The sequence below is a fragment of the Denitrobacterium detoxificans genome, from assembly GCF_001643775.1.
Classification (GTDB): Bacteria; Actinomycetota; Coriobacteriia; order Coriobacteriales; family Eggerthellaceae; genus Denitrobacterium; species Denitrobacterium detoxificans.
The window spans coordinates 1374042-1431712 of record NZ_CP011402.1; the positions used below are offsets into that span (position 1 = coordinate 1374042).

Sequence of the window (57671 nt, forward strand, 5' to 3'; positions counted from 1 at the left end):
AGTACGTTCACCAATCCCGCTTCGTGCGCCAACGCGGCCGTATCGCGCAGGAACTCCCACGTCACAAGCGGCTCGTTATACGTGTACGCAACACCAACGCACCCGCGATCGCGCAGGCCGCACGCAGCGTGCACAACCTCTTCGGGCGTTACCTCGCGCCAAGGCACCCCAGTCGCATCCACTTGCGCAATCGAGGCGTTCTGGCAAAACGGGCAATGCATGTTGCAGCCGTAGCTGCCCAGGGAAAGCACGGTACTCCCCTGTTTCCAGTGGGCAATCGGCTTCTTCTCGATAGGGTCGAGCGCCAGCGACGTAATGCGCCCGTACCCTTCGGGCGCCACCACGCCATCGATGCAGCGACGAGAACGACATGCCCCCAGCGCACCCTCGGCAAGGGAACACGCATGGGGGCATGTCGAGCATATTGTCACGGCTAGTTAGTCACGCGTGAGCTTACGATGCAGGCGATGCGGCTTGGCGGCTTCGGGCCCCAAGCGACGAACACGGTCTTCCTGGTAGCCTTCGAAGTTGCCCTCGTACCAGTACCATGCACCCGGATTCTCGTCGGTACCTTCCCAAGCCAGAATATGCGTGGCAACACGGTCGAGGAAGAAGCGGTCGTGGCTGGTGATGACAGCGCAGCCGCTGAACTCGTTCAGCGCCTCTTCCAGGCTGGAAAGCGATTCGGTGTCCAGGTCGTTCGTGGGCTCGTCGAGCAGCAGCAGGTTGCCGCCCTGCTTCAAGGTAAGAGCCAGGTTCAAGCGGTTGCGCTCGCCACCGGAAAGCACGCCTGCGGGCTTCTGCTGGTCGCTGCCCTTGAAGCCATACGCCGCCACATATGCGCGCGAAGGCACCTCGGTGCCAGCTACGTTCATGTAGTCCAGACCATCCGACACGACTTCCCAGACCTTCTTATTGGGATCGATGCCGGCACGGTTCTGATCGACATAGGAAAGCTGAACGGTAGAGCCCAGCTCGAGCGTGCCGCTCGTGGGAGCCTCCTCGCCCACGATCATGCGGAAGAGCGTCGTCTTGCCCACGCCATTCGGGCCGATGACGCCCACGATGCCATTGCGCGGCAGGCTGAACGACAGGTCATCGATGAGCACGCGGTCGCCGAATTCCTTGTGCAGATGCTCGGCTTCCAGCACCTTGTTGCCCAAGCGCGGACCAGCAGGAATGTGAATCTCGGTGAAGTCGACATTCTTGCGCGCAGCGGATTCGGCCACCATCTTCTCGTAGGCCGCCAAACGCGCCTTGCCCTTGGCCTGACGGGCCTTCGCGCCACTGCGCACCCATTCCAGCTCGGCCTTCATCTTCTTGGCGCGCTTCTTGTCCTGTGCACCCTCGAGCTCCAAACGCGCAGCCTTGGTTTCCAGATACGTGGAGTAATTGCCCTTGTAGGGATACAGCGTGCCGCGGTCGACCTCGCAAATCCACTCGGCTACATGGTCGAGGAAGTAACGGTCGTGCGTGACGGCCAAGACGGCACCGGGATACTTCGCCAGGAACTGTTCGAGCCACAGAACCGATTCGGCATCCAGGTGGTTGGTGGGTTCGTCGAGCAGAAGCAGGTCGGGAGATTCCAGCAGCAAGCGGCACAGGGCCACGCGACGACGCTCGCCACCCGAAAGCACCTTCACAGGAGCGTCGGGGTCGGGGCACTGCAGCGCATCCATAGCCTGCGAAAGCTGCGAATCCAGATCCCAACCATTAACGGCATCGATGGCGTCCTGAAGCTTGCCCATTTCCGCCATGAGCGCATCGAAATCGGCATCGGGCATGGCCATTTCCGCCGAAATCTCGTTGAAGCGCGCCACATTGGCAAGCGTTTCGGCAAAGGCCTGCTCGACGTTCTCGCGAACTGTCTTGTCATCATCGAGCGCGGGATCCTGCTGAAGCAGACCCACGGTGTAGCCAGGCGTAAGGCGTGCCTCGCCGTTGCTGACCTCTTCCAGGCCCGCCATGATCTTCAGCAGCGTGGACTTGCCCATGCCGTTCGGACCAACGACGCCAATCTTCGCGCCAGGATAGAACGCAAGCGTAACGTCGTCCAAGATGACCTTGTCGCCATGCGCCTTGCGCGCCTTTTCCAGCGTGTAAATGAATTCAGCCACGAAAACCTCCGTGCTAATAGAGCGGTATTGCGTTAATTTGTTTATTGTACAAGACGAATGTCGAATTCGCTTGAAACGGAGGCGCTTATGTCGATCGTTGGAGCAATTGTCGTACCGCATCCGCCACTTATCGTTCCCGCCGTTGGGCGCGGCGAGGAGCAACGCATCGGCGAAACCATTGACGCATATAAGCGCGCAACAAAATGGCTGCTCAGCCAGCAGCCCGATTGCCTGGTTATCACCTCGCCGCACGCGCCGCTGTTTCGCGACGCGTTTCACGTAACCACCGATGACGTCCTCGAGGGAAGCATGGCCCAATTCCGCGCGCCGCAAGAGCACATGAGCGCGGAATGCAATACCGAACTGGCGCGAGAAATCATCAGCAGGGCAAACGATGCAGGAATCCCAGCCATTGGCAGCGAGCGCTATCGCGACGACATGGATCACGCCACCTACGTGCCGCTCTACTTCGTGCGCGAAGCCGCCGGCGGCATGCTTCCCTGCCCCATCGTTCGCATTGGGCTTTCCGGCATGCCGTACGACACGCACCGCCAATTGGGGCGCATCATCGCACAAGCGGCAAGCGCGCAGGGCATCAAAGTAGGATTCATTGCCAGCGGAGACCTTTCGCACAAGCTGAAACCCGACGGTCCCTATGGTTTCGCACTCGAAGGCCCTGTATTCGACGAGCGCATTGGCGAGATATTCGCATCGGGTAACCTCGATGGCCTCTTCGAGCTCGACGAGGCATTCTGCGAAGCTGCCGCCGAATGCGGACTCCGATCGTTCCAAATCATGGCGGGCGCCCTAGACGGCCTGAGCGTGCATACGGAATTGCTCTCGAACGAAGGGCCGTTTGGCGTAGGCTACGGAGTAGCCATCTGCAAATGCGAAAGCACGACAAATTGCGACGCCCATGCAGGTAAACGCGATGCGGACAACGACCACCTTCACAGTGCCAATCCGCCCACCGAGGCCGACCCAATCGTACGCCTTGCGCGCCTAACGGTCGAAACGTTCACGCGCACGGGCCGCGCGCCCAATCTACCTGACGATCTGCCGCAAGAGCTCCTGGAACGGAAGGCGGGCGTATTCGTAACGATTCACAAGCGGGGCGCTTTACGCGGCTGCATAGGCACCATCTCACCCACATGCAGCAACATTGCGGAGGAAGTCATACAGAACGGGATTAGCTCCAGCAGTCGTGACCCACGCTTCCCAGCCATACGCGAGGAGGAACTCGATTACCTGGAGTATTCGGTCGACGTATTGGGCGAAGCAGAGCCCATCGACTCGCCCGAACAGCTTGACCCGAAGCGCTACGGCGTCATCGTTGCGAAACGTTGGCAACGCGGGCTACTGCTCCCGAACCTCGAGGGCGTAGAGACGATTGAGTCTCAGGTCTCGATCGCCAAGCAAAAAGCGGGCATAGACCCAGCAGACAACGACGTTGAACTTGCGCGCTTCGAAGTCGTGCGCCATTCCGCCGGCGGAGAGGCACGCAGATAATTCGACGCACCAGACATCATCGCCGAACGCATCCACGCGCAACACACGTACGTCCACTACCACGCACCGTTCGCGGGTTGAAAGGCTAACGAGCGAAACGAAACGCTACCAATCGAGCCCAACGAGAAGCTATAATCCAGCACTAGAGAGGCGCGGAACGGACGCGCGCAATGCCCGGAGGCGCAAGCCTTCGAAAACGAGGGAGGCGGTCGCAATGTGCTTTAGGCCATCACCTGTATCCAGCTCAAACGACAACATCAACCAGGGAACATGCCCTACATGCGGAATGCCCGTCGCCGCAGAAGCGGGCACCACAAGCGGAACGTGCCCCTATTGCGGAGAACCCATTCCCCCCAATGATTCCGGCCAGGGCGGAATTTCCGATGATCCGAAGAACGTGCGCATCTTGTAGCCGTTCGACACGCAGCGAAAGGGCAGCCAGGGACGATGAACTGCGCCCCAAAACTTGGACGCGATAAATAAGAACCTAGGCGGCTTGGGACTGGCTCCGGAACTCCTCCGGGGTCAGTCCCTTTAGTTTAACTTGCCTCCTCTGCGTGTTCCAGTACTCGATGTATCCCTCAAGCTCCCTCTTGAACGTCTCGAAGTCGGGGAACTTTCTGCCTCGGAAGAACTCGTCTTTCAAATGGCCGAACACCTGCTCGGTCGCGCCGTTGTCGATGCAGTTGCCCTTACGTGACATGCTCTGCACGATGCCTGCCTCCTCGAGCCTTCCGCAATACCCTATGTGCTGGTACTGCCAGCCCATGTCCGACTGCATGACCGGGTGAGCACCGTCCGGAATCTTCGGGATGAGCATGTCGAGCATCTCCTTCTGCTGCGACATGTCCGGGTGCTGGGATATGGACCACGCCGCGATCTCCTTGCTGCCGAAGTCGTAGACGGGCGCGAAGTACGCCTTGCCCCATTCCTGCTTGAACTCGGTGACGTCGGTGCCAAGCTTCTGCCACGGCCCATCTGCCTCGAAGTCGCGCCCCAGCACGTTCTCGAAGGTCTTGCCGACCACGCCCTTGTAGGAATTGTACTTGTGGTAGTCCGTCTCCCGGCGTATGCCGCAGCTTATTCCTATCTCGTGCATCATCTTGAGCACGGTCTTGTCGGCGATCGTCGCCCCTTCCTCGGCGCGCAGGCACATGGCTATCTGGCGATGGCCGCAGCCGTTTGGCGAGCGCGAGAAGATCTCGATCGCCTTGCCCCAAAGCTCCGGCCTGGTCGGCGCCTTGGCCGGCTTCGACTTGTTGTAGTGGTAAGTCGATGCTGGAACGCCCGACACGGCCAGTAGGTCCGCAAGCGCGTGCCCCTGCCCCGAAAGCTCCCTGATCACCTGGCATTTCTCCCAGGCGCTCGCTTTGCCGCTTCCAGGGCACGCAGTTTTTTTAGGTACGCCACCTCGGCCCTTAGCCTGCGGTTCTCCGCCTCCAGCTCCTGTTCGCGGCTCCTTGGTTCCGGAGGGTCACCCCCGTCTTTCCGCGGCCGCCCCTTCGGCTTGGGCCTCAGGGCCTCCGGACCGCCCTCGCGGTAGGCCTTCGCCCAATTCTTCAGCTGCGTCAGGTTCGCGATTCCGTGCTTGGACATGACCTCCTGCCTGGTCATGCCGAGGTCGACGAAGTCGCGCGCGGCGGCGAGCTTCGTCTCGTAGTCGTAACGCCTGTGCTTGGACCCCATGCCCAGAAACGCCTCCTTGCCTACCGCCCTGTACGTGTGGGTCCATTTTTCCGCAATGCTTATCGGTATGGCAAGCGCTGTCGAGAGCGACCCCTTGCCATATCCTCGGTCGATGAGCTCGACCGCCCTTGCTCTCGTCTCCAGGCTGTATCTCTTCAAAACGAAACTGCACCTCCCGAACTCGGACTTTCTTTTCCTAGTCCAAATTCGGGGGTGCAGTTCACGATTTCCTGGCTGCCCTTTTATCTGCGCACCACGAAACTACTGCACGGGCTGAACGGGAGCGTTCGCCGTCTCCCAGACGTTATAGGCGCTCACGATTTCCGAAACGAGCGAATGGCGCACGATATCGGTGCGCGAAAGCTCGCAGAATGCGATGTCTGAAATGCCCTCCAAGATACCACGCACCTGCTTCAGTCCGGAAATGCCACGCGGCAGGTCGAGCTGCGTAACATCACCCGTCACCACCATCTTCGAGGCGAAACCCAAGCGCGTAAGGAACATCTTCATCTGCTGCGGCGTGGTGTTCTGCGCCTCGTCGAGCACGATGAAGCTGTTATCGAGCGTGCGGCCGCGCATGTAGGCAAGCGGCACGATCTCGATGGTGCCGTCTTCCAGATACGCCTGCGCGCGCTGGGGATCCATCATCTCGAACAGAGCATCGTACAAGGGGCGAATATACGGGTCAATCTTCTCGTTCAGCGTGCCCGGCAAGAAGCCAAGGTTCTCGCCCGCTTCCACCACGGGACGCGAGAGAATAACGCGGCTGACCTCGTGCGAACGCAGTGCGCGAACGGCCATGGCCATGGCAAGATACGTCTTTCCCGTACCAGCAGGCCCAATACCAAAGGTGATGGTGTTCTTGCGAATGGCATCGACGTAATGCTTCTGACCAGCCGTCTTGGGGCGAACGGAACGCCCACGATGCGAAAGCACCACGTCGTCACGCAAGGCACGCGGGGCGAATTCACCCGTGCGAAGCAATTCGATGGCATGCTTCACGTACGCGCGATTGGGCACGCCACCTTCGCGGACATACTGAAAAAGGTCGGTGAACAGCGAAGATACGGCGTCTACTTCGACCTGCTCGCCCGAGATGCGCACGCTATTTCCGCGCACGAGAATCTGGGCATGATAGCAATCTTCGATAAAGCGCAGAATGTCGTCTTGCGGACCCACCACCTTTGCCATATCGACAGTGTCGGGGGCGGTAAGCGAAACGCTCGTTTCCATATCTGTCATACGCTGAATACACCATTCTCGTCGACGGCTTGCAATTCACAGGATACTAGACCGCTATCGGGAAAAGAACCATCAAGTTTCACCTGGTAATACGATTCGGTGGTACCAAGGCCGTTTTGCTCCACGAGTACAAACTCGCGGCTGCCCAGGCGCTTGCGGGCTTCCTGCATGCGCATTTCGTCGCCCAAGCGAGCAAGCTCATCGGCACGCTGCGCGGCGATGATGGGGTCAACCTGATCGTCACGTTCCGCGGCGGGCGTACCCACGCGCCGCGAATAGCGGAAGACGTGAATCTTGCTGAACTGGCACAAACGCGCCACACGCAGCGTTTCCTGGAAGTCCTCGTCGGTTTCCCCGGGAAAGCCCACAATGATGTCGGTCGATAGCGAAAGCTCGGGGATGACCTGGCGCGCACGCTCCACGATGTCAAGGAAGCGCTCGGCAGAATACGGACGGGCCATCTGGCGCAGCACCCGCGTGCTGCCCGATTGCAGCGGAAGGTGCAGATGACGGCAGACCATGCCATCGGCCTCCGCAATAGCCTGCAACAGGTCGTCGGTTACATCGCGCGGCTCCACGCTGGAAATGCGAATGCGCACGCTGGGTACCTGTTCGCGCAAGGCACGGACGACGGTCGCCAACGTAGCGTCACCATCGTGATACGTGCCAAGATTGATGCCCGTGAGCACAATCTCGCGCGCACCAGCCGCGGCAAGCTTGCGCGCCTCGGCGACGCATTCCGAAAGAGGCACCGACCAGGCACGGCCACGCGCCACATGGACGATGCAGTACGTGCAGGCATTGTTGCAGCCATCCTGGATCTTCAAGCCCACGCGAGAGGGAAAGCCCTCGCCGAAGCGCACATCGGATGCAGCAGGCACGATGGATTCGCGCGAAAGGCCACAGCATTCCAGGCACACGTCAACGACCTGGTTCTTCGGGACCACGATAACGCGTTCACTCATGGAGGCGAATTCATTCGCGTCGATGGCCGCCGCGCATCCGGTCACGATTACGTTGGCATTGGGATAATCGCGCAATTCGCGGCGCACGGCCTTGCGCGTCTTCTTTTCGGCCTCACCCGTAACGGTGCACGTGTTCACGATGACGCATTCCGGATCGCCGTCGGTAAGGGAAAACCCAAACGAGCGAAGATCGGCTGCGAATGCATCGGACTCAACGCGATTGACCTTGCAGCCTAGGTTAACGATGCGCGCCCTCACTGAAGGCCGCCCAGCTCGTAGATAACCAAGGCAGGCGCCACGATGCCAGCGGTTTCGGTACGCAGGATGCTCGACCCCAGCGTTACGGTGCTTGCGCACTGATTATGCTCGTGAAACAGCTGCACTTCCGCTTCGGTGAGCCCACCTTCGGGACCCACGACAACGGCAATGCGCGCATCGTTGCGACCGCACATGTTATGCGCCATGCCGCGCTCGATGGCAGCCCGTATGCCACCCTCGCGCGCTTCCTCCCAGCACACGATAACCGCCGTAGCGCCTGAAAGCGCCTCGGCCGCCTGCTTCACCGTAGCAGGCTCATGTATTTCGGGGATGGACATCTGCCCCGACTGCATGGCTGCGCTCTTGGCGATGGAACGCCAGCGAGCCAGTCGCTTCTGCTCCTTCTTGGCGTCAAGCTTTACAACGCTGCGGTCGCACACGAGCGGGATAAATGCCGAAACGCCAATCTCGGTGGCATGACGGATGACCGTCTCCATCTTGTCGGCCTTGGCAAGGCCCTGCAAAAGCACGACCTGCGGACCAGCAGCGGGAGCATGTTCATGCGCAGCGATGCGCACAGTAAATGGGTCGCCCGCCTGGACGATCTCGCATTCGAAGTAATCTTGCGTGGCATCGATGACGGCAATATGCTCGCCAGGAGCCAAGCGCAGCACACGGGCGTGCTTGGCGTCCTCGGCGGACAAACGAAGCGGAAACACCGCTTCGGTTTCGGATGAAAGTACCTGGTCGTCCAGGAAGAACCGGGGCAGACTCATGGGACCCTAGTTGAACGCGTCTTTGATCTTCTGGAAGGGCGTGCGTTCTTCAGCATACTCCTCGCCCATTTCCTTCGCCAGCTCTTCCAGAAGCTCGCGCTCGCGCTTGGAAAGCTTCTTGGGAACAACTACGCTGACATGGGTAAACAAATCGCCACGAGCATCGCTCTTGAAGCGCGGCATACCATAGCCGCGCACGCGGACCACCTGCTCATTCTGGCAACCAGCCGGAATGGACACGGTAACCTTCTCGTCTTCCATGATGCCCTCGACCTCGATGTCGGCACCCAGGCACGCCTGAACGATGGAAACGTTCACGCGCGTATGCAGGTTGTCGCCATCGCGCTGGAAGAAATCATGCGGCATGATACGGCACGTAACGATGAGATCGCCCGCAGCAGCACCGCGCATGCCCGCTTCGCCGTAACCGGAAAGACGCAGCTGCTGGCCATCGCGAATGCCCACGGGCACTTCCACGGAAATGCGCTGACGATCGGGGACGCGGCCCTGACCATCGCATTCGGTGCAGGGGTTCTCGATGGTCTGGCCCGTACCGCCGCACGTGGGGCACGTAGTAGCCGTTTGCATGTCGCCCAGGAAGGTGCGCTGCACGGTAACCACGCGGCCCTGGCCATGGCACTCGGGGCACGTGACTTCCTTGCCGTTTTCACCCAGGCCACTGCCACCGCACTCGGGACACGGAGCAAGGCGGTCGTAAATGATCTCCTTCTTTACGCCCGCGGCGACTTCCTCGAGCGTAAGGCGCAGACCCACGCCCATGTCGCGACCCTCGCGGCGCACGCGCGCACCGCCACCGCCCATGCCGCCTCCGAAGAAGCTGCTGAACAGATCACCCATGCCAAAGCCGCCACCAAAGATGTCGTCGAAATCCACGTAGGGCTGGCCACCGCCGCTGGCGCCGGGGATGGTGCCAAAGCGGTCGTACTGAGCGCGCTTGTTAGCGTCGGAAAGGACATCGTACGCCTCGTTGAGTTCCTTGAACTGGTCTTCGGCATCTTCCGCTTTGTTCACGTCGGGGTGAAGCTGGCGTGCCTTACGACGAAAAGCCTTCTTAATCTCATCGTCCGTCGCCGTCTTCTCGACGCCGAGTACCTCGTAGAGATCCCTTGCCATAAAGCTGTTGCCTTTCCTTTCTTACGCTACAAGCGCCAATGCGCTATTCGTCTCCCAGGGCGCGTCGCGCAACGTTTACCGCGCGAATGACCTGGGCATAATCCATTCTTGTAGGGCCAATGACCGCCACCACGCCCTCGCTGGCGCCGCGGCCATAGCGCCCGGCGATAACCGATACGCCCGAAAGCTGCGACGGCGCATTTTCGTGCCCGATACGCACCGACGTAGAATCGGCGGGCGAATCCTTCAGGATCTGCATGAGCACGGTATCGTCTTCCAGCACCTCGAGCACGGGCATGAGGTTCTGCGCGCGTTCGAATTCGGGCTGCTTGACCATAGTGGAAAGCCCCAAACGGCGTGCATGGCCCGTATCGCCCTCGCGCAAGCACGCGAGCACTTCCTCGAACAGCACGGAAACGAGTGGCGAATGGAGCAGCTCGGCGGTTTCCTCGTCGAAATCGGCGCGGATTTCCGCAAGCCCCCTGCCCGCGAACACGCGGTTGAGCACTTCCTGGGCGTGCGCCAAATCGAGGGAATCGACCTCGTCAACGAACTCGATATGCCTGTTCAGCACCTGGCCGTCTTCGGTGACGATGATGGCCAGCACGCGGTTGGGCGTAAGCGAGACGAACGTGATCTGCTTGATGTCGAGCCGAAGGGTGCTAGGCGGCAGCACGATGGTGAGGTTATTCGTGAAGCGCGCGAGCGCCGCGGTGGTCTTCTCAATAAGGTCGTCGAGCTCGGAAGCGCTATCGCGCAGGTTGTCGGCCGCGCGGCGCGCATCTTCGTCGAGTTCCTGACCCGCAAACTGGGTCTTCAACAGGTCGTCCACGAAGGACCGGTAGCCGATATCAGTGGGAATGCGCCCCGCCGAGGTATGCGGCTGCGTAATATAGCCATCGTCTTCCAGAACCGAAAGCTCGTTGCGCACCGTGGCTGAGCTGACGCCGAGGTTGTAGTTTTCGACCAGCGTACGCGAGCCAACGGGCAGCGCTCGGGAAACGTATTCCTCGATAAGCGCAGCTAGAACGCGCTGTCGTCTATCCGAAAGCATGGCCCTCCTTTCGCGTAACCGGCCGTTTGAAAAAGCCCACCTGAAGGCGGGCTGTTCGTTACCACCAGAGCATTCTAGCAGCCGCGCCCTTCAAGTGCTAAAACGACACCAATCTGTCACAGTGAACCCACGTGTGAATGGGCAAAACGCGTGAAATGAGAAACGGATTGGCAGCGAGGAAACGATCAGCTGACGCCTAGGGCGCGACATCGAAGATGGCGCCATAGAGCTCGTTGCCGCAGAGCCAGCCACGCTCGGTGGGCTGCCAGCGATCATCGCAATGCCGCACGAGACCACGTTCGACCAGGCCTTCCATGACCTCACGGAGTTCGGGCGCGAGCTCGCACGCACGGGAAAGCGTTTCCTCGGAAACACCCTGGCTCATGCGCATGCCGAGCATGACGTCCTCCACGCGCATTTGGCGCGCATCCAGATCGTCGGTGATTACGTCGTCTTGCTTGCGCATGCGCCGTTGCGCATTTTGCGTCATAGTAGCCGCGGAAGGGCCTATGCCCAGATACGGCTTACCGGTCCAATAGGCGGTATTGTGCCTGCTCTGGAAGCCAGGTTTTGCATAGTTCGCCACTTCGTAGCGCTCGAAGCCCGCCTGAGCCAGCTCCTGCGCGGCAATGCGCATATGCTCGGCTTCGACGTCGTCATCGGGCTCGGGCATCGCGCCGCGCGAAACAAGCTCGTCGAAGGGCGTTCCCGGCTCAATGGCAAGGGGATACACGCTCACGTGCGTGACGCCCAATTCGATGGCGGTTCGCAGGCTCTGCCGAAAGCTTTCGGCGCTCTGGCCGGGAATGCCGCACATCAGGTCGACACTCACGTTCTGGAACCTGCCATGCGCGATTTCAACGGCACGTCGAGCCGCCTGCGCGTCATGCACGCGCCCCAACGTGCGCAGCACGTTATCGTCGAAGCTCTGCACGCCAATGGAAAGGCGGTTCACGCCTAGCGCCCACAGGTCGTTCACCATGCGCTCGGTAAGGCTGTCGGGGTTCGCCTCCATGGTGCATTCCACCTGGTCAGTAAGGTGCATGGAAAGACCGAGAATGTACATGATCTCGGTGAGGGCGCCCAAGCCAATATACGAAGGGGTGCCACCGCCCAAATACACCGTTTCCACCTGGGAGAGAAGCCCCTGCTTGCCGGCGCGGCGGATTTCCAGAATGACATGGTCGACGTACTCGCGTATGAGCGGAGAGCTTGGGTCGACCGCTTGCGTGGCGAAGTCGCAATAGCGGCAACGCTGCTTGCAGAAGGGCACGTGGATGTAGAGCGCTTTGTACGGGTCGTGCATCTAGCAACCCTTCAGATGCTGTTCTAGCTGGTCGAAGGCGAGATCGTACTCCTCGATCGTCTTGCAGGCGTTCAGCATGCCGCGTGCGGCAGAGGCACCATCAAGCCCCTTGCAATACCAGCTGCCCTGCTTGCGCATGCGCACGAGCGCACGCGGTTCCCATTCGTAGAGCAAATGAGCATGTCGGCGCGCCATTTCCACGCGCTGCAACGGCGTAGGCCCTTCGGGAGCTGGACGGCCCTCTAGAGCAGCGCGGATCTCGGCGAAGACCCACGGATTGCCCCGCGCCGCACGCGCCACGAGCACGGCCTCGCAGCCCGTTTGCTCCATCATGGCAAGGGCGCTTGCCCCACTGACCACATCGCCATTGCCCACAACGGGAATGGAAACGGAGCGCACCACGCGCTCGATTACGCCCCAATCGGCCTGGCCATGGTACATTTGCGCAGCGTATCGACCATGCACGGTAACCGCGCAGGCACCCGCCTGCTCCATGCGGCGGGCGAATTCGGGGGCCGTTTCGTTGTCGATTTCATAACCGCGACGGAACTTCACGGTTACCGGAACGCTAGAAGCGGCAACCACCGCAGAAACGATGCGTTCGGCAAGTTCGGGGCTCTTCATGAGGGCACTGCCATCGCCCTTGGTAACGAGCTTGCGCACGGGACAACCCATGTTGATGTCGATGACGGCAAGCTTCTCCCCCACCGTCTCGCACAGACGCGAAGCCTGACCAGCCATGACCTCGGGCTCGTGGCCAAAGATCTGCACACCCACAATGTCTTCGTTGGGGGCCATTTCCAAAAGGTCTTCCGTACGCTCGTTGCCATGCGAAAGGCCCTTCGCGCTTACCATTTCGGTAAACGTAAGTTGCGCGCCCTGTTCGATGCAAAGCTGGCGCATAACGCGATCGCTCACGCCGGCAAGCGGGGCGAGCATAACGCGATGAGAACGTAGGAATTCGCGATAGCTGGGCATGGCGCTAGGACAGGCTGCCAACGGCACTGGCAAGCCCAAGCGTCATGAATACCGCCAGAACGAGCAGGACCACGAGAACGCCTACGCAACCCAGCACCACGGCGAGCTTGCTACCGCCGCTCATGCCAGCCTTGACCTGGGCGTTTTTCTTCTCGTCGAACGGATCGTCGAGCCAATCGTACTGTTCCTTGCGCGCCATTAGTCATCCACCTTCAAAATAGCCATGAATGCCTCTTGCGGCACTTCGACGCTGCCAATGTTCTTCATGCGCTTCTTACCGCGCTTCTGCGCTTCCAACAGCTTACGCTTACGGCTGATGTCGCCACCATAGCACTTGGCCAAAACGTCCTTGCGCTTGGCCTTGACCGTCTGACGAGCCAAAACGCGCCCGCCCACGGCAGCCTGAATGGGCACCTCGAACATCTGGCGCGGAATGATTTCTTTTAGCTTGTCGCACAGCACCTTGCCACGGTCGTACGCCTTGTCGCGATGCACGATGAACGACAGCGCGTCGACGGGTTTGCCCGAAAGCAGGATGTCGAGCTTCACCAGGCGACTGGGCTTGTAGCCATCGAACTCGTAATCGAGCGAAGCGTAGCCCTTCGTGTTGCTCTTCAGCTTGTCGAAGTAATCGAGGATGAGCTCGGAAAGCGGAAGCTCCCAGATCATCTCGACCGTCTGCTGCGAAAGGTAGTTCATGGTGACGAACGTGCCACGACGCGCGACGGTAAGATCCATGACAGCGCCCACATAGTCGGGCGGAATGAGGATCTTCGCTTTCAGGTACGGCTCTTCCACATGCTCGATTTCGCCCGGATCGGGCATGTCCTGCGGCGAATGCAGGCTGATCATTTCGCCGTTCGTCTTGTACACGTGGTATTCCACGCTGGGCGCAGTGGCCAGAAGGTCTAGGTCGAACTCGCGCTCCAGGCGCTCCTTCACGACCTCCATGTGCAGCAGGCCCAAAAAGCCCACGCGGAAGCCGAAGCCGAGCGCGTGGCTGGTTTCAGGTTCGTAGCGCAGAGCGGGGTCGTTCAGCGAGAGCTTGTCGAGGGCATCGCGCAGATCGGGGTACTGGTCGCTGTCGATGGGGAACAAGCCTGTGTAGACCATGGGCTTCGCGTCGCGATAGCCCGGCAAGGGCTCTTCCACGCCGCCGGATACGAGCGTGACGGTATCGCCCACCTTCACCATGGACGTGTCCTTCAGACCCGTGACCAGGTAACCTACTTCACCCACGGAAAGCGAGTCGGCGGCAACTTCCGCCGGGCGACGTACGCCCACTTCCTCGACATGCGTGGTTGCGCCCGTGGCCATCATGCGGATGCGATCGCCCTTGCGCATGGTGCCGTCGACGATGCGCACCAAGGCAACCACGCCGCGGTAAGCATCGAAGTACGAGTCGAAGATAAGCGCGCGCAGCGGTGCGTTCGCATCGCCCGTAGGCGCGGGGATGTTGTAGACCACCGATTCCAGCAAGTCGTGCACGCCAACGCCCGTCTTGCCACTGGCAAGCACCGCGTCGTCGGCCGGGATGGCCAGCGCGTCTTCGATTTCACCGCGCACGCGTTCCGGCTCGGCGGAAGGCAGGTCGATCTTGTTGATCAGCGGGATAATTTCCAGATTGGCATTCATGGCCATCATGGCATTGGCCACCGTTTGCGCTTCCACGCCCTGGGTGGCGTCCACCACCAGCACGGCGCCTTCGCATGCAGCCAGACTGCGGGAGACTTCGTACGTAAAGTCGACGTGACCTGGGGTGTCGATAAGGTTGAAGTGGTAGACCTGCCCGTCATCGGCGGTATAGTCCACGCGCACGGCCTGGCTCTTGATGGTAATGCCGCGTTCGCGCTCGATGTCCATGGAATCGAGCAGCTGCTCCTGCATGTCGCGCTGGGCCACCGTGCCCGTCATTTCCAGAATGCGGTCGGAAATGGTGGACTTGCCGTGGTCGATATGCGCGATGATGCTGAAGTTTCGTATGTAATTAGGATCTATGCTCATGCATAGAACTATAGCGTAATCGTGGCCGAATCGGATTCGTCGGAGCTTACAACCACGATTTGACCAACAGAAGAATCGCCGTTATCGAGGCAAATGGCCCACACGCCATCGTCGAGCTGGAGCGTCACCTTGCCGCCCTCCACATTTTCCACGTGATCGAGAATGGGTGTATAGGCAGTTCCGTCGGCCGAGGTGAACAACGGCGTGCAGACGGAAACCTTATCGGCTTTCGTGGAGACGGTAACCGTGTTGTTGGAATGCAGGGCATCGTTGTGGGCCGTGGTGCCATACGTGGTCTTTTCGCCATGGCAACTGGTGCAATCCTTCGTTGGCGACACGATCTGGTGCCCTCGGGGACCGCATCCGCCCAGGAACAAGGCGCACATGAGCGCCGCTGCGCTCAGGCAGGCAAACAGCGTTGCGCTGCGGAAAGAGAGCGTCGTATGGTGTGTAATTGTGGATTTGCGCACGTTCAGCCTCATGTGTCCCCTCTTCTCTATTACTATAACCGTGGTCGGAGCGCATATAACGTCCAGCCGTGCTTGCAACGAATGTACCACGTTCGCCATATACAAGCATTAACCAGAATTACGGTAATGTGAGTATTTCGGTCGCTTAGAGGTACCCAATGCACATGGATTGTGCTACGATTTCAAAGTTTTCGTTTGAAACATTTGGTATTAACGGAGGATACAGACGTGGCGAACATCAAAAGCCAGAAGAAGCGAATCATTACCAACGAGAAAGCTCGTATGCGCAACCGCGCTATCCGTTCCGAGCTGAAGACCGCAACTCGCGCCGTCAAGGACGCTGTTGCTGCGCAGGACGGCCCCAAGGCCATCGAAGCCGCTCATTACGCTTGCAAGATGATGGACCGCGCCGTTTCCAAGGGTGTTATCCACAAGAACCAGGCTGCCAACCGCAAGAGCGGCATCATGAAGCTCGCCAACACGGTTGCCACCGAAGAGGATCGCAAGAACTACAAGGCCCCCGAAAAGAAGGCTCCCGTAGCCAAGGGTGGCACGAAGAAGGCTGCTGCCAAGGCCGCCAAGATCGCTGCTCTGGAAGAAGCCGCCAAGATCAAGGAAAAGAACCGCAAGGCCACCCAGAAGGCTGAAGCCGCTGCCGCCAAGAAGAAGGCCGAAGCTGCTGCCGCTGAAGAGGCTGCCGAAGCTGAAGAGTCTGCCGAATAAGGTAAACTATTCATAGCGATCGGATTCGTTCGCATATCAAGTGGGAAAAGCCGCTCATTGAGCGGCTTTTCTATTGTCTGGAGTTATCCAAAAACGACGCTCGATTTAGCTCATTTTCGTTTTGGGGTCTACGCACCCGCCGCAATGTGCCCCGATCCGACAAGGCACGGAGTGGAAATAGGTACGAAGCGGAAACTGGAAACGCAAGAAAGAGCGAGAGTCGTTCAGCGCTATTTCGCGGAACGCTCGACGACCGAGATGACCCAATTCTGGAAGACGAGTTCAGGGTCGGAACCACTCTTCATGGCAGCTTCGGCATCGCGAGCGCCGATGAGGGCCTGATGCAGCTCTTCCGACGTGAAGCTGCGCGCCCACATGGCGTGACGCTTCACGCGCCAAGCGGGGGCATGCAAAACGCCTGGAAGGTCGTTGATACGACCGCGCTGAAGAAGCGCACGGGCAATCATGAGCTCGCGAACGCGCGTAATGCACATGGCCATGAGCGCATACGGCGTCATGCTCTCCATGCGCGAACGCACGAGCAGGCACTTCTTCAAATTGCGCTCGGAAAATGCATCGGTGAAATCCCACGGCTTCATTTCCGCCGTGCGGCTGACCATATTCAGAACTTCCGTCTCGTTAATGGGGTCGCTCCCGCGATGCGCCAGCGCAAGCTTCTGCAACTGAGAGTCGAGCTGCACGGTATTGTCGCCTACGAGCTCAACGAGCGTATTCGCCGCGGCCTGCGTGATGGTGACGCCATGCGATGTCGCCATGGCTCGGACTTTCGCCGGCAGTTCGGCATGCTTGGGCGGCGTGCAGTCGATAACAGCCTGCTTGCCCACCTTGGCAGCAGCCTTGTACAGGCGCGTGTTCTTCGCCAAGCCCGCAGATACCAGGCAGAGTACCGTAGTGGCGCACGGCTCGGAAAGGTACTGCACAAGCTCTTCCTGATCGGGCTTCTTGAGCTTTTCCACGTTCGTAACGAGTACCAGGCGAACGTTGCTGGCAAACGGGAGCGTATTGCATGCGGCCACGATGGCCTCGCCCGTGTCGGATTCGCCAGAGAAAGCATCGGAATTGAACTCCAGGTCGCCTTCCTTCGCGACGCGCTGACGCAGGCGCTTGACGACCGTCTCGCGCTTCAGTTCGTCGGCACCGGTAACCAGATATGCGGGGAGAAGCCCCTGTTCGTTCTTTTCAGCCATGGTTCCATTCTACCTGTTCGGCGCTACGGTGACACCCTGCGGCGAGACAGCACACACAACATCTGAGTTCATATCAGTGCGAAAAACAACTGCCCCGGACGATTCGAGCAAGCCGAGCGCCTCACTCGTAGGATGCCCATAGCGATTGCCCGCACCCACGCCAATGAGCGCCACTTCGGGGCGCAAGGTACGCACGAGCTCCTCGTTGAGCCCCGCACGAGAGCCATGGTGAGGGACCTTTAGAATGTCGACATCGCACAGCGCATGCGTGTCGTTCAAGCCATCAAGCACCTCGCTTTCGGCATCGCCCGTGAACAACGCAAGAGCATCTACTTCCCCATCGCCGTTCGCATCACATGACCCCAGACAGACAAGGCTATCCTGATTGCCTCCATCATCGGCAAAGGAAGCGGGCGACAACACGCGCAACGAGAAATGCCCCACGGATATAACGTCCCCCGCGGATAGCGTCGTAACGGGTGTCTGGCCAATGACCTGCATGAGCCTTCGACAATTATCGTTCGCGCACGTAGGCAGATCGGCCGCAACGCATACCGTTCCCACGGGCATCGACTGCAGAATGGCCGACAGCGAACCGCAATGATCGTCATCGGCATGCGTGATGAGCACCGCATCAAGCGAGCGAATGTCATGACGCGCCAGACCCGCAAGAACCTGCGCATCATGCGTCCCCGTATCGATGAGCAGGGCATGCGAACCACTGCGCAGGACAACGGCATCCCCCTGCCCCACGTCGAGCATGATGACCTCGTCGCCATGGAAGAAGCCAGGCAGAAAAAGCGCAGCAAGAAACGCACACGTGCCCAGCGCAAGGCTGCACCAAGTACGACGAACAGTCGGCTGGGGCCAGGCAACATAGAGCACAACGGCACCCAGAACGCTCGCACCAAGCAAAAACGGAAGCGAGCCCGACGCGGGAACGCAAGCAAAGGGAACGCATGAACAAAGGCGAATGAGCACGCAAACGAACTGGGCGAACAGAGTAACCAGCCACAAGACAGGCTGACCAAGCACGGGAAGCGCAACAGCCAAGCACGTCGCCAGAAGACCACCACCGCACAGTATGCCAAACAAAGGACCCACGATAACGTTCGCAAGGGGCGACACTAAGGAGAGCTGTGCAAAGAGCGCCGACGAAACGGGAATGGTGAATGCGCTCGCTGCAAAAGTGAGTGCCAGGGTATCGGACGCAAAGCGCCCATAGCCACGGAATAGAACCGCGAACCAGCGGGACAGGTACGCGGAAAACAGCACGATGCCGAGTGTCGCCAATGTCGATAGGCAAAACGAGACCTGCAAGGCGACAGAGGGATTGAGCGATAGCATCACGATGATGCAGAGCGCAAGCGCCGTCTGCGAGGCGCCACGTCGCCGCGCGACATACGACAGCAATATGGCCGACGTCATGAACATAGCGCGCAAAGCCGAAATGGGAACCCCCGTGAACAGGACGTACGCAACCATGAACAGCAGGCATATTGCAATGACGAGGGCGCGGCGGACGTGAAGCCGCTTCAAAACGTAGAGCAACAACGCCATGAGAATGGCCAAATGGGAGCCAGACACCGCAACGATGTGCGCCAATCCGCACGACTTTACGCAGCCGTACAGGTCACTTGCCTGCAGCTCGTTGCGCTCGCCGAGCAAAACAGCGCTCAACAGCGCGGCCCCATCGCGCGTATGCTCGCCTGAGCACGCCCTGATAGCGGAAGCACAGCACTCCCTGAACGACGAAATAGCCGCCAGCGCCCCGGGAACGTCCACTCGTTCCAACGACTTCGCAGTGAGCGAGCCAACAAGCCCCTTTTGTCTGAACTGAACCGCAGCGTTTTCGGATGGGGGTTTCAGCGCGCCATGCACGCATACGACATCCCAGCATCGAACCGTTTCATCCTGCGGTAGGTTCAGCCGAACGCGAACCGTGACGCCAGACGACAATTGCGTTTCGCCCACAGCAGACTCGCCAAACTGCCCCGCCGTGGCATCGGACAGAACGTGCACTGTATACGAGCCCGCTTGCCCGCCTTCCACCTGGGCCAAGCAGGCATCATACGCAACCGATTGGCCCACGAACAGCAGTATGGCGAGCGAAGCGCCCAAGCCGCAAAGCGCGATGCGCCGCACAACGAGAAAGGCCAAGCAGACCAACGACGCAACGGCTATCGCCACCCCACCGCACACGAGAGGAACAACCGCGCCAGTCGCTTGGATCGCGCATGCCTGCAATGCGGCCAAGCACGACCAAAGCGAAAGCGCCACCAGGAGCAATGCCTGGATGGCCGGCCGTTCGGGCGCAGGATCCGACTGATCATACGCAAATGCTGTCCGCAAGGGAGGCATATTTCTTCTCGCCAATGCCCGGGACGCGCTTCAGGTCCTCCTTCGACTTGAAGGGGCCTTCCTCTTCCCTATTCGCCACGATCTTCTTCGCCGTTGAGGCACCCACGCCCGAAAGGGTTTCCAACTCGGCGGCAGAGGCAGTATTGATGTTGACGAGGCCACCTACTGCACCCGGAGCCGGAGAGACCGAAGAGGATCCAGACGACCCAGAAGGGGCGCCTGGCGAGCCTGCCGCAGGCACAAGCAGCTGTTCGCCATCTTGCACCACGCGCGCAAGATTCAGGGCGTCGCAGTTCGCCTCGTCGGTAAAACCACCAGCAGCATCGATGCAGGCGCCCACGCGCGTGCCCTCGGGAAAGTCGTACACGCCAGGCGCAACCACGCACCCGGAAACGTACACGACAACGCGCGCCGCTTCATCAGGTTCCGCAGGCGCTTCACCCGCAGGATCGCCCGCAGGAGCCTCCTGACTTGCCGAAGCAGACGATACGCTAAACGGGTCGCCCGCCATGGCATGGGCAACATTGAAGACAACGAGGCCAATAACGAGCACCACAAGTGCGACGATGCCAACAAGCATGGGAACGCTGCATTCTCCCACGTGCATATTCTCGGAAAGCTGTTCAGATGGGTCAATAAAGGGCATGGCGCATCCTTTCGGTCATGCACCCAGCCTACGTGTACGCAGTCGCCGCGCGAGCAAAGAAAAGTCGCGCCACCCTCGCGAAAGGATGGCGCGACCATTGCACAATTGTTGCAGAAGCCCTATTCCTTGCGGCGGCGCTTCTTATACGAGGGGCACGCATAGTCGTGAACCTCGACGGCCTCCATGATGGAATCGATCCACTCTTCCAGGGGGAACTGCTCTTCCGCGGCAAGCGCGTCTTCCAGCTTGGCATGCGTTTCGGGATTACGCGGCATGAACAGCGTGCAGCAGTCGGGGGCGTCCTGGCTGGAGATTTCGAAGGAACCCAGCTGCTGGGCGTCGGCGATGATTTCCTGCTTGTCGCTGCCGATGAGCGGGCGGAACACGGGCATGTTCACCGCAGCGTCGGTGACGAAGATGTTGTCGATGGTCTGGCTAGCCACCTGACCAAGGCTTTCGCCCGTTGCGATGGCCTTGGCACCCTCTTGCTGGGCAATGCGCTGCGCAACCTTGAACATCAGGCGACGGTACAGGATGACGCGCAGCTCGGGCGGGGCACCCAAGGCAATTTCACGCTGATAGTCGCCGAACGGAACGATGTAGCAACGCGCGATGCAGCCCGTACGCTCGAGCACGTGACAGATGTCGTCGACCAGAAACTCGCTGGTAGAAGACGTCTGCGGGCGGCCGCTAAAGTGAACCGCGATGGGAATGGCACCGCGGCGCGCCATGCGCCACGTAGCCACCGGAGAGTCGATACCGCTCGAAAGCATGGTAATCACGCGACCGCTGGAACCCACGGGCAGACCACCTACGCCACGCACGGAACGCGCGTACACATAGGCATTGCCCTGAATGACCTCGACGCCCACCTTGACGTCGGGATCCTTCATGCGAACCTTCTTTTCGGGGAAATGCTCGCACAGATAGGAACCAACCAAACGGCTGATTTCCATGGAGGGAATGTCGAAGTCGGTGTGATTGCGACGCGAGGCCACCTTGAACGTGTAGAAATCGCCCACCTCGGCCAGCGCCATGCGAGCCGCTTCGCTCATGATACCCATCTCACGATCGCACTTATAACCGCACGACACGCGCGCCACACCGGGAACGCCCGCGATGGCATCTTCGATTTCGCACGCGACTTCATAGCTCGTGCCTTCCTTGATAAAGACGCACAAGCGGCCGGAAATGCGGCGAATGGTTACGATGGGATACGCCGAAAGCAGCGCTTCGATATTCTTGAGCAGGCGATTCTCAAACGACGTGCGATTGTGGCCCTTCAGGCCGATTTCGTGATAATGCACGAGGCAAATGCGTTGCAGTTCCATGACTACCTTCCAAGTGAACAATGCGCAAAAGGCGCCCGCAAGCCTCTAAGCAAGCGGGCGCCAGATGAAGCTATACCTACGCGTTTAGTGCGTTTTTGCGTCGATGGTGCCGGGATCGAACGACACGTCTTCCTTGGCAATTTCGCCAAATGCAATGGAAAGCGGCTTCTTGTTGGAAGCGCGGGCGATTTCCACGGCGGTCTGCAGCTGAATAGCGCGTTCGCGCTGGCCACGAAGCATATCGTTGATGTCGTGCGCGCGATGCGAAGCGACGGCGCACAGCAGGAAGCGGTCGTTTTCCGTTTCCTCGAGCAGTTTGTCGATCTTGGGTTCGATAAGACTCATTCGTACTATCCTTCGTAATTACCGGTTGCCTGATCCTCGATATAGGCAACGAGTTTTTGCGTAGCCTCTTCAAGGTCGTCATTTACAACCGTGTAATCATACTTCATTTTTTGCTGAAGCTCCACCTGTGCGACCTTCATTCGCGCAGCAATCACATCTTCTGGTTCCGTTCCGCGACCGCGAAGGCGCTCCAGAAGGATTTCCATGGAAGGCGGCTCGATAAAAACGAGGTGGCACGACGGGAACTTTTCCTTCACCTGGAAGCCACCCTGGACGTCGATTTCCAAGATGACCTGTTCGCCCGCGGCGATATGCTCCTCGACGCTGGCGCGCGGCGTGCCATACTTCGCAGTATGAACGTTTGCCCACTCCAGAAAGCCGTCTTGCGCTACAAGGTCGTCGAACTGACCATCGGTCATGAAGTAATACTGAACGCCATCGACCTCGCCCGCGCGCGGCGCGCGCGTGGTAGCAGAAACGGATACCCATGCATCGGGTACCCGCTCAAGAAGCCGGGCCACCAGGGTGCCTTTACCTGCACCCGATGGCCCGGATATGACGTACAGATTGCCCTGGCGCGCCACTAGGCCAGGCGCTCCAGCAGAGCGGCTTCCTGACGCTCGCCCAGGCCACGCAGACGGCGGCTTTCAGCGATATGAAGCTCGTTCATAACCTTTTCGGCCTTGGCCTTGCCATAGCCGGGAAGCGTTTCGATGAGCGTGGAAACCTTCATGCGGCCAATTACCGGATCGTCCTTCTGCTTCAGGACATCGGCCAGCGTGAGTTCGCCAGATTTGAGCTGATCGCGGACCTCCGCGCGCTTGATACGAGCAGCTTTTGCCTTCTCGAGAGCAGCCTTGCGCTCTTCTGGGGTGAGCTGAGGAATTGCCATCTTCAGATCTCCTTGTCTCGCTTTAGGTTATGCACTTCCGTGCCGTTGTGGATATCCTAATACAAAACAATGGTTATGACCAGCATTTTTAGGATTTTGTCCGCTCAAGCGGCCGTTGAACGGACAAAAACAACCGTAAATTCGATGGATTTTACGCCTCTTCAAGCTCGGAAACGATTCGCTCGAAAGCAGCCACGGGATCGTCGGCTTCCGTGATAGGACGGCCGATGACCAGGTGCGATGCACCATTTTCGAACGCCATGGCAGGCGTGGTAACGCGCGACTGGTCACCCTTAGAAGCCCAGGTGGGACGTACGCCAGGCGTGACGATAAACGCGTTGGGTCCAAGCAGCTCACGCAGGATGGGAGCCTCGAGCGGCGAGGCCACAACGCCCGAAAGTCCAGCTTCCTTGGCCATGGAAGCCAGCGCGCGAACCTGCTCTTCCACCGAGCGAGTGACGCCCGTGGTTGCCAGGGTTTCGGCATTCATGCTCGTAAGCACCGTGATGCCCAGCGTAACAGGCTCGGGAATGCCAAAGTCGCTCGCAGCAGTGCGCGCGCCTTCGACGGCGGCCTGCATCATGGGAAGGCCGCCCACGGCGTGCATGGTGAGCATGTCGGCGCCATTATGCGTAGCCGACGAGGCGGCGCCGCGCACCTGATGCGGAATGTCGTGGAACTTCAGGTCGAGGAAGATCTTGAAGCCGCGCTCCTTCAGCTCGTAGACGATCTGGGGGCCCAGCTTGTAGAACAGCGTCATGCCGATCTTCAGCCATGCCGCATGGCCGGAAAGCATGTCGGCCAGGTCGAGCGCACGAGCGCGGTCGCAGTCGAGCGCAACGATAATGCGGTCGCGCGGAGCTTCGTCTTTCCAGTTCTCTAGCATTGCAGGCCTCCTACCAGCTCGTTCACGTCGGTTACGCCCTGCTCTTCGCAGTATGCACGAATACCCTCGATGACCTCGCGCGTGGCGAGGGGGTTTACGAAGTTGGCGGTGCCCACGGAAACGGCGGTAGCGCCCGCGAGCATGAACTCGACGGCGTCGGTGCCGTTCATGATGCCGCCCATACCCAAGATGGGTACGTTTACGGCGTTGTGCACCTGCCATACCATGCGCAGAGCAACGGGCTTCACGGCCGGGCCGGAAAGGCCGCCCACCACGCGAGCAAGCACGGGCTTGCGGGTACGTGCGTCGATGGCCATGCCCAAAAGCGTATTGATGAGCGAAAGGGCGTCGGCACCCGAGGCTTCGGCCGCGCGGGCGATTTCCGTGACGTCAGTGACGTTCGGGGAAAGCTTCACGATCATGGGCTTCTTCGTGGCCTCGCGGCACAGGCCCACGATCTTTTCCACGCTGGGAACGTGCGTGCCAAACGTCATGCCGCCCGAATCGACATTGGGGCAGCTGATATTCACCTCATAGGCGCTCACGCGATCATCGTCGTCGAGCGATTCGATGACCTGCACGTATTCCTCGAAGCTGTGGCCAGAGACGTTCACGATGACGGGTACGTCACGCCCTTCGAGCCACGAAAGGTCCTTTTCCTTCAGCACGGCCACGCCAGGGTTCTGCAGGCCGATGGAATTCAGCATGCCAGAAGGCGTTTCGGCAATGCGAGGGCTTGCGTTGCCCTCCCAGCCGTTCAACGACACGCCCTTCGTGGTGACTGCGCCAAGCATCTCGACGGGCACAAAATCGTTGTACTCGCGGCCAGCGGCATACGTGCCCGAAGCCACGGTAACGGGATTCTTCATTTCCAAGCCGCCCAAATTGACGGCCATATTCACCTGCGTCATTACCACACCACCTGATCAGCTTCAAAAATGGGACCATCGACGCACGCGCGCTTCTTGCCCTGGGCGGTTTCCACCACGCACGAAAGGCAGGCGCCTACGCCGCATGCCATGCGACGCTCCATGGAAACCTGGCAGGCGATGCCAGCTTCGGCTGCGCTGTTGGCCACGGCGCGCATGAGCGGTTCCGGCCCGCACGTAATGACGCGGCTGTATTCGTTCTTCTGCATGAGCTCGGCTGCCGGGATGGTCGCGAAGCCCTTGAAGCCATACGAGCCATCGTCGGTGGCGCAAACCGGGTCGGCGCCAAGCAGCGCGGCGTAACGCTCGCGCGTAACCAGAGCGCTGGCATTTTGCGCGCCAAGCACCACATCGACGGGAACGCCCGCTTCAACGCAGCGCTTCACCTGCATGAACGTAGCCGGCGCACCCGCGCCGCCCGCAACGGCGAGCACGCGCGTTTCGCCTTCGGGCGCATCCCAGGGACGACCGATAGGGCCAATCTGGTCGAGCTGCGTGCCAGCGGGAAGCTGCGAGAGGAATTCCGTACCATAGCCCACGACTTGGTACAGGATGTCCATGGTGCCCTCTTCGGGGAACGTTTCGTATACGCTGAAGGGGCGGCGAAGGATGTGCGATTCCATCTGCGGGATGCGCACATGCGTGAACTGACCGGGGAGAAGCGCCTGGGCAATGCGCGGGCTTTCAACGCGCATCACGAAAAGCCTGGGACCCACCTTCTCGTTGGAGAGCAGGGTTATCCGCTCGTGAATGAGACCGCTACGGTCTTCGCAACACATAGATGTACCTCTCGTTCAGGGTTGGATTTCCCACATGATACCGCACGCCCTTCGCGCGCTAGCCTGCGCTAAAGCGACTACAGGGAATGCACGCGAAATGCATGAACGAAAGGCCGCGAATCCCCCACTCCGATACCGACGGGAAGCACCTTGGCAAAAACGGAGCATGAAAATGCAAAAATTTGCCGCTCTGAACAAAATCTGGGGCCAAAATCGGCTCAAAGCAAGCAAGTCGAAAGCTTCGAATCGCATTTGCCCAGGTCGCCGAAATGAGGCCCTCGCGCATTCGGGGCGGAAATGTTCAGAAAGACGAATTTTTAACATCCGGCAGCGTATTTTCGCCGAAACGGGACCGAGCGCACGCAAATCGACGGTATTCGCGCCATCACGCAGAGATGCGCGAGCAAATGCGCTCCCCCGTTCCTTGTTCGCGCACGTTAGCGCTTCTTGAAATGCCTTGCCCCGCACACGGCGGCAACCGTCACCCCCGCAACGGCTGCCGTTGCGACGGCAATGGAGATAGCCGTGACGGCAACGGCCTTCACGTCGGTCCCGCAGCAGATGGAATTCGCTTCCTTCACGTGCTTGCGAGCAAAGGCGCGAGCAGCCGGCTTGCGAGACTCGATGGCAAATTCGGGAGCGAAGAAATGCTTGCAATCGACGAGAATGCCCTTGCGAAGAAGAATCTTGCGAAGGGCAAGAATCGTGCGACGCGATACGCCCGATGTGGTGAAGAGGACAACGCGGCCTACCTTACCAGCGGGAATGGCATTCGCGTACTCGCGAAGCTCTTTGGCGAGGGCGTTCAAGTACGGCGCACCCCCAAGGAAAAGCACGTCGCAATCAAGAGCGGCGGCCGGCATTTCATCTATTGTGTACGCGGGCACGCCCAGCTCGCTGGCTATCTCATTGGCAATGGCCTCGGTGTTGCCCGACTGAGAGTAATAGACGACTTTGACGTTCATGCTTCCCCCTCACCTGGATGTTGCCTTGCATTCATTATAAATAGCACCGAAGGGGAAACAATTAACGGAGCGGTTGCAATACGGCGAATGGACAAGGGGGCGAAATGCAATTGGATACGTAGGGGACCCAAAAAAAACAAAGGCCGATCAACGCCCTGCCGCAAACCCGCCACTACCGCCGCGATTTCCCCGCGAAATCGGATTCAGCTACACCCCTATTCCCTACCATCTGGGAAAAAGACATAGCCAGAAGCCCAGCGAGTCATCAAATAGCGCGGGTTTTTAGGATCTTCTTCAATCTTGCGCCTTATTCGGCTTACGTAGACGGCGACGTTAGCGTGCCCATCGGAGTATTCGCTTCCCCAAGCAGCCTTTACCAGTGCATCGGAGGAAACGACCGAACCGGCATTGCGCGCCAACGTTAGCAATAAGTTGAACTCCTTTGGCGTGAGCTTTACGGGCACGCCCTCTTTCCGCACAACGAACTTCCTTGGATCGAATTCGAAAACACCCATTTTCATGTAGTCGACGAGCATGACCTTGGCCCGCGCCTCAAGCGCAGAGGCATCAGCCCCAGAACCCTCTTCTCTCAGAACGGGCTGGGAAGGGGTATCAAGCGCATTGACGCAATTCGCATCGTCACCCAACCCGGAACGCCCCTTATGAACCTCAAGCGCAAACTGGGCGCTGCCCGGCGTGTTCTGCCCCGCGCCAAGACGACGGCAGCGAATCTCGCTCGCACCAAGTTTCCAAAATTGTTCGATGTCCCACTGCGGACGATCGACCAATGTGATGGGCAAATCGCGAGCGATATCGTTGCGCATCAGCAGCTGCTCGAGCGATTGCGTGGGATGAGTGGGCGTTTCGCCACGCGCTTCAGCCTCGTTGAATGCCTTCCCATAATTCGCATCGAGGTTAAGGAACACGCCGCCCTCTGCGAGTACGCGCATAACCTCGGCATAGACAGCATCCACATCCTCGAGAATCCATGTCACGTTTCGCGAAACGATAAAGTCAAAGGAGCCATCGGGGAATTCGAGCTTATGTGCATTCATGCACATAAGCTCTGCCTCGTAGCCCCTCTTTGCAAGATTCTTTCGCGCCATGGCGAGCATCTCTTCCGAGAAATCAACGCCCGTGGCACTACACCCCGCATCAATGAGCAGCATCGTCATGAAGCCTGAACCGCACCCGATATCAAGTGCCTTGATATTGTCCTCAGCAGGCAAGCTCATCGCCACTTGCGAGGCAAACCGCATGCGTTTATCGCTTCGGTATGATTTCATATGCAGCTCAGAATACTCAGGTGCCCTACCTGCCCAGTATTCTAAAGACTGTCGTTCCTTCACTTCCGACATGATGAAACACCCTATTTGGCATCGTTTCCAAGGGGCCCAGGGAGACAGATGGTGCGATTGCCGATATGCTCGACATGCACTTCAATGCCGTAAAGCTCTCGCATGTTTTCTTCGGTAACGACCTCATGCGCAAGCCCCTCGGCAACGATACGACCACCGGAAAGTATCGCCGTCTTCGATCCGAGCATGAGCGCGTGATCGGGAAAATGAGTGGTCATAAGAACGCCCATATTCCTATCGCGAAGCTTCTTGACCAGCTCGATGAAACGGTATGCGTTTCCAAAGTCGAGATGCGCGGTCGGCTCGTCCAATATCATGAGTTCAGGCTCCTGCGTAAGTGCAGAGGCGATCATGACCAACTGTCGTTCGCCGCCCGAAATATCGGTGTAGGGCTTCTCTGCAAGGTGACCAACTCCTAGGTAATCGAGCTGCTCATATGCGAACGCAACATCTTTGTCACTTGGGCTTGATAGGTATCCGATACGCGACGTTCGACCCATGGCCACAACATCGATCACCTTATAGGCAAACGAGGGCGTATGCGTTTGCGGAAGATAGGCGACCTTACGGGCGAAATCGCGAGCACTATAATGCACAACGGGAACACGGTCGACCGTAATGGAGCCAGCAGATATCTCCAAAGCCCCGATGATGCACTGCAGCAAGGTTGATTTCCCAGTGCCGTTTGCCCCTAGTATGCACAGCACCTCGGGGGATTCATACGAAAGCGACGTATGCTCGAGCACCTTGCGTGAGGATTCGTATCCAAAAGCGATATCATCAACCTCCAGGTTCATTACCAATTAACCTTCTTCCTGTAGATGAAATACAAGAAAAGCGGCACGCCGATAATGCCCGTTATTACCCCCAGCGGTATCTCGGAGGACGTAAGCGTGCGGCACAGATCGTCGACGACGAGCAGATAGCAGATTCCTATGGAAACCGACGCAGGAATGAGCTTGCGAAAGTCGGGACCCACAAGCATGCGTGCGAGATGCGGCACCACAATACCGACCCAGCCAATGATGCCCGAAATGGAAACGGCTAGCGCGGTGAGCATACTGCTGATTCCGATGATGATTGCACGGTCGCGACGCACATTAAGCCCGAATGACTTCGCCTCTTGATCGCCTAGCGACAACACATTCGTGCGCCACCGCATCAAGAACACAACAACCATGCAGATGACGTAGAACGGAAGCACCTTCGCCAGCCCCTCAAACGACGAACCCGACAGCGAGCCCATGAGCCAATAGACTATCTGGGGGAGCTTTTCCAATGGGTCTGCCGTGAACTTGAGCAAGGACACAAGCGACGAGAACAGCGCGCCTATGAGCATGCCAGCAAGCACAAGCGTGACGGTGTTGCGTCTGCTGCGACTGGCAATGAGGAACGTAAGCGCGACCGCCGCCAGGCCGAACGCGACCGCAAATAACTGTATTCCCGCGGCACCGAGCGACAAAACTATGGCAAGCGCGGCGCCAAAGCCAGCTCCATTGCTCACGCCCAACGTATAGGGCGAGGCCAACGGATTGCGAAAGACGCCCTGGAACACTGCGCCAGCCACCGACAAACCCGCACCAACAAGCGCGGCGGCGCAAACGCGTGGCAGCCTCACTTGCCAGACTACATTTACCGTCAACGAATCCAGAGAGGACGTCTGACCCGTGAGTTTGCACCAGATAATCTGGCACACGTCAACTGGCCCCACATCGTACGATCCAAGCGTCAACGAAAACACGAAGAACGCCAAGGGCAGGGTGAAAAGCACGATGCCCATCAGGGTCATCCCAAAAGCCGCATGCCTCTTTTCGGCAGTCGAAGAACTCCAAGACAGACAAAGGCCAGACGGCACGGAAGCCTCATTCCGCGCCGTCCTGATAAGAAATGAACGTATGGCAAGCACTACGCAACCGTTCCGGTGAACTCGATTCCATAGAAGCGCTCATAAAACTCTCGGGCCTTATCCTCGACCTGATCTGCCGAGACTTTGTCGGGATAGAACGTGTGCGCCAACCAAAGTTCGCCAAGAGCAATGGAATCGGTATCAGGGTTGCCCCAGGGCTTCGTCCAGTACGGAGCCTCGATAACTTACCCATCTTTTACGGCATTGAGCTCCGCGTATTGCGAGTCGGTCGTGATGGTTTCGTAGTCATCGGGGTAACGGTCCTGCGTAATGATCGCATCGGGATTCCAGGTGGCCACAAGCTCGGCATTGTAGTCGGTGTTACCTTGGACGCCCGCGAGCGCTGCGGCGTTGACCGCACCCGAGCGAAGCAACTGACAACCAACGTACTTGTCGTTGCCATATGCAATGCCATTAGCCAGGACGGCGACCTTAACGCGCTCATCGTCTTCAATATCGCCAACTGCATTGTCCACGACGCTACGACTGTCCAGGCAGAAGTCCCAAATCTCCTCGGCAGTGTCTTCTTTTCCAGAAAGAGTGCCGAGCCTCTTAATGGCCCATTCGCAGCCCTCGGTATAGGCTGCGTCAGCATTGGCAAGGCGCGGGTTCTGAGCCTCGGCCTGCTTGCCCTCACCACGCAAGGTCACGACTACCACGGGAATGCCAAGATTCTTTACCTGTTCAATAGCATCTTTGGGAGCTTGCGCAGCAGCAATGACCACATCGGGATTGAGCGCGGCGATTTGCTCGACATTCCATTCCTGCAACCCACCGGGCATAGGCAGGTTCTCGATACCGGGGAACACATCGGTCATGTAATCACCCAGGTTCTTTTTCCAGCTGTCAACAATGCCGACAATGCTTGACTGAGCGCCAAGCTGACAGAGCATATCAAGCGAGTGGTGCTGCAAAACTACCATGCGCTCGCAGGGCACCGAAACGGTTACGTCGTTATCATTCTGGTCCTTAAACGTGATCTCGGTCTTTGAAGCGCTCGGCTCAGAAGCCGATGCATCCGCCACGTCGCTCGAGTTGCTCGAAGAAAAGCCCTGAGCGCAGCCCGTGATGCCAAAGGCGGCCATACTGCCAACGCCCAAAGCGCTAAGCTTCAGAAACGAACGGCGGGAACAGCACCTTCCTAGCACGCTTTCGAAACTATCACGCTTATTCATACCAAACCCTTTCGTTATTCTACGCTAAGATTATTTCCCATTTCGAATAATCCGCTTTGCGATTATAGACTCAACCGTGAATAATCCTCAACGAAATATTATTAAGATTTGTTAATACATTGACGCTGTCCCCCATTGCGTCAGATGAGCAACGTGACCATGGCTTATCGTCTTCGCCACCATAATGGCCGCAGCGATTCACGCGTGCGCCCAAGGCGAACCCCATTCTTACCTCATCCGTCGAACCTTCGTTCATATATACTTCCACTCGAGGGAGGAACATATAAACATCAACCAGATTGAATGGTTTTGCCTTGCGTGCGAGCATCGCTCATTTGCGAAGGCAGCGCAACTGGCTCATGTTTCGCGCCAAGCGTTCAGCAAGCAGATGAGCAACATGGAACGCACGCTGGGATATCCGCTGTTCAAGCGCGACGAAATCGGCGTGCACCCCACCGAGCGCGCATTAGCCATCTACCCTGCAGCACTGGATTGCATGAAAGGCTACCAATCGTTCGTGCAAGTGGCCGACGACCAGCTGTTGGAGTCGAAGCCCATCGTGCGCATAGGATTCGCCGACGGCATCATTGACGCACTGCCCGATGACTTCCTGTTTCAGCTGGAACAGGAATGCCCCTATTGCCAGATCACGGTTGAAAAGCACTACGTGAACCGCTGCATCGACCTTCTACGCGAAGACGAGCTCGACATGGTCATCTGCTCAACGCCCGGCAGCACCGCAGGACTCCGTGAACGCATTCTCACGCGCTTCCCCATCTACGTTGCCATCCCCCGCGCAATCATGGATTGCTCGATGAGAGAACCCACCCTAGAAGACCTTTCCCACCTTGAGTTCTTCGCTCTCGGAAACGACTTCCCCAACGACCGCGAAGTCGAAACGCTCTTCGACGAGCGCGGACTGCCCTTCCGCATGAACACGCAATACAACGACTACGACATCATCCTGAACGAAGTACGCCGCGGGCGCGGCTGCACATTCGTGCCTGCCACCTGCGTGGATGCCATCCGATGCGCATCGGTTCAAATCGTGGACTTCCCACTTCGCAACCATACGTGGAACATAGGGCTGTATTACGAGGAAGGCCTGCACGCGCATGCGACGCAGCAGGTCATCGACGCCATCTGCGCGCACTTCCCCGTCACGCAACCGCACGCCGAAAAGCACCGAGCCGCCCTGGCGCAATAAAACGCGAGAGATTCCACGTAGCAAGAACCCATAACGCACAAGCGAACTCGCGAAGGCATATCACCCCACGTTGCAAGGGGACGCAACGCATGCTTGCTCCCCACTCAAGCAATTGCTCCTTCCACGTTGCGCCCACCCGCGATACCTTGCACCTGTCTGTGAGGGACAGACAAAATCCGCAAGGAAAGGGGAGGTCATGACGAAGACCAACGTCAGCCGTCGCGCATTCTTCAAGGGCGCGGCATTCACCGCTGCAGGCGCGGGAATCGCAGGGCTGGGCCTATCGGGCTGCGCTAGCCCAAAAGGCTCTAGCGAGGCGCCCGCCAAGGCAAGCGCCACCAGCAACGTAAGCCCGCAAGAGGCTATCTCGCAGCTGAATCCGCAAGACTGGGATTACCGCAGCAATTCGGTAAAGGACTGGAACCAGACAAGCCTGTTCACGTCCTGGAAGTTCGGCAACCTAACGCTGAACAACCGCATGGTGAAGTCCGCCGCAGGATCGGCCTATCTGCCCTGGTGGACTACTGAAATGACCATCGCGGAATACACGCATTGGGCCAAAGGCGGCGTGGAGCTCATGTTCGTAGAGGACTATGCGAGCCTGCTTCCCCACTACCCCGCCGCGTATAAGATGCGCACGCGCGAAAACGCGGAGCTGGACAAGGTAGCCGCCGCCATCCACGAAGCAGGCGCGTACTGCGGATATCAGCTTTCCCTGATGGGCGCATCCTTTTCCGGGTTCGACGCCACAACTGCGCCGCAATTCGCCTGCGCAGAGGCAGACGACCTCACGCTCGAGGAAGTGCACACGGTGCAAAGCGACTTCATCGACGCCGCAAAGTTCCTGAAGGAACAGGGCTTCGACGCCGTGGAGATCAACGCAGCCGGCAACAACATCGGCCAGGCCTTCCTCTCGCGCAACCGCAACAAGCGCACCGACGAGTATGGCCCACAGAGCTTCGAAAATCGCGCACGCTTCGTGGTCGAGATGATCGAGGGCATCAAACGCGAATGCGGAGCCGATTTCCCCGTGCAGGTGCTCATCAACGTCATCGAAGAAAACGACTACGACCTGGGCAACAACTCGACGCTTACCACGCTCGAGGAAAACATCGAGATGTGCAAGCTCTTCGAGAAAGCAGGCGCCAACAGCCTGCACCTGCGCCTGGGGCCCTTCAACAACCACCCCGCCGAATTCGCTTCGGACATGTACTTCACGGGCTATGGCATCGACGGCGTAACGGGCTACGGCAACATGTTCGACTTCTCGCGCCACTTCCAGGGCAAGCTCATCGCCAACCACTCCGGTTGCGGCATGCTGTTGGACGTAGCCGCCGAAATGCGCAAGGCGGTATCGATTCCCGTAGGCTGCGTTACCTTCATGGACCCCGCCCATGCACCCGACATGTTCGTAGGCGCCCTGGACGAGGGCAAGGCCGACTTCTACATGATGAACCGCCCGTTCATGGTGGACCCCGAATACATCAACAAGCTGAAGGAGAATCGCGCGGACGAAATTCGACCCTGCAACCGATGCCTGCACTGCCATTTCGATCTGGACGAAGATGGCGTTTTCTATGAGCACTGCCGCATGAACGCCTGCCACATGCGCGCCTTCACCGAGCAGATGCCCGAAGGACCCGACATCCCCGCAGGTAGCGGAAGCAAGAACGTAATGGTCGTGGGCGGCGGCCCCGCCGGCATGGAGGCTGCTCGCGTCGCGGCACTGCGCGGATACACGGTCACGCTCTACGAAAAGAAGAGCGACATCGGCGGTCTGCTCGATTTCGCCGAAGCGGTGAAGGGGCAGCATGAGAACATCGGCCGCGACAAGGAGTACTTCAAGCGCCAAATGGAAGTCTGCGGCGTAAAGGTAGTCACTGGGCAGGAAGTGGACGCCGCTTTCGTAAAGCAGCAGAACCCCGATGCCGTAATCGTGGCAACGGGCGGACTGCGCGACACACTGGGGCTTTCCGCCGGCGGCAAAACGAACATCGTGAGCATCGAAGACTTCCTGACCAGCGACATCGGGCAAAACGTATGCGTCGTGGGAACGGGAGCGCAAGCGGTAGACGCCACGTTGCGCCTGCTCTCACAAGGCAAGGAAGTGATATTCGTCTCGCCTGACCCCATCGAAAAGCTCGACCGCGGACAAAGCGATCACATCAAGGGCTTCGTGATTCCCATGCTCTACACGCGCGGCGTGCGCGTATGGCCCAATGCCCAGGTGAAGAGCGTAGGCGATGGCAGCGTGACGATCAGCTGCGATACGGGCGTGGACATGACGTTCGAATGCGACACGGTGATCGAAGCCATGGACATGCTGCCCGACACAAGCCTAGCCGACGCCCTTAGCGGCATGAACGTTCAGGCCGTGGGCGACTGCAAGAAACCGTTCAACATCGCCGAGGCCATTGCGGCTGGCAATTTGGCGGCACGAGCAATCTAGCAGGCGAAACGCCAACCAAGACAAGAAAACTCCGAGATATTCCCTCCCAGCGAAAGGCAGCCCAAGGGCTGCCTTTCGTGGTTGAGCGCCGCTGAACGGTGCTTGCCTGGAAACCTGGACCCAGGCAAAGAACACAGCCCCACATCGCATGAATGGATGTGGGGCTGTGATGCTCTGGCGAAACGCGAATGCGCGCTAACCGAACCTTACAGGTACGTCTGCGGCAGGTCCTGCAGGGCGATGACGCGCGGAGCCTGGGCGCGGGCGCTTTCCATGGCGCTCACCATGGCCTGCGCAGCGGGCAGGTTCGTAAGGTTCATGACGCCGTGGCGCACGGCCTCCAAACGCAGGTAGTAGCTATCGTCGCGCGTGTCGTGGCCGAAGGGCGTGTTCACGATCAGGGCCACTTCCCCATTCGACACCATGTCGCCGATGTTGGGCGACGGCTGGCTTACGCGGCGCACCACTTCCACCGGCACACCCGACGCTTCGAGCACCTGCGCAGTGCCTTCGGTGGACAGCAGCGTGAAGCCCAAGCGCACGAAGTCGCGCGCCAGCGAGATGATGCTGCGCTTGTCGCGGTCGTTCACCGAGATGAAGACCTTGCCCTCTTCGGGCAGGCGATACGAAATGGCCGTCTGCGTCTTCGCGTATGCCGCGGGGAACGTGCGGGCCACGCCCATGACCTCGCCCGTAGACTTCATTTCGGGCCCCAGCACCGTGTCGGCACCCGGGAAGCGACCGAAGGGCATAACGGCTTCCTTCACGCTGAAGTGATCGAGCTTGCGGTCGTCGGCCGGCAAGTTCATCTGAGCGATGGTCTCGCCCGCCATAATGCGTGCCGCGCACTTGGCCAGCGGCACGCCCGTGGCCTTGCTGATGAAGGGCACGGTACGGCTCGCGCGCGGGTTCGCCTCGATGACGTACACCACGGCGTCCTTGATGGCGCACTGCACGTTCATGAGACCGCGCACGCCCAGGCGCAGGGCCAGCCTACGCGCGATGTCGCGCAGCTTTTCCTGAATGGCAGCGCTGAAGGTGAACGGCGGAATGCAGCACGCGGAGTCGCCGGAGTGAATGCCGGCCATCTCGATGTGCTCCAGGATGCCGCCGATGTAGACTTCCTCGCCGTCGCACAGCACGTCGACGTCGCATTCCACGGCATCTTCCAGGAAGCGGTCGAGGTACACGGGATGGTCGGGCGAAATGCGCGCAGCCTGCTCCATGTAGGTTTCCAGCTGCTCGCGGTCGTACACAATGGCCATACCGCGGCCGCCCAGCACGTAGCTGGGACGAACCAGCAGGGGAAAGCCGATGTCGCGCGCCACCAGGCAGGCCTGCTCGTAGGTAGAGGCCATGCCGGCACGGGGATAGGTAATGCCCAGCTCGTCGAGGATGGCGCTGAATCGATCGCGGTCTTCGGCCAGGTCGATGGCGTCGGGCTTCGTGCCCATGACGTTCACGCCAGCGGCTTCCAGCGCGCGGGCCAACTTCAGGGGCGTCTGACCGCCCAGCGTGACGACCACGCCGTCGGGCTGCTCGACATCGATGATGTCCATGACGTCCTCGTACGTGAGCGGCTCGAAGTACAGCTTGTCGGACGTGTCGTAGTCGGTGGAGACCGTTTCGGGGTTGCAGTTCACCATGATGGTCTCGTAGCCGGCGTCGTGCAGCGCATAGCTGGCGTGCACGCAGCAGTAGTCGAACTCGATGCCCTGGCCAATGCGGTTCGGGCCCGCGCCCAGAATCATCGCGCGCTTGCGCGTCTTGGGCGCAACTTCGCTTTCGCAGCTATCGTACGTCTTGTAGTGGTACGCCGTGTCGCTGTGGAATTCCGCGGCGCAGGTGTCGACCTTCTTGAAGCTGGGAACCACACCCAGGCCACGACGGAACGCGCGCACGGTGATTTCCTGCGTGTTCGTGAGGTGCGCAATCTGCGCGTCGGAAATGCCCGAGCGCTTCAGCAGGCGCATGGCGTCGGCATCGAGGTCGTACAGGCTCATGCCGCGCAGGTTCTCCTGGATGCGCACCATATCGGCCATGCGATCCACAAAGAAGCGGTCGATGCGCGTGGCTTCGCAGACTTCTTCCACGCTCCAGCCGCGACGCAGCGCCTCGGCCATGTAAAAGATGCGGTCGGCCGTGGGGCGCGTGACCAGGTCGCGGAAATTCTCCTCGTCGAAGGAAACGCCGTCGGCACCCAGGCCCGCATGCGAGTTCTCCAGGGAACGCAGGGCCTTGCCCAGGGACTCTTCGAACGTACGGCCAATGGCCATGACCTCGCCCACGGCCTTCATGCGCGTGGACAGAGTGTCGTCGGTGCCCTTGAACTTCTCGAATGCGAATCGCGGCACCTTCACGACGCAGTAGTCGATGGAGGGCTCGAAGCAAGCGGGCGTCACCTTCGTGATGTCGTTGGTGATTTCGCTGAGCGTGTAGCCCACAGCCAGCTGAGCTGCGGCCTTGGCGATGGGGAAACCCGTAGCCTTGGAGGCAAGCGCCGAAGAGCGCGATACGCGGGGGTTCATCTCGATGACGATAAGGCGGCCGTTTTCGGGGTTCAGAGCAAACTGAACGTTGCTGCCACCCGTTTCCACGCCAATTTCCTCGAGGATGGCCAGGCTAGCCACGCGCATGCGCTGGTATTCGGTGTCGGTAAGCGTTTGAGCGGGGGCAACGGTAATGCTATCGCCCGTATGAACGCCCATGGCGTCGAAGTTCTCGATGGAGCACACGATGATGCCGTTGCCATCGCTATCGCGCATGACCTCCATCTCGAACTCTTTCCAACCCTCGATGCTCTCTTCCACGAGAACCTCGCCCGCGGGGGAAAGCTCCAGGCCCTGGCGCACGATGAGGCGCAGTTCGTCTTCGGTGTGCGCGATGCCGCCACCAGCGCCACCCAGCGTGAACGAGGGGCGCAGAACCAGCGGGTAGCCGATTTCGGCGGCAAGGCCCAGGGCATCTTCCACCGAGTAGGCATAGCCGCTGCGCGCCGTTTCGATACCCAACTTCTCCATGCACTCGTTGAACTGCTTGCGGTCTTCGCCACGTTCGATGGCCTGCAGATCGCAGCCAATCATTTCCACGCCATACTGATCGAGAATGCCGGCCTTTGCCAAGTCGACGGCCGTGTTCAGGCCCGTCTGGCCACCCAGCGTGGGCAGCAGCGCGTCGGGGCGCTCCTTTTCGATGACCTGCGAAATGGCTTCCACCGTGATGGGTTCTACATACGTGCGCACGGCAAGCTGCGGGTCGGTCATGATGGTAGCGGGATTGCTGTTGACCAGGATAACCTCGTAGCCATCTTCGGCAAGCACCTTGCACGCCTGCGTGCCCGAATAGTCGAACTCGCACGCCTGGCCAATGACGATGGGGCCGCTGCCGATAACGAGAATGCGCTTGATGTCGGTGCGCTTAGGCATGCTGGGCCTCCTTCTGCTCCGCGAACGTCCAACCGGCCAGACGATCCTGAGCGATGTCGATATCCAGGTAATCGCTGCGGCCGTCCATAAGGCGCACGAACGCGGCGAACAAATAGTGAGCGTCGGTGGGGCCACACTGGGCCTCGGGATGGTACTGCACCGAGAACGCGGGGATATCCAGGCATGCAATGCCCTCGGGCGTGCCATCGTTCAAGTTGATATGCGTGAGCTGCACGCGACCCACCTTTTCGTTGCACACGACGGGAGCAACATGGGCTTCCGCATAGGCGCGCAGGTCTTCGGCGTGCTGCGCAATGCCACCCGACTCTTCGGGAACGAGTTCGCCCAGACTGCTATACACGATGCCGAAGCCATGGTTCTGCGAGGTGATTTCCACGCGACCCGTGCGCAGGTTCATGACAGGCTGATTGCCGCCGCGATGACCGAACTTCAGCTTTTCGATCGTGCAGCCGCAGGCCTTCGAAAGCATCTGGTGACCCAGGCAAATGCCGAACAGCGGCACCTTGCCCAGCAGCTTTTCCACCTGGGAATACGTACCTTCCACGGCGTCGGGGTCGCCCGGGCCATTCGAAAGGAACACGCCGTTGGGATGCATGGCGAGCACCTGTTCGGCGGGCGTATTCCACGGCACCACCGTTACGCGGCAGCCCACGCGCACCAGGTTTTCCAGAATGCCATCCTTCATGCCGCAGTCATAGGCGACCACGTGGTACTTCGCCTCGGGCGCCTTGCCGTAGGCAAACTGATGGCCAGCGGGGACGTTTTCAGCCGTGTACTCATGCGGTTCGTCGCACGATTCCTGCTCCACGTAGTTGGTGCCCACGAACGCAGGGGCAGCGGCTAGCTTGGCAAGCAGCTGCGCATCGTCGAGGGTTTCCGTGGAAAGAACAGCCATCTGGGCACCCGCATTGCGAATATGGCGCACCAAGGCACGCGTGTCGATGCCCTCGATGCCCACCACGCCATTGCGCGCGAGGAACGCGGGGAAGGATTCAGCGGATCGCCAGTTGCTGGGCGTGTAGCACATGTCGCGCACCACCATGCCGCGCAGGGCCGTATGGTCGCGCTGCACGTCGTCGGGGCAGACGCCGTAATTGCCAATCTGGGGATACGTCATGGTGACGATCTGGCCGGCGTAGCTGGGATCGGTGGCCACTTCCAAATACCCCGTCATGGAGGTATTGAAGCACACCTCGCCGAACACCTCGCCCGTTGCACCGCAGGAATACCCCGCCCAAATAGTGCCATCGGCAAGAGCCAGCTTTGCGGGCACGCGCGTGGGCTTCGACGTACCAGCTAGGAGCTTGTCTGAAATCTTGCTCATGCTTTTCCTTCCCGGCGCAAAAAATGCGCCCCGTCAACTGACAAGGCGCAGTAAGCCCAAGGGGCCATATGATTCGTTTTGCGCACCTTATCGGTCTCTCTGTACCGCTCTTAAAGGCTTTTTGGAAGTATACGCCTAAATGCATAGATGCGCCGAGTTCATGCGTACACGTTCATAGAACGTCTAGATTATGCAGAAAGACACCGACCGCAAAAGCAGTCGATGCCTTTCCCATACACATGTTGAGCGCTCGCACGCGGCGAGCAAACTGCGCTTGCGCTATTCCACGATGGCGCCGTTGCGCAGCGTGGGCACGCCGCCCACGAACACGTCGGTAGCGCGACCCGTGAGCGTAGCGCCGATGAAGCCGGAGTTCTTCGCCTTGCTGCAGAAGTCGTCCACGGAAACCGTCCATTCGACTTCAGGGTCGATGACCGTGAGGTCGGCCACAGAGCCTTCCTGAATGGTAACCGGGTCGACCTGGATGATGCTGCGCGGGTTCACGGCCATGAGCTGCACCATCTGGGCGTAATCCATAACGCCCGTGCGAACCAGCTGCGTGAGCACCAGGCCCAGCGAGGTTTCCAGGCCCGTCATGCCGAAGGCGGCAATGGCGAACTCGCAATCCTTTTCCCAGTCGGTGTGGGGCGCATGATCGGTGACGATGCAATCGATGGTGCCGTCGAGCACGCCGGCGGTTACGGCCAGGCGATCTTCCTCGGTGCGCAGCGGCGGGTTCACCTTCAGGTACGTGTTGTACGTATCGTCGATGGCGTCTTCGTTCAGGAACAGGTGATGCGGCGTGGCCTCAGCCGTGACGGGCAGACCCTCGGCCTTCGCCTGACGCACCAGATCAACGCCACGTGCCGTGGTGATGTGCTGAATGTGCAGCGGCGTGCCAGTAAGGCGGCACAGGGCGATATCGCGTGCGATCTGCAGTTCCTCGCCTTCCGCCGGCCAGCCGAGCATGCCCAGGCGCGTGCTGCACACGCCCTCATTCACCACGCCGTCGCCTACCAGGTCTTCGTCCTGACAGTGAGACATGACGACCTTGCCGAACTGGTTGGCGTAATCCATGACGCGGCGCATCATGCCGGCGCCCTGCACGCCATGGCCATCGTCGGTGAAGGCAACGGCGCCATGACGCACCATATCGCCCATTTCGGAGAGCGTTTCGCCCGCCAGGCCCTGCGTGCAGGAGCCCACCACGTGAACGCGGCACTTCCCCACCTTTTCGGCCATGCGCTGCACGTATTCAACCGTGATGGCATTATCGATGGTGGGCTTGGTGTTGGGCATGCACGCCACGGCAGTGAAGCCACCATGCGCAGCGGCGCGCGTGCCGCTGGCGATGTCTTCCTTCTGCTCCTGGCCTGGGTCGCGCAAATGCACGTGAATATCTACCAGACCGGGCGTGACAACCTTGCCCGTGCAATCGATTTCTTCGGCGTTGGCAGCAGAAAGGCCCTTGCCCACCTGGGCAATCTTGCCGTCCTCAACAAGGATGTCGCAGACTTCGTCGAGTTCGACCTGCGGGTCGACTACGCGTGCGTTCTTAAGCAGAAAGGCCATTATCGCTCCCTCCCAACAGCAGGTACAGTGCAGCCATGCGCGTGCAAATACCCGCATACACCTGATCAAGAATGACCGAACGCTCGGGATGGTCGGCCATGTAGCTATCGAGTTCCACGCCGCGATTGATGGGGCCAGGATGGCACACGATGGCGTCGGGCTTCATGAACTTCTCGCGCTCGCGCGTGAGCCCGAACAGCATGTTGTATTCGCGCAGGCTGGGGTACGGCGCGCCCTCCAGGCGTTCGCGCTGGATGCGCAGCATGTAGACCACGTCGAGTTCCGGCAGCGCCTCGTTCAGATTGGCCGTTACGTGGTCGGCGCCCAGCACGTCGGGACGCGCGGGAAGCAGCGTATTCGGGGCGATGACGGTGACTTCCGCACCCATGATCTTCAGCGCGGGGATAAGCGAACCGCATACGCGGCTGTGGCCGATGTCGCCCACGATGCCCACGTGCAGCTTGTCGAGGCTGCCCTTGGCACGCCAGATGCTGAACAGGTCGAGCAGCGCCTGCGTGGGATGCTGGTGCTTGCCGTCGCCGGCGTCGATGACGGCAGCGGGCGTATGCTGGCTGATGAGACGCGGCACGCCAGCGTGACGGTCACGTACGATGACCATGTCGATCTTGTAGGAGTCGAGCGTTTCCAGCGTGTCGACCAGGCTTTCGCCCTTCACGACGGACGTGCTCTTGCCGCCAAAGTTCAAGACGTCGCACGACAGGCGCTTTTCAGCTAGCTCGAAGCTGGACTTGGTGCGCGTGGAGGGCTCGTTGAACATGTTCACGACGGTGACGCCCTTCAGCAGGGGCACCTTCTTGATCTTGCGCTCGTTCACTTCCATGAACGTGACGGCGGTTTCCAGAATCTGCATGATGTCATCGGCGGAGTACTCCGTGATGTCGATGAGATGCTTATGGTTGAAGGCCATTACCTGCCACCTCCCAGCGGGGCGGAACCGGCGCGAGAGCCTGGTTCGATATCCAGAATGTCGACTTCAGATTTTCCGTCTACTTCTTCCAGGAACAGACGAACGTTCTCGTCGGAGGAAGAAGGCACGTTCTTGCCCACGAAGTCGGCGCGAATGGGAAGCTCGCGGTGACCGCGATCGACCAGGACAGCCAGCTGCACCGTCTTGGGACGGCCCAGGTCCATGAGGGCATCGAGTGCCGCGCGAATGGTGCGGCCCGTATAGAGCACGTCGTCGACGAGGATGATGTCCTTGCCGTCGATGTTGAACGGGATATGGGTCTCGTGAACCTCGGGGGCCAGATGCGTGAGATAGTCGTCGCGATAGAAACTAATGTCGAGATGACCGAAGGGAACTTCCACCCCCTCGATTTCCTGAATCTTGCTCACCAGCTTCTTCGCCAGCAGGTCTCCCCTGGTGACGATGCCGACAAGCGCGATGCTCTGGGCGCCATGGTTAGCTTCCAGAATCTGGTGGGCGATACGCGTAAGGGATCGCTCGATTTCCGTGCCATCCATGCACACGGATTTCACTTGCGCATTTCCGCTCATACACACTCCTTTCGAAGATGAGTGCGTACAAAGCGACCTGGTGCACCCGCCGCGCAACGCCCTTTCGGGTTTGCGGGCGCATCTTGCCTGCCAGAAGGCATAAAAATAACCTTCGTCGACAGACAAAGGCTTACGATTGCAGTTCTGCTTGTAGTACGTTTGCAGCTTGCAAGCCTTGTCGGTCTCTCTGTACCGCTTTTAAAGGACAGCGTCATTGTACGTGCGGGCGCAGCGCCGCGCAACCCCTCTCCATAAAATCGGAGAGACGGACGCCGAAGCATCCGTCTCTCCTTTGGCAACACACACGGAATTGCGCAGAGTCGACGCTAAGCCGCCAACATTAGCTGGCAGCACCCGCCGCAACAGTCCACGTAATGGTACCGAGGCTGGCCGACTGGAACGGGGTAATTTTAGAGCCAAACGCACCAAGCTGGCCATCCGGGAAGGAAAGGGAAAGCGAACCGGGAGTATTTCCACTTGCAGCGCCAATGTCCCACTGGCCAGCGGTCAGCGTACCGCCGCCATTGTTGACGAAGTCGCCCAGGCAAATCTGCTGATTTCCGGCCTGCATGTACATCTTCACGTGGTCGGCAAGCGACGTAGTAGTCGAGTTGCCGTCGAACGTAACGCCACCTTCGGGCGTAACGAGCACGTTGGAGACATGCACGGGGAACATCGAGTAATTCTGCAGCTCAGCGCCACTGGGGCCGGTAATGGTACCGGAGCCATTGGCCACGAAGTTAATCGCCACGGGGACGAGAACCTTCATGTTGGTATTTGTGGAATCGTTGGTCACCTCAACCGTGGTATCGGTAATCAAGTTCAGCTGAGTGCTGGAGCCACTGCCGCCAGTAGTGACAACAGACGGCGTCGGCGACGCAGGCGGATCAGCAAACGCGAGAGCAGGAATCATGAGCGCGAATGCGCATACGGCTGCAACGGCAAAGGCAATTCCCTTCTTCCTCATTGACTTCATAACACCACATCCTTCTAAGTAAAACTGAAACGTTCAATACGGACTCACAACCCACCTCTCATGTCCCTGATACAAACTCTAATTTAGGTAATACGTGGCCGTAGCGCGGGCTACTTCATCGTCGTCCGTTACGATGATGAGCACCACGGCATTTGCGGGCGTACCGAACTTGGCATGCCCATACAGTTGGCCATCGGAGAACAGCGTCGCATTCTCCTCGTATCCTTGGAATTCGATGTTCGCCGTGTATACACCCTCGTCGAGCGCACGGCTCATTTCGACATCGGCAACGTACTCGCCGGGATAGAGAGCGCCGGATTCATAGAGCACTTCACCCGTATCCTGCAAGGTAATCGTAAATTTCTGCGCACAATGGTTGTTTTCGATATTCTCGACGTTCACACCCGTAGCCTGCGCGGAACCAGGATGCATGCGAATAGAGGGCGAGCAGGAGATCTGCATGGAGTACCATGCCACTTCCTGATTCAAATCGTCGATGATCTCCTGCTCTGACTTTCCTTCGTAATAGCCCTTCTGGGCGTTGGGATCGAGCCACTGGCTGTTCAGGAAGGTGAAGGCGCCAACGGCCCCTACGGCAGCCAATACCAGAACAGCCAGTGCAATTTTGAACGGCAGCGGAACCAGAATGGGTCGTGCCGAGATGATGATGCAAGGCGTTACGCCCTCGCCCGAAGGCAGCTCCTTGAAGTGAACTTCGCCATCGTCATCGGAAACGTTGGCAGTAGCATGCGAGGCGGTAACATCCTCCCCCGCTTCTTCGGCCTGCTTGGCCTTCTTGCCCTTAAGGGCCTTGTACGAGCCCTTCACCTTGAAACCGGAGCCGGGAACCTCTTCCAGATGCTGCTTGCCATCTGCATCGACATAGAGCTTTCCTGGCTTGAACTGCACGATGAACCGACCCGAGCTAGGCATACCCGTGACGTCGATTTCGCATTTATGCAGATGAGCATGGTCGGCTGTAACCGCAACGAAGGACTTCCCCTTGAAGGGAACGGTAAGGACATTGGTATTTCCGGTCGTTTCAGACACGGCTCCCCCTTCGGTAGGCCCGCTATACCCCAAACCGCCAAGGCACCCCAGACGAGTCGGCCCACTAATGTTATCACATATATGTACCCGCCATCATTACGACAAGCCCCGAACATAGCAACGCCTGGCCTACGAGCGTAAGCCAGGCGTTATATCGAATTTGACAAACGGTAACGTTAGGAAAGGCGCGCGCCCGCATCCTTGGCAGCTTGCGCCTTGTCGAAGTTGCCACCCGTCGCGGCATTCAATGCACCCATGACCTTGCCCATGTCGCGCTTCGTTTCGGCTCCCAGCTCGGCAATGGTCTTTTCCACCAGGGCGGTAAGCTCCTCACCAGCAAGCTGAGCGGGAAGCAGATCGTTCAGGATTTCCACCTGACGCTGCAGGTTCTGAGTACGCTCTTCGTCGGTGCCCGCCTTCTGCGAGCCTTCCAGCGTTTCGCTCGTCTGCTTGATGAGACGCTTCACCATGGCGGTTACGTCTTCGTCGGTAACGTCGCGGCGCTCGTTCACTTCGATGTCCTTCAGCTCGCCGTGAACCTGACGAAGAATGGACAGACGCACCTTGTCACGGGCGCGCATGGCATCTTTAATCTGGTCTTTCAGCTCATCGTAGGTCATAAGGCAACTCCTTCGAAGTAATGTTCCTTGGCATCAATAGTAGACCCGAACGGCACATGCGCACTGCTTTTTCGCGCGAATCGCATATACGCGCGAGCCGGGGCACGAAAACGGCCCGCCGAAAACGACGGGCCGCAAAGCAAACCGATTGAAGTCGTAGCCTAGAGCGACATGCCCAGGGCGAGCGCCTTCTGGTTCGGGGCGAGAAGCTTCTGCTTACGCGGGGGAATAACCTTGGTAAGCGCCTCCTCGATGCTCTCCTTCTTGCAGAACTGCGTTTCCGCGAAGAGCTTGCCCGTGAGAATGACGTTCGAAAGCGTCTTGAAGCCATTCTCTTCCGCCAGCTGGGTGCTGGGGATGGGGAAAATGCGCACGTCATCGCGCTGCGGAATATCGGGCACCAGCGTGGTGTCCACCAGAACCAAGCCGCCGGGAACAACCGCGTCGATGAACTTGTAGACGCTCGGCTGGTTCATGGCAACCAGAACATCGGGCTCGGTTACGAGCGGGCTGCCAATGGGTTCGTCGGAAAGACACACGCTGCAGTTCGCCGTGCCGCCGCGCATTTCGGGGCCGTAGCTGGGAAGCCAGGAAATCTCGCGGCCTTCGATAAGGCCCGCCTGGGCAATGATCTTGCCCGCGAAGAGCAGACCCTGCCCACCAAAGCCCGCCAGGATGATATTCAGATCCTTCGCCATGGATTACGCCTCCTTCTGCGCGATGGGGCATTCCGCGGCGCGCGCCGCAGCAGCCTCGCGAATGCTGGGGTAGCCATCGGCGACGACGTCCTTGTACACGCCCAGCGGATAGTACGGCAGCATGTTCTCGCGCATCCACTCGAAGGATTCCTGAGGGGTAAGACCCCAGTTCGTGGAGCAGGTGCCCACGATTTCGATGAGCGTGTAGCCGCGACCCTCCATCTGATAGGTAAACGCCTTCTCGATGGCCTTCTTGGCCTTGCGCACGTGAGCCGGCGTATCGACCGTAACGCGTTCCAGGTACGCAACGCCGTCGAGGTCCTTCAGCAGCTCGCACACGCGAATGGGATAGCCCGCGGTGTTCACGTCGCGACCATAGGGAGACGTCTGCGTAATCTGGTTCGGCAAGCTGGTAGGAGCCATCTGGCCACCCGTCATGCCGTAGATGGCATTGTTGTAGAAGATGACCGTGATGTTCTCGCCACGCGTTGCGGCGTGCACCGTTTCCGCCATACCAATGCTGGCCAGGTCGCCATCACCCTGGTAGCTGAACACCAGGTTGCCGGGATGCACGCGCTTCACGGCGGTAGCCACCGCGGGAGCACGACCATGCGCAGCCTCGATCATGTCGCAGCCAAAGTAGTCGTAGGCCATAACGGAGCAGCCAACGGGCGCCACGCCCACGGCTTTGCCCTCGAGATCCATCTTGTCCATGGCTTCCGCCACCAGGCGATGCACGATACCATGCGGACAGCCGGGGCAATAGTGGAACGGAACGGGCAGCAGCGACTTCGGTCGCTGGAACATGATTTTCTTTTCTTGCGTCATACCTATTCACCTGCCTGTTCGGCCATCTTGCGGATGGCATCGAGCACTTCCGCGGGGGAAGGAATCATGCCGCCCGTACGACCGAAGAACGAAACGGGACGAGCGTCGTGGATGGCAAGGCGCACGTCATCGACCATCTGACCCATGGACATTTCCACCGACAGATAGGCCTTGGCCTGGTCAACCGTGGCGGCAAGGGCGTCGTTGGGGAACGGCCAGAGCGTGATGGGGCGAAGCAGACCAACCTTGATGCCTTCCGCGCGCGCCTTGGTAACGGCAGTGCGGGCAATGCGAGCGCTGGCACCAAAGGCCACGACCACGTATTCGGCATCTTCCAGCATGAAGCCCTCGCTGCGCTGCTCGGTCTGTTCGACCTTCTCGTAGCGCTTGTAGCGTTCGATGAGCTTGTCTTCCAGCTGGTCGGGCTGCAGGTACAGCGAATTAGCCACATTGTGCGGGCGCTTGCCGCCATGACCGCAGGTAGCCCACGGCTTTTCGGGAAGATCCGTCTTTTCGGGCGGGAGCACTACGGGCTCCATCATCTGACCCAGCAGACCGTCGGCCAAAATGACCACGGGCATGAGGTATTCATCGGCCTTGTCGAAGGCAAGGTAGACCAGGTCGGCCATTTCCTGCACGGTGCAGGGAGCGAACACGATATGGCGCGAATCGCCATGGCCCATAGCGCGCGTGGCCTGCCAATAGTCCTGCTGAGAGGGCTGAATGGAGCCCAGACCCGGGCCGCCACGCTCGACGTTGATGATGACGCCCGGAAGGTCGGCACCAGCCATGTAGGAAATGCCCTCGGCCTTCAGGGAAACGCCCGGCGACGAGGACGACGTCATGCAGCGCGCGCCAGCGGCAGAAGCGCCATACAGCATGTTGATGGCGGCAACTTCGCTTTCGGCCTGCAGGAACGTGCCGCCGATCTTCGGCATCGTCTTGCTCATGTACGCCGCGATTTCCGTCTGGGGCGTGATGGGGTAACCGAAGTAGAAACGGCAACCCGCACGCACGGCGGCTGCGGCAAGGGCCTCGTTGCCCTTCATAAGTACTTTCTCAGCCATACCTAGAACCTCTCGACCGTAATTGCCACATCGGGGCACATCGTGGCGCACGAGCAGCATGCCGTGCAGCGCTCCTCGTCTACCAGATGCGCAGGATGATAGCCCTTTGCGTTAATGCGCTCGGTATCGAGCTCGACAATGCCCAGAGGGCACGCATCGACGCACAGGCCACACCCCTTGCAATACGTCTCGTCTACGATAATTCGCGACATAAGCTTCTCCTTCTATGTTCAGCCCCGATGCGCAACCCGGGGCACGTAACCAACTATTCGGCATCCCACGGAGTGCGAACGTACTTGCGCACCACGTAGTCGCCAGGAAGCGGCACCACGCCTTCGGGGCGATACCCCGAGGCAACGCTGGCCAGCGGCACCGTATGCACCACCACGGGCAAACCAACTTGACGGCCAACCTCTTCGGCAAAGACGCGACCGCGTTCGACCACCTGGGGAGACGTTTCCGCAGAAAGATGCGTGTTGTTCACCACGCCCGTTGCCGTAAGGCGACAGGCAGCCTGGATTTCGGGCAGGATGGCAGCGGCATCGGCAGGCTCGGGCGTACCCTCACGCATGGCGTTCACCACGTACAGGAAGGCATACGAGCCCCGCTTGAGCGCGGCCGAAAAGCGGCCGAGCGCCGTGGCACCCGCATCGTCGCCACCCACGTCCAGGATGAGCAGACGGTTCGCGTCAGCATATGCGGCTTCGATGGCAGAAGACACGCGACCCGAAAGAGCCGGCGTATCGAGGGCCGTGCCCCCAAACGTAGGGGCGATGAGCGCAACCCCGGCAGCTTCGAGCACATCGGCATACTCGCACGAGCGGAAATAGGGATTCACGACGTCAAGATCGGCCACCGTGACTTCCCTGCCAGCCCGCGCCGCATCGACGGCGAAGTTCAAGGCGAAGTTCGTCTTCCCCACCCCGTAATGGCCGCACACCACCACAACTTGCCCCAGGCCAAGCAAGGATTGCGGCAAGGGCGAAGAGGGTTGGTATGTTGCTTCGGGCGTGTCCATGCATCCCATTCAAGCATGAAAGATGCAGATTGCAAGGAGGTGGCGGCCGATTTCCTCATAATCACTATCGCGCACTAAAGTAAGTGAGTATAGTACCGTGCAGTGATTGGCCCAAAGGGGTATAGTCTGCATAAACGATTGCGATGAAAAGGAGGAAAGCTAATCATGGACGTCAGCACGCAAGAGGTTGCGAACCGAATTAAAGCCCTGCGCGAAGACATGGGATTCTCCATGCAGGAAATGGCCGAAAGCACCGGCCGCACGCTTTCCGAATACACCGCTCAGGAATCGGGCGAAGAAGACCTCTCGTTCACGTTCCTGTCGAAGTGCGCCGCAAAGTTCGGCGTCGACGTAATCGAGCTGCTTACGGGCGAAAACCCGCACCTTTCCGGCTACTCCCTGGTGCGCGCGGGCGACGGCCTGCCCATCAACCGCCGTGCGGGCTTCCAGTATCTGCACAAGGCGCCGTTTTTGCGCGATAAGCTGTGCGAGCCCTTCCTGGTAACCATCCCCTACCTGGAAGAGGAGCAGGATAAGCCCATCCACCTGTCCTACCACAAGGGCCAGGAGCTCGATTTCATCATCAGCGGTTCCATGAAGTTCCGCTACGAAGACCACATCGAGGAAGTGTCGGTAGGCGACACGCTCCTCTACGATTCAGGCCGCGGACACGGCATGATCGCCACAGGGGGCGAGGATTGCGTGTTCATGGCCATCGTGATGAAGCCCGCGGATTCGAGCATTAGCTAGGCGTTACTCCGTGCGAGTAGCGCCGCAACGCCATTCAACTGCTCGAACAATCACGCGGGAAACCGCATCACACAAGGAAGAAGACATGCGAAACATACATCAGCGATTCGTTGAGGAATCTTACGACGAAGCGGGCGTGCTCACGCGCTTCCGCGCCAACTACCCCGATAGCTTCAACTTCGGATACGACGTCGTAGACGATATCGCGCAAGCCGAACCCGAACGCCCCGCCATGATCTGGGCGAACCCCGAAGGCGAAGAGCACCATTTCACGTTCGGCGACATGAAGACCTGGAGCGACAAGACGGCTAACGCACTGGCCGCTGCAGGAATCGGCCGCGGCGACATGGTCATGGTCATCGTGCGTCGCCACTATCAGTTCTGGTTTATCGCCACGGCACTGCACAAGCTGGGCGCCGTCATGGTTCCCGCCACGTTCATGCTGAAGGAGCACGACCTCACGTATCGCATCCAGAGCGCCGACGTGAAGGCCATCATCTGTTCCAACTGCGGCGATATCGCCCAGATCGTAGACAACGTCCACGCCGAATGCCCCACCCTGCAGGCAAAGTTCCTGGTGAACGCCGCAGGTGGCGGGCTTATGTCACCCGAAGACGTACAGGCGGCGGGCTACGGCGCCGCGCTTTCCGGCCCCGCGGGCATCTGCGCCACGAGCGTGCAGCGCGAAGGCTGGATCGACTTCAACACCGTCGTACGCGAAGCAAGCGAGGAATTCGAGCGCCGCGAAACCAGCGCCGCCGACCCCATGCTCATGTACTTTTCCAGCGGCACCTCGGGCAACCCGAAAATGGTGCTTCATAACAGCGGCTATGCCGTGGCGCACACCGTCACCGCCAAGCATTGGCACAACGTGGTAAGCGACGGCGGCCTGCACTTCACCATCGCCGACACGGGCTGGGGTAAGGCCGTATGGGGCAAGTACTATGGCCAGTGGCTCATGGAGGCCTGCGTGCTCACGTACGATTTCGACCGCTTCCATGCCAGCGAGATCTTGGACCTCATCGCAAAGTACCAGGTAACCACCCTGTGCTGCCCGCCCACCATGTACCGCATGTTCATGGAAGCCGGCATCGACGATCACGACCTTTCCAGCCTCACGTACTGCACGACTGCTGGCGAGGCGCTAAACCCCGACTTGTTCGAGTTCTGGAAGAAGCACACGGGCCTCACCATCTACGAGGGATTCGGTCAAACGGAAACGCCGCTTACCGTGGCCAACCTGCGTGGCATGACGCCGCGCCCCGGTTCCATGGGCCGCCCCGTTCCGCAGTACGTCATGGAGGTGCACAACCCCGACGACACGAAGTGCGCCCCTGGCCAGACGGGTGAAATCTGCATCAAGGCCGACGAAGACACCCACGGCATCCTTATGGAGTACTATCGCAACCCCGAAAAGACCGCCGAGGCCATCCACGACGGCTGGTATCACACGGGCGACACGGCCTGGGAAGACGAAGATGGCTACCTGTGGTACGTTGGCCGCAACGACGACGTCATCAAGAGCAGCGGCTACCGCATCGGGCCCTTCGAGATCGAAAGCGTCATGTTGGAACACGAAGCGGTGCGCGAAGTTGCCGTTACCGGCGTACCCGATCCGCTGCGTGGCTTCGCCGTGAAGGCCACAGTAGTGCTGGCACCCGGCTTCAATGGCACCGACCAGCTTACGAAGGACCTGCAGACGTGGGTAAAGCGCAAGACGGCGCCCTACAAGTACCCCCGCATCATCGACTACGTGGAAGAACTCCCGAAGACGGTAAACGGCAAGATCCGCCGCGTTGCCATCCGCAAGGAAGACGAAGCGAAGGCGCACCTGCCCCAGGAACACGACAAGAAAGACGGCCTGGTGTAGGAACCCGAAACAGAGCACATCCAACCGCCTGCGACCAACTCGCAGGCGGTTTTTTATTGCTGGGCATCGCATCCGCAGACAATAAAACGAGCCCGCAGCAGGCGCTACGGGCTCGTTGGGGATACGATTGCTGGCGGTAAGCTACTGCACGCGCATGAACAACGCCGCGAAGTGGGCGTCGGTGCCCGCTGCAGTAAGCGGGCTCTTGAAGAACAGGCCACGTGCCTTGTTGGCGTCTTCGGGGTCCCAGGGAACCAGGCGGAAGCACTTGCCTTGGTCGGACTCGAGAAACGCCTTCACGACCTGCTCGTTTTCCTGCGCCAGCACCGTGCAGGTGGCGTAGGCAAGGCGGCCCCCAACCTTCACGCGCGTAGATGCCTCGGTGAGCATCTGAAGCTGCAATTCGGCAAGAGCGCGCACATCGGCGGGACGCAGACGCCAGCGAATTTCGGGATGACGACGCAGCGTGCCCACACCCGAGCAAGGGGCATCGAGGAAGACGCCATCGTAGAGCGTCTTGCCCAGGGCGGAAAGATCGCGCGCATCGAGCGTACGCACGCCTTCCAGCTCGACCCCGAACTGCTGGGCGCGCTTGCGCAGCAAGTCGGCCTTGAAGCCATGGTTGTCGATGGCGGTAAGCTGCATCTGCTTACCCCACGTGCGATGAGCATGCGCCTGAATGAGGATGGTCTTCGTACCGCGGCCCGAACCAATTTCCAGGAACGTACCGGGCTGTTCCGGCAGCACGCGCGACGCGATAACTTGGGCAGCAGCATCGCTTACCAGCAAGCCACCTTCCCTGAACAGGTACTGCGCGGCATGTGCGGCAACGGCCGTGCTGGGTGCGTGATAGCACCCGGGAACGGCATGCGAAGCAACGGTAACGCTCTCGAGCGTGACGCCCTCACGCGCAAACGTGCGCTTCACGCGGTCTTCATCGACCTTCAGGCCCGGCACGGCGAAGAACACGGGAGCGGGATGGTTCGAAGCTTCCATGAACACGTCGGCGCCATGACGCCCCAGCTGGGCGATGAGCTGCTCGGCAAGCCACGCGGGAAAGCCATGCTTGCGCCCCAGCGCGGCGTCGTCGGTATGCGGATTCGCAAACGGAAAATCGAGCTTTGCACGCACGATCTTTCGCAGCACGGCATTTGCCAAGCGCGCAGCCTTGGGCTGCACATGGCGAACGAGCTCGACGCCCTGGTCGACCACGGCGTGAGCATCTTTGCCCAGGAAGATGACCTCGTATGTGCTGACGCGCAACGCGTCGCGCACGTCATCCTGCACGTCGCGCGGCGTATTCAGGCAGCGATTGATGACCTCGTCGAGCGTGCCCCACGTGGCCACGACGCCCAGCACGAGCACACGCGCGAAGCCGGCGTCGGATGCGGAAAGCTTGGCATCGCGCAGATACGCCGTAAGCACATCGGACGCAAACGCCTGGCGCTGGCGCACCGTAGCGCACACCTCTACCGCCGCACGACGGGCGGGGGAAAGTTTAGCCATCGATAGCCTCCCAGGTGATAAGGCCGCTCTTGACGTTCTGAATGCCCATGGCGAAATCCCTACCCGACATGGAGTGCTTACCCGCAGGACGCACTTCGATGACCTTCAGCGGGCGATCGGCGCAACCGATGTAGAGTTCCTTCTGGAACAACATGACACGGCCCTTCGCGAGCTTCATCTTGTCGCAGTTCAGGCGGCTCGCTTCGCGCTCTGCCGCGATGATGGTAACCTGACGCGAGGCAATGACGCAGCGCGCGGGATGCGGTGCGGAAGATGCCTGCACCTTCTTCGCGGCATCAGCCGCCTTGTCGGTGGGCGCAAGATAGAACTCGTGCTTTTCCACCTTCGGAGCATACGTGGCGAAGAAATCGTCCTGCTTCTTCCATTCGATGTGCCCACCGTCTTCGATAACGGCCAGCGTGGTAAGCAGGGCCTGAGAACCCAAATCGGAAAGCTCGCGCGTAAGCTCGGTGGCATTCTTGGAGCCAATGTCGGTGGTGCGCACGACGCCGTAATCACCCGTGTCGAGGCCCTCTTCCATGCGCATGATGCACACGCCAGCCTGCTCGTCGCCCGCCAGAATGGCACGCTCGATAGGAGCAGCACCACGCCAGTGCGGCAGCAGCGAGGCATGCACGTTCAGGCAACCATGAGGCGGCGTGTCGAGCACGCGCTTGGGCAGGATGGCGCCATACGCCGCAACGCAGATAACGTCGGGCGCCAGCGCGGCAATTTCGCGCTGGGTGGCGGCATCACGCAGATTACGCGGCGTGAACACGGGGATGTTGTGCTGCACCGCGACTTGCTTCACCGGGCTGAAGACGAGCTTCTTGCCTCGGCCGCGCACGGCGTCAGGACGCGTGTAAACGCCCACGACTTCGTGCTGCTGAATGAGGTTTTCCAGAATGGTGGCCGCATACGCGGGCGTGCCCATGAATACGATTCTCATGCGCGCTTCCTAGTCGATAGCAGTCTGACCGGGCCTGGCACCAGCGGCGATGGCAGCGTCGTAGTCGCGCAGCGCCTTGATGCGCGCGATGGGGTCGCAGCTTTCGAACAGCGTCTTGCCGTCGAGGTGGTCGATCTCGTGCTGCAGGCAACGGCCAAGCAGACCATCGCCGGCGATTTCGCACTCGTTGCCGTCGACGTCGTAGTAGCGCACGCGGGCATACGGCGGGCGCTTGACCGGCACAGAGATGCCCGGCAGAGAAAGGCAGCCCTCTTCCGCCACTTCAGGCTCGCCCGAGGTTTCCACGATAACGGGATTCACGAGCGTGATGGGATTCTGCGTTTCGCTTTCGGTGTCGCAATCGATGACGATGATGCGCTTGAGCACGCCCACCTGCGGGGCGGCCAAGCCGCAGCCATCGTTGTTGTACATGGTGCGCGCCATGCGCTTGGAAAGGCGCTTCAGGCTGGGATCGCCCGGTTCGCACTCTTCCGCACGCTGACGAAGCATGGGGTCAGGCGACAATACGATTTTCATGGTTACTCCTCTATGCAAAGCACGCGCGCAATGGCATGCGCGCAGATATATTCGGTTATCCATTCTAGCGAGCGCGCGTACACACGGGGGAAACACGTGCGTAACGGCGCGAAAACACCATGCGAATAGGCCCGATGAGGCGCGTACGCGAAACGGTGCCGAGAAACGACGCCCTACTGGCCGGTGCGTCGACGCGAACGGCGCTCGGCGAGTTCGTGCTGGAGCGCAGATACCGTCTCGAAGAGCAGCTCGGACTCTTCCTCGGAAAGCGATTCCGGATGCGAGAGCTGCGCACGGTACGTTTCGATCTGACTGGCCAAGTCGCCCGTGGCCAGAATCTCGGAAAGGAAGCTGGCGTAGGCGTTGAAATCGTCACCCGCGGACGCATCGCTTTCGCGTTCCACGAGCAAGCGGGACGCCTCGGGATACTGCGAGGTGATGCGCGCGGCCAGTTCAGCGGGGGTAAGCTGCGGGTTTTCGGCAATGGCAGCAAGCAGCTCGTCGGCCGCCTGAGCATGCAAAGGCACATGCCATGCCACCTGAGCCAACGATGCCGCATAGGGCATCACGAGCTCGGGATGGTGCGCGCACACGCCAATGAATTCCGCCTCGTACCGACGGCGGTTGCGCTCGTACACGGAAAGCTCCACGGGGGCCGGCATGGGCTCGGGGGCAGACGCAGGACCCGACTCGTATGCCTCGAAGGGGACGTACTCGTCGTAGGGCACGTATTCAGGGTCTTCGGGCGCAGAGGGCACGGGTACCGCAGAACGCGAAGCAGCCTGAGGCTTGCCCTTCCCCTTCCCCGCCGCGTTGCCATTGGCATTGCGAGAATAATCGCGCCTGGTAGGCGGCGTAAGGCGCTTCAGGCGCTCGATGGCGTCGCTTTCGCGCACGTGCAGGCGCCCGGCAATGTCCACGGCGTATTCCGTAGCCAGAAGCGAATCCTTGATGGGCGCCAGCAACGCGATGGCGTCGGCAAAGGCGGCCGTGCGACCTTCCGCCGTGCTCGTGTCGAACCGAGCGATATGGCGATCGATGCCGAAGGCGATGAGGGGCTTCGCGGCATCGAGCTCGGCTTGCAGGGCCTCCACGCCGCGTTGGCTTACGAAATCGGCTGGGTCCAGATTGTCGGGAAGCGTGCACGCCAGAAGCTCCACCTGGTGCTTTCCCGCTTCGGGAGTCATGGACTCGTCGATGAAGCCCAACGCGCGGTCGGTGGCGCGCTGGCCCGCTTCGTCACCGTCGAACAGGTAGATGACGCGCTTGCCCGCATGACGCGAGAGCACGCGAATATGCTGCGTAGTAAGCGCCGTGCCCAAGGTAGCCACGGCATTGGTGACGCCCGATTCGTGCAGCGCGATGACGTCGGTATAGCCTTCAACCACGATGGCCGTGCCGGTAGAGGTCATGCGCGACTTCGCCTTGTCCAGACCAAAGAGCACGTTCGACTTGTGGAACAGCGGCGTGTCATTCGTGTTCAGGTACTTGGGTTCGCCCTTCCCCACCACGCGGCCGCCAAAGGCGATGCACTGACCCGATTCGTCGTGAATGGGAAACATGATGCGATTGAAGAAGCGGTCGCGCGGACGCGAGCCGTCGTACTGCACGACCACGTTCGCATCGACCATTTCCTTGATGGAATACCCGCGAGAGCGCAGATAAGCGATGAGCGCACCACGGCCCGGCGCGAAGCCCAGGTTCCAATCCTTCGGAACGGTGCCGCCCAGGTTGCGCCCGCCCAGATAGGCACGCGCGGCGTCGGCCTCGGGGCTCTTCAGGCGCATGAGCTGGGAATGATAGAAATCGCGCGTGTCGTTGCATACGCCACGCAAACGCTCCTTGTAGCTACGCGGAATGCTGGGGCCGCCCGATTCCTTGATTTCAATGCCCGCACGTTCCGCCAAGCGGCGCACGGCATCGGGAAATTCGATGCCCTCGGTCTTCATGACATACGTGAACACATCGCCATGTTCATGGCAACCGAAGCAGTAGTATTGCTGGGTATTGGGGTCGACCTTGCAGGAAGGCGATTTCTCCTCGTGGAAGGGACAGCAGCACCAGAAATCGCGCCCCTTCTGCCGCATGACCGAGCGTTCCGAGAATAAGGCTACGATATCGGTAGCGGCACGAACCCGTTCCTTATCCTCGTCGCTGATGCCAGCCAATGCGATCCTTCCCCTTCTAATGCAGAATCATGTTATCGCGAACCCATTGAATGTTGCCCATAACCGTAGAGATGAGCTCTTCGGTGGAAGAGAACTTCATCATGGGCCGTAGCCAATGATGATACTCCACCCAGATGCGCTGACCATACAGATCGCCATCGAAATCGAGCAAATGCACCTCGCAGTTGGCGGTGGACTCGTCTTTGAACACGGGGCTCACGCCCGACGAGATAGCCGCTTTGTACGGCACGCCATCAACGCGCGCAATACCCGCGTACACGCCATCGGCGATGACCTTCTGCTGCGGCGGCACGAGCAGATTCGCCGTACGGAAGCCAAAATCACGGCCATCCTGGCGACCCGCAAACACCTTCTCGTGAATGGCGTACGGACGCCCGAGCAGGCGATTCGCCATATTGATTTCGCCATTGGCAAGCAAGCCGCGAATGCGCGTGGCCGAAATGGGGCGCCCATCGGAAGACACCAAATGGTGAGCGTGGATGACGGTACCCGATTGCGCAGCCCATTCCTGCAGGTCGGACACATGACCTGCGGCCTTCGCGCCAAAGGCGAAATCGGAACCCACATGCAAAAACGCGGGAACGTGGCCGCCAAACGTAGACTGCAGGAACTGAAGCGGCTCGTTCGCAGCGAACTCGCGCGTAAACGGCAGCGCGCACACGGCGTCGACGCCAGAAGCGGCCAGGACCTCCAGGCGGTCTTCGTTGGACAGAAGCTTCTTCAGGCCCGCGGGATCGAAGATTTCGTCGGGGTCGATGTCAAACGTGAGGGCAATGGAACGTCCGCCGCTCTGGGCAGCCGATTCAATAGCCGCATCAAGTAGATAGCGATGCCCCGTATGCACGCCATCGAACACGCCAAACGCACACGAAGCGCCATCGAAGAGCGAATAATCGAACGAATCGTCGACCCTATATATCGGAGCCACGTTTCACCCCCACCGCAAAGCCGCAGCACGATTTCAGGGAATCGCTTGCAGCGTCGTACGAATACATGGCCTTGAGCGTATCGCCAACGACGATGCATACTTCCTCACCGTCGAACAGCTGCCCATCGGCCGGATGCACACCGCTCGTGCACCCGCAAAGCGCCAT

The 57671-nt window shown here is 59.7% G+C and carries 55 protein-coding genes (2 of these 55 cut by a window edge); 7 read left to right on the forward strand and 48 right to left on the reverse strand.

Annotation, left to right across the window (positions count from 1 at the left end; genetic code table 11):
• Positions 1–431 carry the 5' portion of an AmmeMemoRadiSam system radical SAM enzyme gene (gene amrS / locus AAY81_RS05875; protein ID WP_066662572.1) on the reverse strand. Its footprint begins 400 nt before the window's first position, so the window shows 431 of its 831 coding nt (coding positions 1–431); its start codon is at positions 429–431; its stop codon lies off the left edge, out of view.
• A gap of 6 nt (positions 432–437) precedes the next feature.
• Positions 438–2117 (reverse strand): energy-dependent translational throttle protein EttA, encoded by a 1680-nt coding sequence (gene ettA / locus AAY81_RS05880; protein ID WP_066662575.1) that lies wholly within the window; start codon positions 2115–2117, stop codon positions 438–440.
• An 87-nt stretch (positions 2118–2204) separates the two neighbouring features.
• Between ettA and amrA the strand changes: the two genes are divergently transcribed.
• Both amrA and AAY81_RS10790 read left to right on the forward strand, forming a co-directional pair.
• Entirely contained in the window at positions 2205–3626 is a 1422-nt protein-coding gene (gene amrA, locus AAY81_RS05885; protein ID WP_066662578.1) for an AmmeMemoRadiSam system protein A, read from the forward strand.
• Between the two features lie 286 nt (positions 3627–3912).
• Positions 3913–4038 carry a hypothetical protein gene (locus AAY81_RS10790; RefSeq protein ID WP_276203434.1) on the forward strand — a complete coding sequence of 42 codons (126 nt, stop codon included), beginning with the start codon at positions 3913–3915 and terminating at the stop codon, positions 4036–4038.
• A gap of 75 nt (positions 4039–4113) precedes the next feature.
• On the opposite strand, the gene AAY81_RS05890 is transcribed toward AAY81_RS10790, so the two are convergent.
• The 12 genes from AAY81_RS05890 to AAY81_RS05945 form a co-directional block, all read right to left on the reverse strand.
• On the reverse strand, positions 4114–4971 hold the full coding sequence (locus AAY81_RS05890; protein WP_066660717.1) for an IS3 family transposase: 858 nt from the start codon (positions 4969–4971) through the stop codon (positions 4114–4116).
• A complete protein-coding gene (locus tag AAY81_RS05895) occupies positions 4968–5471 on the reverse strand; it encodes a helix-turn-helix domain-containing protein (protein ID WP_066660721.1) in 504 nt (167 codons plus the stop codon). The genes AAY81_RS05890 and AAY81_RS05895 overlap by 4 nt, the downstream gene beginning before the upstream one ends.
• Positions 5472–5573: 102 nt before the next feature.
• Positions 5574–6545, reverse strand: a complete 972-nt coding sequence (locus AAY81_RS05900) for a PhoH family protein (RefSeq protein ID WP_066662581.1) — start codon at positions 6543–6545, stop codon at positions 5574–5576.
• Between the two features lie 5 nt (positions 6546–6550).
• Positions 6551–7777: a tRNA (N(6)-L-threonylcarbamoyladenosine(37)-C(2))-methylthiotransferase MtaB gene (gene mtaB, locus AAY81_RS05905; protein ID WP_066662582.1), complete on the reverse strand. Its 1227-nt coding sequence runs from the start codon at positions 7775–7777 to the stop codon at positions 6551–6553.
• Positions 7774–8553, reverse strand: a complete 780-nt coding sequence (locus tag AAY81_RS05910; RefSeq protein WP_066662583.1) for an RsmE family RNA methyltransferase — start codon at positions 8551–8553, stop codon at positions 7774–7776. Before AAY81_RS05910 ends, mtaB begins: the two co-directional genes overlap by 4 nt.
• 6 nt (positions 8554–8559) lie before the next feature.
• Positions 8560–9687: a molecular chaperone DnaJ gene (gene dnaJ / locus AAY81_RS05915; protein ID WP_066662589.1), complete on the reverse strand. Its 1128-nt coding sequence runs from the start codon at positions 9685–9687 to the stop codon at positions 8560–8562.
• 43 nt (positions 9688–9730) lie between these two features.
• The gene (gene hrcA, locus AAY81_RS05920) at positions 9731–10741 is read right to left on the reverse strand and encodes a heat-inducible transcriptional repressor HrcA (protein WP_066662591.1); all 1011 of its coding nucleotides are present in this window, start codon (positions 10739–10741) and stop codon (positions 9731–9733) included.
• Positions 10742–10937: 196 nt separating this feature from the next.
• Positions 10938–12047, reverse strand: coding sequence for a radical SAM family heme chaperone HemW (hemW, locus tag AAY81_RS05925; protein ID WP_066662593.1), 1110 nt, complete (start codon positions 12045–12047; stop codon positions 10938–10940).
• Positions 12048–13025, reverse strand: a complete 978-nt coding sequence (gene dusB, locus AAY81_RS05930) for a tRNA dihydrouridine synthase DusB (protein WP_066662602.1) — start codon at positions 13023–13025, stop codon at positions 12048–12050. It lies immediately after the preceding gene.
• Between the two features lie 4 nt (positions 13026–13029).
• Entirely contained in the window at positions 13030–13224 is a 195-nt protein-coding gene (locus AAY81_RS05935; protein WP_066662610.1) for a hypothetical protein, read from the reverse strand.
• A complete protein-coding gene (gene lepA / locus AAY81_RS05940; RefSeq protein ID WP_066662613.1) occupies positions 13224–15029 on the reverse strand; it encodes a translation elongation factor 4 in 1806 nt (601 codons plus the stop codon). The genes AAY81_RS05935 and lepA overlap by 1 nt, the downstream gene beginning before the upstream one ends.
• An 8-nt stretch (positions 15030–15037) precedes the next feature.
• Positions 15038–15511, reverse strand: a complete 474-nt coding sequence (locus AAY81_RS05945) for a hypothetical protein (protein ID WP_066662616.1) — start codon at positions 15509–15511, stop codon at positions 15038–15040.
• A gap of 216 nt (positions 15512–15727) precedes the next feature.
• Between AAY81_RS05945 and rpsT the strand changes: the two genes are divergently transcribed.
• A complete protein-coding gene (gene rpsT, locus AAY81_RS05950) occupies positions 15728–16222 on the forward strand; it encodes a 30S ribosomal protein S20 (RefSeq protein WP_066662619.1) in 495 nt (164 codons plus the stop codon).
• Between the two features lie 230 nt (positions 16223–16452).
• On the opposite strand, the gene holA is transcribed toward rpsT, so the two are convergent.
• The 15 genes from holA to AAY81_RS06025 form a co-directional block, all read right to left on the reverse strand.
• On the reverse strand, positions 16453–17430 hold the full coding sequence (gene holA / locus AAY81_RS05955) for a DNA polymerase III subunit delta (protein WP_066662622.1): 978 nt from the start codon (positions 17428–17430) through the stop codon (positions 16453–16455).
• Positions 17431–17439: 9 nt separating this feature from the next.
• Positions 17440–19791 (reverse strand): DNA internalization-related competence protein ComEC/Rec2, encoded by a 2352-nt coding sequence (locus AAY81_RS05960; RefSeq protein WP_082867891.1) that lies wholly within the window; start codon positions 19789–19791, stop codon positions 17440–17442.
• Positions 19760–20437 carry a ComEA family DNA-binding protein gene (locus AAY81_RS05965; RefSeq protein WP_066662632.1) on the reverse strand — a complete coding sequence of 226 codons (678 nt, stop codon included), beginning with the start codon at positions 20435–20437 and terminating at the stop codon, positions 19760–19762. Before AAY81_RS05965 ends, AAY81_RS05960 begins: the two co-directional genes overlap by 32 nt.
• Before the next feature lie 119 nt (positions 20438–20556).
• Complete coding sequence (gene thiI, locus AAY81_RS05970; protein ID WP_066662640.1) at positions 20557–21768, reverse strand: tRNA uracil 4-sulfurtransferase ThiI; 1212 nt, start codon at positions 21766–21768, stop codon at positions 20557–20559.
• A gap of 84 nt (positions 21769–21852) precedes the next feature.
• On the reverse strand, positions 21853–22113 hold the full coding sequence (locus AAY81_RS05975; RefSeq protein ID WP_066662642.1) for a DNA-directed RNA polymerase subunit omega: 261 nt from the start codon (positions 22111–22113) through the stop codon (positions 21853–21855).
• Positions 22114–22118: 5 nt separating this feature from the next.
• Positions 22119–22697 (reverse strand): guanylate kinase, encoded by a 579-nt coding sequence (gene gmk, locus AAY81_RS05980; RefSeq protein ID WP_066662644.1) that lies wholly within the window; start codon positions 22695–22697, stop codon positions 22119–22121.
• A complete protein-coding gene (mihF, locus tag AAY81_RS05985) occupies positions 22697–23005 on the reverse strand; it encodes an integration host factor, actinobacterial type (protein WP_066662647.1) in 309 nt (102 codons plus the stop codon). The genes gmk and mihF overlap by 1 nt, the downstream gene beginning before the upstream one ends.
• Before the next feature lie 151 nt (positions 23006–23156).
• Positions 23157–23891: an orotidine-5'-phosphate decarboxylase gene (pyrF, locus tag AAY81_RS05990; RefSeq protein ID WP_066662650.1), complete on the reverse strand. Its 735-nt coding sequence runs from the start codon at positions 23889–23891 to the stop codon at positions 23157–23159.
• A complete protein-coding gene (locus AAY81_RS05995; RefSeq protein ID WP_066662654.1) occupies positions 23885–24802 on the reverse strand; it encodes a dihydroorotate dehydrogenase in 918 nt (305 codons plus the stop codon). Before AAY81_RS05995 ends, pyrF begins: the two co-directional genes overlap by 7 nt.
• On the reverse strand, positions 24802–25599 hold the full coding sequence (locus tag AAY81_RS06000) for a dihydroorotate dehydrogenase electron transfer subunit (protein ID WP_066662657.1): 798 nt from the start codon (positions 25597–25599) through the stop codon (positions 24802–24804). Before AAY81_RS06000 ends, AAY81_RS05995 begins: the two co-directional genes overlap by 1 nt.
• Before the next feature lie 437 nt (positions 25600–26036).
• On the reverse strand, positions 26037–26564 hold the full coding sequence (locus AAY81_RS06005; protein ID WP_066662659.1) for a flavodoxin family protein: 528 nt from the start codon (positions 26562–26564) through the stop codon (positions 26037–26039).
• A gap of 215 nt (positions 26565–26779) precedes the next feature.
• Positions 26780–27922 (reverse strand): methyltransferase domain-containing protein, encoded by a 1143-nt coding sequence (locus AAY81_RS06010; RefSeq protein ID WP_082867892.1) that lies wholly within the window; start codon positions 27920–27922, stop codon positions 26780–26782.
• Positions 27923–27933: 11 nt separating this feature from the next.
• On the reverse strand, positions 27934–28719 hold the full coding sequence (locus tag AAY81_RS06015; RefSeq protein WP_066662662.1) for an ABC transporter ATP-binding protein: 786 nt from the start codon (positions 28717–28719) through the stop codon (positions 27934–27936).
• On the reverse strand, positions 28719–29702 hold the full coding sequence (locus AAY81_RS06020; protein WP_205630813.1) for a FecCD family ABC transporter permease: 984 nt from the start codon (positions 29700–29702) through the stop codon (positions 28719–28721). Before AAY81_RS06020 ends, AAY81_RS06015 begins: the two co-directional genes overlap by 1 nt.
• Positions 29703–30013: 311 nt before the next feature.
• The gene (locus tag AAY81_RS06025; protein WP_143117355.1) at positions 30014–31003 is read right to left on the reverse strand and encodes an ABC transporter substrate-binding protein; all 990 of its coding nucleotides are present in this window, start codon (positions 31001–31003) and stop codon (positions 30014–30016) included.
• 184 nt (positions 31004–31187) lie between these two features.
• On the opposite strand from AAY81_RS06025, the gene AAY81_RS06030 reads away from it, so the two are divergent.
• Positions 31188–32210 (forward strand): LysR family transcriptional regulator, encoded by a 1023-nt coding sequence (locus tag AAY81_RS06030; protein WP_066662667.1) that lies wholly within the window; start codon positions 31188–31190, stop codon positions 32208–32210.
• 196 nt (positions 32211–32406) lie between these two features.
• Positions 32407–34659, forward strand: coding sequence for an oxidoreductase (locus tag AAY81_RS06035; RefSeq protein ID WP_066662669.1), 2253 nt, complete (start codon positions 32407–32409; stop codon positions 34657–34659).
• A gap of 206 nt (positions 34660–34865) precedes the next feature.
• On the opposite strand, the gene carB is transcribed toward AAY81_RS06035, so the two are convergent.
• The 13 genes from carB to AAY81_RS06100 all read right to left on the reverse strand — a co-directional run bounded on the left by carB (position 34866) and on the right by AAY81_RS06100 (position 48776).
• Complete coding sequence (gene carB, locus AAY81_RS06040) at positions 34866–38084, reverse strand: carbamoyl-phosphate synthase large subunit (protein WP_066662671.1); 3219 nt, start codon at positions 38082–38084, stop codon at positions 34866–34868.
• Positions 38077–39429 carry a glutamine-hydrolyzing carbamoyl-phosphate synthase small subunit gene (gene carA / locus AAY81_RS06045; RefSeq protein WP_066662673.1) on the reverse strand — a complete coding sequence of 451 codons (1353 nt, stop codon included), beginning with the start codon at positions 39427–39429 and terminating at the stop codon, positions 38077–38079. Before carA ends, carB begins: the two co-directional genes overlap by 8 nt.
• Before the next feature lie 279 nt (positions 39430–39708).
• Positions 39709–41001, reverse strand: a complete 1293-nt coding sequence (locus tag AAY81_RS06050) for a dihydroorotase (protein WP_066662675.1) — start codon at positions 40999–41001, stop codon at positions 39709–39711.
• Complete coding sequence (locus AAY81_RS06055; protein ID WP_066662681.1) at positions 40985–41929, reverse strand: aspartate carbamoyltransferase catalytic subunit; 945 nt, start codon at positions 41927–41929, stop codon at positions 40985–40987. The genes AAY81_RS06050 and AAY81_RS06055 overlap by 17 nt, the downstream gene beginning before the upstream one ends.
• Entirely contained in the window at positions 41929–42519 is a 591-nt protein-coding gene (gene pyrR / locus AAY81_RS06060; RefSeq protein WP_066662683.1) for a bifunctional pyr operon transcriptional regulator/uracil phosphoribosyltransferase PyrR, read from the reverse strand. Before pyrR ends, AAY81_RS06055 begins: the two co-directional genes overlap by 1 nt.
• A gap of 340 nt (positions 42520–42859) precedes the next feature.
• Positions 42860–43495, reverse strand: coding sequence for a hypothetical protein (locus AAY81_RS06065; RefSeq protein ID WP_066662686.1), 636 nt, complete (start codon positions 43493–43495; stop codon positions 42860–42862).
• A gap of 78 nt (positions 43496–43573) precedes the next feature.
• Positions 43574–44545 carry a hypothetical protein gene (locus tag AAY81_RS06070; protein ID WP_066662687.1) on the reverse strand — a complete coding sequence of 324 codons (972 nt, stop codon included), beginning with the start codon at positions 44543–44545 and terminating at the stop codon, positions 43574–43576.
• A 176-nt stretch (positions 44546–44721) separates the two neighbouring features.
• The gene (locus tag AAY81_RS06075) at positions 44722–45165 is read right to left on the reverse strand and encodes a GatB/YqeY domain-containing protein (RefSeq protein WP_066662688.1); all 444 of its coding nucleotides are present in this window, start codon (positions 45163–45165) and stop codon (positions 44722–44724) included.
• Positions 45166–45326: 161 nt separating this feature from the next.
• Positions 45327–45863: a 2-oxoacid:acceptor oxidoreductase family protein gene (locus AAY81_RS06080; RefSeq protein WP_066662689.1), complete on the reverse strand. Its 537-nt coding sequence runs from the start codon at positions 45861–45863 to the stop codon at positions 45327–45329.
• 3 nt (positions 45864–45866) lie between these two features.
• Positions 45867–46691 (reverse strand): thiamine pyrophosphate-dependent enzyme, encoded by an 825-nt coding sequence (locus AAY81_RS06085; protein WP_066662691.1) that lies wholly within the window; start codon positions 46689–46691, stop codon positions 45867–45869.
• 2 nt (positions 46692–46693) lie between these two features.
• Positions 46694–47758 carry a 3-methyl-2-oxobutanoate dehydrogenase subunit VorB gene (locus tag AAY81_RS06090; RefSeq protein ID WP_066662692.1) on the reverse strand — a complete coding sequence of 355 codons (1065 nt, stop codon included), beginning with the start codon at positions 47756–47758 and terminating at the stop codon, positions 46694–46696.
• A 2-nt stretch (positions 47759–47760) separates the two neighbouring features.
• Complete coding sequence (locus AAY81_RS06095; protein ID WP_066662693.1) at positions 47761–47970, reverse strand: 4Fe-4S binding protein; 210 nt, start codon at positions 47968–47970, stop codon at positions 47761–47763.
• A gap of 53 nt (positions 47971–48023) precedes the next feature.
• On the reverse strand, positions 48024–48776 hold the full coding sequence (locus AAY81_RS06100; RefSeq protein WP_143117354.1) for a P-loop NTPase family protein: 753 nt from the start codon (positions 48774–48776) through the stop codon (positions 48024–48026).
• 165 nt (positions 48777–48941) lie between these two features.
• Here AAY81_RS06100 and AAY81_RS06105 point away from each other — a divergent pair, with 165 nt between their 5' ends.
• The gene (locus AAY81_RS06105) at positions 48942–49526 is read left to right on the forward strand and encodes a helix-turn-helix domain-containing protein (RefSeq protein ID WP_066662694.1); all 585 of its coding nucleotides are present in this window, start codon (positions 48942–48944) and stop codon (positions 49524–49526) included.
• Positions 49527–49611: 85 nt separating this feature from the next.
• Positions 49612–51396: an AMP-binding protein gene (locus AAY81_RS06110; RefSeq protein ID WP_066662700.1), complete on the forward strand. Its 1785-nt coding sequence runs from the start codon at positions 49612–49614 to the stop codon at positions 51394–51396.
• A gap of 141 nt (positions 51397–51537) precedes the next feature.
• Here AAY81_RS06110 and AAY81_RS06115 read toward each other — a convergent pair whose 3' ends face one another.
• The 6 genes from AAY81_RS06115 to truB form a co-directional block, all read right to left on the reverse strand.
• The gene (locus tag AAY81_RS06115) at positions 51538–52902 is read right to left on the reverse strand and encodes an RsmB/NOP family class I SAM-dependent RNA methyltransferase (protein WP_066662702.1); all 1365 of its coding nucleotides are present in this window, start codon (positions 52900–52902) and stop codon (positions 51538–51540) included.
• A complete protein-coding gene (gene fmt / locus AAY81_RS06120; RefSeq protein WP_066662704.1) occupies positions 52895–53851 on the reverse strand; it encodes a methionyl-tRNA formyltransferase in 957 nt (318 codons plus the stop codon). Before fmt ends, AAY81_RS06115 begins: the two co-directional genes overlap by 8 nt.
• Positions 53852–53860: 9 nt before the next feature.
• A complete protein-coding gene (def, locus tag AAY81_RS06125; RefSeq protein ID WP_066662706.1) occupies positions 53861–54388 on the reverse strand; it encodes a peptide deformylase in 528 nt (175 codons plus the stop codon).
• Between the two features lie 173 nt (positions 54389–54561).
• Complete coding sequence (dnaG, locus tag AAY81_RS06130) at positions 54562–56556, reverse strand: DNA primase (protein ID WP_066662709.1); 1995 nt, start codon at positions 56554–56556, stop codon at positions 54562–54564.
• A 16-nt stretch (positions 56557–56572) separates the two neighbouring features.
• Complete coding sequence (gene ribF, locus AAY81_RS06135; RefSeq protein ID WP_066662711.1) at positions 56573–57505, reverse strand: riboflavin biosynthesis protein RibF; 933 nt, start codon at positions 57503–57505, stop codon at positions 56573–56575.
• On the reverse strand, positions 57489–57671 hold the end of the coding sequence (gene truB / locus AAY81_RS06140) for a tRNA pseudouridine(55) synthase TruB (RefSeq protein ID WP_066662714.1). It continues 831 nt past the right edge of the window; the window shows 183 of its 1014 coding nt (coding positions 832–1014); the start codon falls outside the window, past its right edge; the stop codon is at positions 57489–57491. Before truB ends, ribF begins: the two co-directional genes overlap by 17 nt.

Coding starts and splice junctions, on each gene's coding strand:
- AAY81_RS05975 (WP_066662642.1), bottom strand. CDS start 22,113: ATGAGTCTTATCGAACCCAAGATCGACAAACTGCTCGAGGAAACGGAA.
- AAY81_RS06000 (WP_066662657.1), bottom strand. CDS start 25,599: ATGTGTTGCGAAGACCGTAGCGGTCTCATTCACGAGCGGATAACCCTG.
- AAY81_RS05960 (WP_082867891.1), bottom strand. CDS start 19,791: ATGCCTCCCTTGCGGACAGCATTTGCGTATGATCAGTCGGATCCTGCG.
- thiI (WP_066662640.1), bottom strand. CDS start 21,768: ATGGAACTGCAACGCATTTGCCTCGTGCATTATCACGAAATCGGCCTG.
- AAY81_RS06055 (WP_066662681.1), bottom strand. CDS start 41,929: ATGGCCTTCAACCATAAGCATCTCATCGACATCACGGAGTACTCCGCC.
- AAY81_RS10790 (WP_276203434.1), top strand. CDS start 3,913: ATGCCCGTCGCCGCAGAAGCGGGCACCACAAGCGGAACGTGCCCCTAT.
- AAY81_RS05995 (WP_066662654.1), bottom strand. CDS start 24,802: ATGACGCAGGTGAATATGGCCGTCAATTTGGGCGGCTTGGAAATGAAG.
- AAY81_RS06100 (WP_143117354.1), bottom strand. CDS start 48,776: ATGGACACGCCCGAAGCAACATACCAACCCTCTTCGCCCTTGCCGCAA.
- AAY81_RS06020 (WP_205630813.1), bottom strand. CDS start 29,702: ATGGGCATCGTGCTTTTCACCCTGCCCTTGGCGTTCTTCGTGTTTTCG.
- AAY81_RS06050 (WP_066662675.1), bottom strand. CDS start 41,001: ATGGCCTTTCTGCTTAAGAACGCACGCGTAGTCGACCCGCAGGTCGAA.
- hrcA (WP_066662591.1), bottom strand. CDS start 10,741: ATGCTTTCGGATAGACGACAGCGCGTTCTAGCTGCGCTTATCGAGGAA.
- AAY81_RS06115 (WP_066662702.1), bottom strand. CDS start 52,902: ATGGCTAAACTTTCCCCCGCCCGTCGTGCGGCGGTAGAGGTGTGCGCT.
- AAY81_RS06025 (WP_143117355.1), bottom strand. CDS start 31,003: ATGAATAAGCGTGATAGTTTCGAAAGCGTGCTAGGAAGGTGCTGTTCC.
- AAY81_RS06095 (WP_066662693.1), bottom strand. CDS start 47,970: ATGTCGCGAATTATCGTAGACGAGACGTATTGCAAGGGGTGTGGCCTG.
- AAY81_RS06015 (WP_066662662.1), bottom strand. CDS start 28,719: ATGAACCTGGAGGTTGATGATATCGCTTTTGGATACGAATCCTCACGC.
- AAY81_RS06085 (WP_066662691.1), bottom strand. CDS start 46,691: ATGACGCAAGAAAAGAAAATCATGTTCCAGCGACCGAAGTCGCTGCTG.
- AAY81_RS06105 (WP_066662694.1), top strand. CDS start 48,942: ATGGACGTCAGCACGCAAGAGGTTGCGAACCGAATTAAAGCCCTGCGC.
- carA (WP_066662673.1), bottom strand. CDS start 39,429: ATGAGCAAGATTTCAGACAAGCTCCTAGCTGGTACGTCGAAGCCCACG.
- AAY81_RS06010 (WP_082867892.1), bottom strand. CDS start 27,922: ATGTCGGAAGTGAAGGAACGACAGTCTTTAGAATACTGGGCAGGTAGG.
- amrA (WP_066662578.1), top strand. CDS start 2,205: ATGTCGATCGTTGGAGCAATTGTCGTACCGCATCCGCCACTTATCGTT.
- dusB (WP_066662602.1), bottom strand. CDS start 13,025: ATGCCCAGCTATCGCGAATTCCTACGTTCTCATCGCGTTATGCTCGCC.
- AAY81_RS05910 (WP_066662583.1), bottom strand. CDS start 8,553: ATGAGTCTGCCCCGGTTCTTCCTGGACGACCAGGTACTTTCATCCGAA.
- pyrR (WP_066662683.1), bottom strand. CDS start 42,519: ATGAGCGGAAATGCGCAAGTGAAATCCGTGTGCATGGATGGCACGGAA.
- AAY81_RS05935 (WP_066662610.1), bottom strand. CDS start 13,224: ATGGCGCGCAAGGAACAGTACGATTGGCTCGACGATCCGTTCGACGAG.
- def (WP_066662706.1), bottom strand. CDS start 54,388: ATGAAAATCGTATTGTCGCCTGACCCCATGCTTCGTCAGCGTGCGGAA.
- AAY81_RS06090 (WP_066662692.1), bottom strand. CDS start 47,758: ATGGCTGAGAAAGTACTTATGAAGGGCAACGAGGCCCTTGCCGCAGCC.
- dnaJ (WP_066662589.1), bottom strand. CDS start 9,687: ATGGCAAGGGATCTCTACGAGGTACTCGGCGTCGAGAAGACGGCGACG.
- AAY81_RS06005 (WP_066662659.1), bottom strand. CDS start 26,564: ATGAACGTCAAAGTCGTCTATTACTCTCAGTCGGGCAACACCGAGGCC.
- AAY81_RS06065 (WP_066662686.1), bottom strand. CDS start 43,495: ATGAAGTCAATGAGGAAGAAGGGAATTGCCTTTGCCGTTGCAGCCGTA.
- holA (WP_066662622.1), bottom strand. CDS start 17,430: ATGGCTGAAAAGAACGAACAGGGGCTTCTCCCCGCATATCTGGTTACC.
- hemW (WP_066662593.1), bottom strand. CDS start 12,047: ATGCACGACCCGTACAAAGCGCTCTACATCCACGTGCCCTTCTGCAAG.
- lepA (WP_066662613.1), bottom strand. CDS start 15,029: ATGAGCATAGATCCTAATTACATACGAAACTTCAGCATCATCGCGCAT.
- AAY81_RS05900 (WP_066662581.1), bottom strand. CDS start 6,545: ATGGAAACGAGCGTTTCGCTTACCGCCCCCGACACTGTCGATATGGCA.
- fmt (WP_066662704.1), bottom strand. CDS start 53,851: ATGAGAATCGTATTCATGGGCACGCCCGCGTATGCGGCCACCATTCTG.
- AAY81_RS06075 (WP_066662688.1), bottom strand. CDS start 45,165: ATGACCTACGATGAGCTGAAAGACCAGATTAAAGATGCCATGCGCGCC.
- carB (WP_066662671.1), bottom strand. CDS start 38,084: ATGCCTAAGCGCACCGACATCAAGCGCATTCTCGTTATCGGCAGCGGC.
- AAY81_RS06110 (WP_066662700.1), top strand. CDS start 49,612: ATGCGAAACATACATCAGCGATTCGTTGAGGAATCTTACGACGAAGCG.
- pyrF (WP_066662650.1), bottom strand. CDS start 23,891: ATGCTAGAGAACTGGAAAGACGAAGCTCCGCGCGACCGCATTATCGTT.
- AAY81_RS05965 (WP_066662632.1), bottom strand. CDS start 20,437: ATGCCCTTTATTGACCCATCTGAACAGCTTTCCGAGAATATGCACGTG.
- AAY81_RS05945 (WP_066662616.1), bottom strand. CDS start 15,511: ATGAGGCTGAACGTGCGCAAATCCACAATTACACACCATACGACGCTC.
- mihF (WP_066662647.1), bottom strand. CDS start 23,005: ATGGCAATTCCTCAGCTCACCCCAGAAGAGCGCAAGGCTGCTCTCGAG.
- AAY81_RS06080 (WP_066662689.1), bottom strand. CDS start 45,863: ATGGCGAAGGATCTGAATATCATCCTGGCGGGCTTTGGTGGGCAGGGT.
- AAY81_RS06030 (WP_066662667.1), top strand. CDS start 31,188: ATGGCCGCAGCGATTCACGCGTGCGCCCAAGGCGAACCCCATTCTTAC.
- AAY81_RS06035 (WP_066662669.1), top strand. CDS start 32,407: ATGACGAAGACCAACGTCAGCCGTCGCGCATTCTTCAAGGGCGCGGCA.